The sequence below is a fragment of the Lonepinella sp. BR2357 genome, assembly GCF_051851525.1.
Taxonomy (GTDB): domain Bacteria; phylum Pseudomonadota; class Gammaproteobacteria; order Enterobacterales; family Pasteurellaceae; genus Lonepinella.
Map to the genome: position 1 here is coordinate 57,672 of NZ_JBPDVG010000011.1, position 42,819 is coordinate 100,490.

39 protein-coding genes, 4 tRNA genes and 1 pseudogene (1 of these 44 cut by a window edge) are annotated in these 42,819 nt (G+C 40.7%); 18 read left to right on the forward strand and 26 right to left on the reverse strand.

The features are described 5' to 3' along the window. Positions 1–1,096, reverse strand: the 5' portion of a protein-coding gene (locus ACTG7L_RS08615) for a helicase HerA-like C-terminal domain-containing protein (protein ID WP_439328194.1). 407 nt of this gene lie to the left of the window's left edge; 1,096 of the gene's 1,503 nt are visible here — the first part of the coding sequence; it begins with the start codon at positions 1,094–1,096; its stop codon lies off the left edge, out of view. Between the two features lie 166 nt (positions 1,097–1,262). On the opposite strand from ACTG7L_RS08615, the gene dprA reads away from it, so the two are divergent. Next, positions 1,263–2,363, forward strand: a complete 1,101-nt coding sequence (dprA, locus tag ACTG7L_RS08620; RefSeq protein ID WP_439328195.1) for a DNA-processing protein DprA — start codon at positions 1,263–1,265, stop codon at positions 2,361–2,363. Between the two features lie 37 nt (positions 2,364–2,400). Here the strand turns inward: dprA and pdxH are convergent, their stop codons facing one another. From pdxH to ACTG7L_RS08635, 3 genes are read right to left on the reverse strand one after another with little or no spacing between them, the layout of a single operon-like run. Beyond that, positions 2,401–3,033: a pyridoxamine 5'-phosphate oxidase gene (gene pdxH, locus ACTG7L_RS08625; protein ID WP_439328196.1), complete on the reverse strand. Its 633-nt coding sequence runs from the start codon at positions 3,031–3,033 to the stop codon at positions 2,401–2,403. 41 nt (positions 3,034–3,074) lie between these two features. Then, on the reverse strand, positions 3,075–3,665 hold the full coding sequence (locus tag ACTG7L_RS08630; protein ID WP_439328224.1) for an aminotransferase class IV family protein: 591 nt from the start codon (positions 3,663–3,665) through the stop codon (positions 3,075–3,077). 2 nt (positions 3,666–3,667) lie between these two features. After that, positions 3,668–4,657 (reverse strand): aminodeoxychorismate synthase component I, encoded by a 990-nt coding sequence (locus ACTG7L_RS08635; RefSeq protein WP_439328197.1) that lies wholly within the window; start codon positions 4,655–4,657, stop codon positions 3,668–3,670. 86 nt (positions 4,658–4,743) lie between these two features. On the opposite strand from ACTG7L_RS08635, the gene ACTG7L_RS08640 reads away from it, so the two are divergent. From ACTG7L_RS08640 to recX, 3 genes are all read left to right on the forward strand, one after another. Next, positions 4,744–5,331, forward strand: a complete 588-nt coding sequence (locus tag ACTG7L_RS08640; RefSeq protein WP_439328198.1) for an anthranilate synthase component II — start codon at positions 4,744–4,746, stop codon at positions 5,329–5,331. Positions 5,332–5,421: 90 nt separating this feature from the next. Next, complete coding sequence (gene recA, locus ACTG7L_RS08645; protein WP_439243144.1) at positions 5,422–6,540, forward strand: recombinase RecA; 1,119 nt, start codon at positions 5,422–5,424, stop codon at positions 6,538–6,540. Between the two features lie 79 nt (positions 6,541–6,619). Further along, positions 6,620–7,078 carry a recombination regulator RecX gene (gene recX / locus ACTG7L_RS08650; protein WP_439328199.1) on the forward strand — a complete coding sequence of 153 codons (459 nt, stop codon included), beginning with the start codon at positions 6,620–6,622 and terminating at the stop codon, positions 7,076–7,078. Between the two features lie 7 nt (positions 7,079–7,085). Here the strand turns inward: recX and ACTG7L_RS08655 are convergent. Further along, positions 7,086–7,180, reverse strand: a tRNA-Sec gene (locus ACTG7L_RS08655). Positions 7,181–7,287: 107 nt separating this feature from the next. Between ACTG7L_RS08655 and selA the strand changes: the two genes are divergently transcribed. Both selA and selB read left to right on the forward strand, forming a co-directional pair. Then, positions 7,288–8,679: an L-seryl-tRNA(Sec) selenium transferase gene (gene selA, locus ACTG7L_RS08660; RefSeq protein ID WP_439328200.1), complete on the forward strand. Its 1,392-nt coding sequence runs from the start codon at positions 7,288–7,290 to the stop codon at positions 8,677–8,679. Continuing rightward, the gene (gene selB / locus ACTG7L_RS08665; RefSeq protein WP_439328201.1) at positions 8,676–10,532 is read left to right on the forward strand and encodes a selenocysteine-specific translation elongation factor; all 1,857 of its coding nucleotides are present in this window, start codon (positions 8,676–8,678) and stop codon (positions 10,530–10,532) included. The genes selA and selB overlap by 4 nt, the downstream gene beginning before the upstream one ends. A gap of 46 nt (positions 10,533–10,578) precedes the next feature. On the opposite strand, the gene ACTG7L_RS08670 is transcribed toward selB, so the two are convergent. Both ACTG7L_RS08670 and ACTG7L_RS08675 read right to left on the reverse strand, forming a co-directional pair. Next, positions 10,579–11,445: a hypothetical protein gene (locus ACTG7L_RS08670; protein ID WP_439328202.1), complete on the reverse strand. Its 867-nt coding sequence runs from the start codon at positions 11,443–11,445 to the stop codon at positions 10,579–10,581. Between the two features lie 38 nt (positions 11,446–11,483). Continuing rightward, a complete protein-coding gene (locus ACTG7L_RS08675) occupies positions 11,484–12,164 on the reverse strand; it encodes a glycosyltransferase family 25 protein (RefSeq protein ID WP_439328203.1) in 681 nt (226 codons plus the stop codon). Positions 12,165–12,249: 85 nt separating this feature from the next. Between ACTG7L_RS08675 and ACTG7L_RS08680 the strand changes: the two are divergent. Continuing rightward, positions 12,250–13,051 (forward strand): annotated as a pseudogene (locus tag ACTG7L_RS08680) (glycosyltransferase family 25 protein). Between the two features lie 16 nt (positions 13,052–13,067). Next, positions 13,068–14,051 carry a hypothetical protein gene (locus ACTG7L_RS08685; protein ID WP_439328204.1) on the forward strand — a complete coding sequence of 328 codons (984 nt, stop codon included), beginning with the start codon at positions 13,068–13,070 and terminating at the stop codon, positions 14,049–14,051. A gap of 16 nt (positions 14,052–14,067) precedes the next feature. Here the strand turns inward: ACTG7L_RS08685 and ACTG7L_RS08690 are convergent, their stop codons facing one another. From ACTG7L_RS08690 to ACTG7L_RS08700, 3 genes are read right to left on the reverse strand one after another with little or no spacing between them, the layout of a single operon-like run. Further along, entirely contained in the window at positions 14,068–15,636 is a 1,569-nt protein-coding gene (locus tag ACTG7L_RS08690) for a hypothetical protein (protein WP_439328205.1), read from the reverse strand. Position 15,637: 1 nt separating this feature from the next. Continuing rightward, positions 15,638–16,012, reverse strand: coding sequence for an HAD-IIIC family phosphatase (locus tag ACTG7L_RS08695; RefSeq protein ID WP_439243128.1), 375 nt, complete (start codon positions 16,010–16,012; stop codon positions 15,638–15,640). Further along, the gene (locus ACTG7L_RS08700; protein ID WP_439328206.1) at positions 16,012–16,728 is read right to left on the reverse strand and encodes a glycosyltransferase family 2 protein; all 717 of its coding nucleotides are present in this window, start codon (positions 16,726–16,728) and stop codon (positions 16,012–16,014) included. The genes ACTG7L_RS08695 and ACTG7L_RS08700 overlap by 1 nt, the downstream gene beginning before the upstream one ends. 371 nt (positions 16,729–17,099) lie before the next feature. Between ACTG7L_RS08700 and ACTG7L_RS08705 the strand changes: the two genes are divergently transcribed. Then, positions 17,100–18,008 carry an Rpn family recombination-promoting nuclease/putative transposase gene (locus ACTG7L_RS08705; protein ID WP_439328207.1) on the forward strand — a complete coding sequence of 303 codons (909 nt, stop codon included), beginning with the start codon at positions 17,100–17,102 and terminating at the stop codon, positions 18,006–18,008. A 56-nt stretch (positions 18,009–18,064) separates the two neighbouring features. Here the strand turns inward: ACTG7L_RS08705 and rpmE are convergent, their stop codons facing one another. After that, positions 18,065–18,277: a 50S ribosomal protein L31 gene (gene rpmE, locus ACTG7L_RS08710; protein ID WP_386692041.1), complete on the reverse strand. Its 213-nt coding sequence runs from the start codon at positions 18,275–18,277 to the stop codon at positions 18,065–18,067. Positions 18,278–18,425: 148 nt separating this feature from the next. Next, entirely contained in the window at positions 18,426–19,517 is a 1,092-nt protein-coding gene (locus ACTG7L_RS08715) for a glycosyltransferase family 9 protein (protein WP_439328208.1), read from the reverse strand. 105 nt (positions 19,518–19,622) lie between these two features. Here ACTG7L_RS08715 and priA point away from each other — a divergent pair, with 105 nt between their 5' ends. The 5 genes from priA (at position 19,623) to acrB (ending at position 27,930) form a co-directional block, all read left to right on the forward strand. Beyond that, complete coding sequence (priA, locus tag ACTG7L_RS08720; RefSeq protein ID WP_439328209.1) at positions 19,623–21,827, forward strand: primosomal protein N'; 2,205 nt, start codon at positions 19,623–19,625, stop codon at positions 21,825–21,827. A 90-nt stretch (positions 21,828–21,917) separates the two neighbouring features. Further along, on the forward strand, positions 21,918–22,796 hold the full coding sequence (ftsN, locus tag ACTG7L_RS08725; protein ID WP_439328210.1) for a cell division protein FtsN: 879 nt from the start codon (positions 21,918–21,920) through the stop codon (positions 22,794–22,796). A 225-nt stretch (positions 22,797–23,021) separates the two neighbouring features. After that, the gene (locus ACTG7L_RS08730; RefSeq protein WP_439243116.1) at positions 23,022–23,600 is read left to right on the forward strand and encodes a TetR/AcrR family transcriptional regulator; all 579 of its coding nucleotides are present in this window, start codon (positions 23,022–23,024) and stop codon (positions 23,598–23,600) included. Between the two features lie 26 nt (positions 23,601–23,626). Further along, positions 23,627–24,823 carry an efflux RND transporter periplasmic adaptor subunit gene (locus ACTG7L_RS08735; protein ID WP_439328211.1) on the forward strand — a complete coding sequence of 399 codons (1,197 nt, stop codon included), beginning with the start codon at positions 23,627–23,629 and terminating at the stop codon, positions 24,821–24,823. A 17-nt stretch (positions 24,824–24,840) separates the two neighbouring features. After that, entirely contained in the window at positions 24,841–27,930 is a 3,090-nt protein-coding gene (gene acrB, locus ACTG7L_RS08740) for a multidrug efflux RND transporter permease subunit AcrB (RefSeq protein ID WP_439328212.1), read from the forward strand. A 95-nt stretch (positions 27,931–28,025) separates the two neighbouring features. Here the strand turns inward: acrB and ACTG7L_RS08745 are convergent, their stop codons facing one another. From ACTG7L_RS08745 to ACTG7L_RS08755, 3 genes are all read right to left on the reverse strand, one after another. Next, positions 28,026–29,417: a DASS family sodium-coupled anion symporter gene (locus tag ACTG7L_RS08745; protein ID WP_439328225.1), complete on the reverse strand. Its 1,392-nt coding sequence runs from the start codon at positions 29,415–29,417 to the stop codon at positions 28,026–28,028. 159 nt (positions 29,418–29,576) lie between these two features. After that, positions 29,577–30,077 carry a ribonuclease E activity regulator RraA gene (rraA, locus tag ACTG7L_RS08750; RefSeq protein ID WP_439328213.1) on the reverse strand — a complete coding sequence of 167 codons (501 nt, stop codon included), beginning with the start codon at positions 30,075–30,077 and terminating at the stop codon, positions 29,577–29,579. Positions 30,078–30,122: 45 nt separating this feature from the next. Continuing rightward, complete coding sequence (locus ACTG7L_RS08755; protein ID WP_439328214.1) at positions 30,123–31,019, reverse strand: 1,4-dihydroxy-2-naphthoate polyprenyltransferase; 897 nt, start codon at positions 31,017–31,019, stop codon at positions 30,123–30,125. 87 nt (positions 31,020–31,106) lie between these two features. Between ACTG7L_RS08755 and tsaA the strand changes: the two genes are divergently transcribed. Beyond that, positions 31,107–31,829, forward strand: a complete 723-nt coding sequence (tsaA, locus tag ACTG7L_RS08760) for a tRNA (N6-threonylcarbamoyladenosine(37)-N6)-methyltransferase TrmO (protein WP_439328215.1) — start codon at positions 31,107–31,109, stop codon at positions 31,827–31,829. 18 nt (positions 31,830–31,847) lie between these two features. Here tsaA and purT read toward each other — a convergent pair whose 3' ends face one another. From purT to ACTG7L_RS08810, 10 genes are all read right to left on the reverse strand, one after another. Continuing rightward, positions 31,848–33,029 carry a formate-dependent phosphoribosylglycinamide formyltransferase gene (gene purT, locus ACTG7L_RS08765; RefSeq protein ID WP_439328216.1) on the reverse strand — a complete coding sequence of 394 codons (1,182 nt, stop codon included), beginning with the start codon at positions 33,027–33,029 and terminating at the stop codon, positions 31,848–31,850. Positions 33,030–33,040: 11 nt separating this feature from the next. Further along, on the reverse strand, positions 33,041–33,553 hold the full coding sequence (luxS, locus tag ACTG7L_RS08770) for an S-ribosylhomocysteine lyase (protein WP_439243102.1): 513 nt from the start codon (positions 33,551–33,553) through the stop codon (positions 33,041–33,043). A gap of 151 nt (positions 33,554–33,704) precedes the next feature. Continuing rightward, complete coding sequence (locus tag ACTG7L_RS08775) at positions 33,705–33,998, reverse strand: hypothetical protein (protein WP_439243100.1); 294 nt, start codon at positions 33,996–33,998, stop codon at positions 33,705–33,707. A gap of 48 nt (positions 33,999–34,046) precedes the next feature. Beyond that, positions 34,047–34,529: a YqaA family protein gene (locus ACTG7L_RS08780; protein ID WP_439328217.1), complete on the reverse strand. Its 483-nt coding sequence runs from the start codon at positions 34,527–34,529 to the stop codon at positions 34,047–34,049. Positions 34,530–34,537: 8 nt separating this feature from the next. After that, positions 34,538–35,140, reverse strand: a complete 603-nt coding sequence (locus tag ACTG7L_RS08785; protein ID WP_439328218.1) for a beta-phosphoglucomutase family hydrolase — start codon at positions 35,138–35,140, stop codon at positions 34,538–34,540. A 671-nt stretch (positions 35,141–35,811) separates the two neighbouring features. Continuing rightward, positions 35,812–35,888 (reverse strand) — tRNA-Arg (locus ACTG7L_RS08790). Between the two features lie 155 nt (positions 35,889–36,043). Continuing rightward, positions 36,044–36,120 (reverse strand) — tRNA-Arg (locus ACTG7L_RS08795). A gap of 37 nt (positions 36,121–36,157) precedes the next feature. Next, positions 36,158–36,251: transfer RNA gene (locus tag ACTG7L_RS08800), tRNA-Ser, on the reverse strand. Between the two features lie 93 nt (positions 36,252–36,344). Further along, positions 36,345–38,375, reverse strand: coding sequence for a DNA helicase Rep (rep, locus tag ACTG7L_RS08805; protein ID WP_439328219.1), 2,031 nt, complete (start codon positions 38,373–38,375; stop codon positions 36,345–36,347). A gap of 2 nt (positions 38,376–38,377) precedes the next feature. Beyond that, positions 38,378–38,602 (reverse strand): YceK/YidQ family lipoprotein, encoded by a 225-nt coding sequence (locus ACTG7L_RS08810; RefSeq protein ID WP_439328220.1) that lies wholly within the window; start codon positions 38,600–38,602, stop codon positions 38,378–38,380. 143 nt (positions 38,603–38,745) lie between these two features. On the opposite strand from ACTG7L_RS08810, the gene ACTG7L_RS08815 reads away from it, so the two are divergent. Beyond that, complete coding sequence (locus ACTG7L_RS08815; RefSeq protein WP_439328221.1) at positions 38,746–40,080, forward strand: NAD(P)/FAD-dependent oxidoreductase; 1,335 nt, start codon at positions 38,746–38,748, stop codon at positions 40,078–40,080. 42 nt (positions 40,081–40,122) lie between these two features. On the opposite strand, the gene tusA is transcribed toward ACTG7L_RS08815, so the two are convergent. Further along, positions 40,123–40,359 (reverse strand): sulfurtransferase TusA, encoded by a 237-nt coding sequence (gene tusA / locus ACTG7L_RS08820; protein WP_439243086.1) that lies wholly within the window; start codon positions 40,357–40,359, stop codon positions 40,123–40,125. 155 nt (positions 40,360–40,514) lie between these two features. Between tusA and ACTG7L_RS08825 the strand changes: the two genes are divergently transcribed. Next, complete coding sequence (locus ACTG7L_RS08825) at positions 40,515–41,978, forward strand: TrkH family potassium uptake protein (protein WP_439257307.1); 1,464 nt, start codon at positions 40,515–40,517, stop codon at positions 41,976–41,978. Beyond that, positions 41,978–42,487 carry a menaquinone-dependent protoporphyrinogen IX dehydrogenase gene (gene hemG, locus ACTG7L_RS08830; protein WP_439328222.1) on the forward strand — a complete coding sequence of 170 codons (510 nt, stop codon included), beginning with the start codon at positions 41,978–41,980 and terminating at the stop codon, positions 42,485–42,487. The genes ACTG7L_RS08825 and hemG overlap by 1 nt, the downstream gene beginning before the upstream one ends. Positions 42,488–42,819 lie beyond the last annotated feature (332 nt).

Genomic DNA, 42,819 nt, shown 5'->3' on the forward strand with positions numbered 1-42,819 from the left:
AGAACGACACTAATGCCTCACCCACGCCCAAGGTGGTAATGGCGTCGACCACATCCACGCCTTTATTTGCTCGGAACGTTTCTGCTGCGGTTTTCACGGCTTTTTGGTCACGTGGCGTAAACGCACGTAAGGCATGTTGCACACGGTTTCCTAACTGACCTAATACGGTTTCAGGTAAGTCTAATGGGTTTTGGGTGACAAAATAAATGCCGACGCCTTTTGAACGGATTAAACGAACCACTTGTTCGACTTTTTCGATTAACGCACTTGGTGCATTATCAAATAGCAAATGCGCCTCATCAAAGAACATCACAAATTTCGGTTTGTCAGGATCGCCCACTTCGGGTAATTGTTCAAATAATTCCGCCATTAACCACAGCAAAAAGGCGCTGTACATGCGGCTAGAGTTAATTAATTTTTCTGAATTCAGAATATTGATCACGCCTCGTCCATCACGGGTTTGTAGCCAATCTTCCAAATTTAACGCAGGTTCGCCAAACAGTTTATCGGCGCCCTCGTTTTCAAGGGTTAACAAGGCACGTTGAATTGCCCCCACACTGGCTGCAGAGATGTTGCCGTATTGCAGTTGGAATGTTTTGGCGTTATCGGCTAAATATTTCAACATGGCACGTAAGTCTTTTAAATCAATTAACAGTAAGCCTTTGTCATCTGCCACTCGGAATAAAATATTCAGCAAGCCCTCTTGGGTTGGATTGAGATTTAATAGGCGAGAAAGCAACATTGGCCCCATTTCGGAAATCGTGGTACGCAAAGGAATACCCGTTTCACCGAATACATCCCAAAATGATACAGGGTAGCCGTTGAGATAATCTTCTCCCCCTAAATCAAATTGTGTAATTCGTTCGGCAATTTTGCCTTGCATGGCGCCTTTGACGGTCATGCCCGAGAGATCACCTTTTACATCTACCAAAAATACGGGTACACCGTTGTCACTCAAGGATTCCGCTAATTTGCGCAAGGTGACGGTTTTCCCGGTTCCGGTGGCGCCGGCAATGAGGCCGTGGCGATTGGCCATTTTAGCGTTGATACCAAAAGATTGGCCGGCACTGTTACGTGCAATTTCAAAAATGTTCATAAACTGTCCTTCTGTTGTAAGATATACGCATAATAAGAGAAAAACATTGGTTAGTCAAAAATGAAATTTTTGTGATCTTGATTCCAAAACGAAGAAAAAGATCTCGCTTTTTTTTCATATTCCCCGTAGCCTAAAATTCCTGAAAAATTAACCGCACTTTATACCCATGAAAAATATTGAATCTTTATTACGTCTTATGCAAATCCCCTATCTTGGGCCCAATGCGATTCAAACATTGTTAACCCAGATTTCGTTACAAACGTTGCTGAATTATGATAGCGCTGCCTTTCAGCATATGGGGTGGCAAGACAAGCAAATTCAGCGTTGGTTTCACCCTGAACAGAAATATATCGAGCCAGCGTTAGCTTGGCAACAAGCCAGTGGTGAACATCATATTCTGGCCTTTAATCAACCCGAATACCCCTCACTGTTAAAGCAAATTAACAGCGCAGCGCCCTTGTTGTTTGTCAAAGGGGCGGTGGAAAATCTCAATCAAGCGCAATTAGCTATTGTGGGTAGTCGAGATTGTTCTCATTATGGTGAATATTGGGCGAAATATTTTGCTCGTGAACTCTGTAATGCGGGGTTTATTATCACCAGTGGCTTGGCCATTGGCATTGACGGCTTTGCGCATCAAGCTGTGGTGGAGCGACAAGGTAAAACTATTGCAGTGTTAGGCAGTGGACTCAACCATATTTACCCGAGTAGGCACAAGAAACTAGCCGAACAAATTCTCGCCAATAATGGTACATTAGTGTCTGAATTTTTGCCCATGCAGCCGCCAGTGGCTAATAATTTCCCTCGACGGAATCGCATTATCAGTGGCATGTCGCAAGGGGTACTCGTGGTGGAGGCGAATTTAAAAAGCGGTTCATTGATTACCGCTCGCTATGCGCTAGAACAAAACCGAGATGTGTTTGCTTTGCCGGGTAATTTGCATAATCCATTTAGCCAAGGTTGCCATCATCTCCTCAAACAAGGGGCCACACTTACGGAAAACGTGCAAGATATTATTGAAAATCTCGCCCCTTATTCTTTGCCTATGGCACAAACAACGGCTGCCACAGGCCATGCAGAATTGCCTTTTGATCAGATTGAACCGAGCCACCCTGAACTTTATGCGTTAATTGGTTATCATCCGATCAGCATTGATGAATTAGCGGAGCAATCAAAGGTGGCTGTTGATGTGTTACTTGGTCAATTATTGGCTTTGGAATTGGAGGAGTTGATTGAATGTGAACGAGGACTCTATAAACGGAGGTTGTAATAGTCCTCTCACAAAGGCGTTAAATTTCGCTAATTAGCTATGGTGATAATCTTTCTATGATCCAACTGCTATTGACTAAACGATAGCGGATCCGATCATGCAAGCGACTTGGTCGTCCTTGCCAAAATTCAATCACTTCAGGGATCACCACATAACCGCCCCAATGGGGAGGCCGAGGTACTTTTAAAGGGTGTTTAGCGGCAATCATGGCAGCTTTGGTCAGGAGTTGATTTTTGCTCGAAATCACCGCACTTTGCTCACTGGCCCATGCACCTACTTGGCTGGTATAAGGGCGAGTGGCAAAATAAGCATCGGATTGTTCAGGGGATAATTTTTCCACACATCCCTCAATTCTTACTTGCCGTTCCAATTCGCCCCAAAAGAAATTCAAGGCAGCAAAAGGTGTATGGCTTAAGGCTCGGCCTTTTTGACTGTGATAATTCGTAAAGAAAACAAACCCTTGTGCATTCACTTCTTTAAGCAGCACCACACGGCTGCTCGGTTTACCTTGCTCGTTGATCGTGGCCAAATTCATGGCGGTAGGCTCACAAACCTTGGCAGTGATTGCCTCATTTAACCAACGTTCAAACTGTTTTAGCGGATCTGCAAGGCACTGTTTACGTGATAAGGCCTGTTTGCTGTAATCTTCTCGAATATTGTGTAAATCCATCATTTATTCCTTATACAATCCCCTCTCCCTTTGGGAGAGGGCTAGGGTGAGGGTAATCCATTCATCGCATTAATAAGGCGAATTTCGTCAAATTTAGGGATATCTTCGGCAAAAATAGGGATTTCTTGTACTATGCCTTGTTGTAATAAACAGGCTCGTTGCGTCCCTTTTAATAACGGGCTATCAGGGGTGAACCATTGTTCGCCTTGACGAAAAATTAAATTGCCAATGCTGCAATCCGTTACTTTACCTTGTTTAATAATTATAATTTCATCTGCCTCACCTTTTTGAGCGAGCAATTTGTTGAGCATGTGCCGATCTTGATATTTCAAGCGGTAATCAATGTCATTGCAAATCACGGGTCGAAATGTTTGATATGTTCTGCGTTGATAAGGAAACAATTCAATATGATAGTCCGCTTGATTATAGGCAAGACGACAACGTAGAATCGGGTGGTGAAGTACGGTGTGATTTTTCATGTTTTTTTCGATAATGTCGTAAAGATCGTGAATTTTCACCGCACTTTCCCCATAAAACTGTCGTAATGAGGTTTCATAGCGTTGTTGATGATATAGGCTGTTTTTGATTTTTCCCTGTTCAATGCAAAGGGTCTCAAATAATGGAAAATTCATCATCATGTTTTCCCTAACGGCACATAAATTTTTTGTAATAATTCGTTATACTCTTGATCGAGCTGACTTTTTCTTGTAATGCCACCACCACTACGAAAATACAGCTTGCCATCACATTGCTCAATAAAACGAATAGCGACCGCACTGTCGACGCTTTCTCCGTCAAAAATGCCAAATACACCCGTATAATAACCTCGTTCTTGCCCCTCGGCTTGTTGAATAATTTCCACGGTTTTTTCTTTGGGCGCACCACTAATGGATCCCGCAGGCAATAACTGGGCTAATATAGTGCCAATATTTTCTTGCCAGTTTTCTCTCAAATTGCCGATGATCTCCGAACTTGTCTGTAAAATCGCCCCCTTTTCGGTTTCAATCCGTTCGACATAACGAAAACGCCGCACTTCAATCTGTTGCGCTACGGTGGCCAGATCGTTTCGCATTAAATCGACAATCGTATAATGTTCCGCTTGTTCTTTTTCAGATTGCAATAATTGTTGTTCTGCATTCGGCAAATTCGCATCAATAGTGCCTTTCATAGGATAGGTAAAGATTTGATTTTGCTTGATTTTGATGAAACATTCTGGCGAAAAACACACAAAATGAGGCGGATAATACAATTTATAACGGGCTTGGCTTTGCTCGAAAAAGTCGAGTAAAGAAAAATTCGTTTGTATTTCAGTTGGATAGGTCAAGTTCAGTAAATAAGAATTGCCCTGTTGTAGTGCTTGTTGAACCTGCTCAAAGCCTTGTTGATAGCGCTGTGGATCGAGCGAAAATGCGGTGAAATGTAACGGCGTTTTTGACCGCACTTTTCTATTCAATTTATCGTGATAATTCGTTTTGCCTGTAATCTCAAAATATAATGGTGCTTTTTCAATTTGATCCAGTGGCCAAATAAGCGGTTTTTTCTGTTCAAAATCAATCAGAAAGAAAAAAGGTTGGCGTTGTTTGCCAAAATCATTAGCTTGTGCAACAAAAGCGTTAAATGGCATAAACTATCACTTCAATGGAAAAATAAATATGCTCAAGTTTAGCCGAATCATTTATAATGGCAAGGTTTTTATTTTACCGAACTGAGATGATGACCGCACTCGCCATTATTAATAACCACGATTCTTTTACCTACAATTTAGTGGACTTAGTCCGCCGTTTAGCTGTGGATTTTGAGGTAATCAATGTGGAAAACGTGAACATTCAGGCGCTCGATCGTTTTAGTCATATTTTGCTTTCCCCTGGCCCCGATGTGCCACAAGCCTATCCTCAACTCTTTGAAATATTAGCCACTTTTTATCAAACTAAAGCCATTTTAGGCGTGTGTCTTGGTCATCAAACGATTTGCCAGTTTTTCGGCGCGACCTTGTTTAATTTACCAGAGGTACGACATGGCCAAAAACGGCTGTTAAAAGTACGGTCTGAATCTGCCTTATTTCAAGGGTTGCCTGAGCAATTTCACATTGGCTTATATCATTCTTGGGCGGTTTCTCATACCGATTTTCCCACGGAATTGGCCTGTATTGCAACCTGTGATGATGAGATTATTATGGCCATCCAACATCGTCAGTGGCCGATTTTTGGTGTGCAATTTCATCCCGAGTCCTATATGTCGGAACAGGGTCTGTCGGTACTGAAAAATTTTCTCAATTTGGAATCCAGATCACATTTTTGATAAAAAGATCAAAAAAACACTTGATACTGTTTTTAAGAACAGATAATATATGCTCAAATTTACAGCTTAACAACTATTAAGGTTAACACCATGGCAAAAGACGACAAAAAAGCAAAACCCACCGCAAAAGAAAATTCTTCTAAAGAGGACAAAGCCAAAGCCCTTGCGGCGGCACTGGGTCAAATTGAAAAACAATTTGGTAAAGGCTCTATTATGAAATTAGGGGATTCACAAACCCTTGATATTGAATCTATTTCTACTGGCTCCATTGGCTTAGATGTGGCCTTGGGAATAGGTGGTTTGCCAATGGGGCGGATTGTGGAAATCTACGGCCCTGAATCTTCGGGTAAAACCACATTAACCCTGTCTGTGATTGCCCAAGCCCAAAAAGCGGGCAAAGTCTGTGCATTTATTGACGCGGAGCATGCTTTAGATCCGATTTATGCGGCCAAATTGGGCGTTGATGTGAAAGAACTCTTTATTTCTCAACCTGATAACGGTGAACAAGCCTTAGAAATCTGTGATGCCTTAGTGCGTTCAGGGGCGATTGATGTGATTATTGTGGACTCTGTGGCTGCTTTAACCCCGAAAGCGGAAATTGAGGGTGACATGGGGGATTCCCATGTGGGTTTACAAGCACGTTTGATGTCACAAGCCTTGCGTAAGCTCACGGGGCAAATTAAAAATTCCAACTGTTTAGTGGTGTTTATCAACCAAATTAGAATGAAAATTGGTGTGATGTTTGGTAACCCAGAAACCACCACCGGCGGTAATGCGTTAAAATTCTATTCTTCCGTGCGTTTAGATATTCGCCGTATTGGCGCAGTAAAAGACGGGGATGAAATTATTGGTAATGATACCCGTGTGAAAGTGGTGAAAAACAAATTGGCTGCACCGTTCCGTCAAGCAGAATTCCAAATTCTCTATGGCGCAGGGATCTCGAAAAATGGCGAATTAATTGAACTCGGCGTGAAACAAAAATTAGTCAATAAATCGGGCGCTTGGTATTCCTATGAGGGTGAAAAAATTGGCCAAGGTAAGGCAAATGCGATTAAATGGTTAGAGGCAAACCCTGAAGCCACTGCACAATTAGAAGCAAAAATCAGAAAAGCCTTATCAGAAAATCCTGAACAAGCCTTGTTGCCAAATGAGGATGACAAAGATCAAAATGATGAGGTCGTGGATGAAACAAATGATGTCGATTTTTAACCTAAAAAATCGGTTAATTGTTTAACACGCTTAAAAGTGCGGTGAGAAAGACCGCACTTTTTCCCATAAGGATCGCCTCATGTCATCTCTTGCCTTAAATTATCTGATTAATCTACTGGCTCGCCGTGATTACAGTGAATATGAAGTGCGCTGTAAAATGCAGGAAAAAGCCTTTAGTGAAGAGGATATTGATCAAGCCCTTACTCATTGCCAACAACGAAATTGGCAAAGTGATCAACGTTTTGCGGAAAATTACCTGAATTATCGTGCTAACCGTGGTTTTGGTGTCAATCGAATTAAACAAGAATTACGCCAACTAAAAGGCGTTAGTTCAGAAGTAATTCAAGTCGTGCTGGAACAAAGCGAAATAGATTGGTCTGCGATGGCATTGGACGTGTTAAGCCGAAAATTTCCACATTATCAAGATAAATTAGATATCAAAACAAAACAGAAAATTTGGCGTTATATGCTTTCCCATGGATTTTATGCGGAAGAATTTGTGGATTATCTTGGTTCGGGGATGGATTTCAACGAATAAGCAAAATTGGCGGAAGGTCATGGGAGTCGAACCCACCCAGGACTGCTGGCAGCCCTAACAGGATTTGAAGTCCTGCCACTTCACCAGAAATGACGACCTTCCAACGGGTAGCCACTTTAACGTAATTCCCCTTTTAATTCAAGTCTGGGATAAAATTGTTGTATAATAACCGTATTCCTTAGCCAACAGCAGATAAAACAGGGTGTAAAATGACCGCACTTTTTCAACAATTACCCGCCGTCGATAAGTTACTCAAAACCCCACAAGGGGAAAATCTTGTGGCACAATTTGGCCATACTGCCGTGGCAAATGTTTGTCGCCAACAGTTGCAACAAGCACGAGAGCAAATCAAACAAACGCAGCAACTTCCTGACTATTTTCAGGATCTTGCCCGCACAATCAGCGAAATTGAGCAACAACTTATTCAACAAAGCCAAGTGCAAATCCAATCCGTGCATAATTTGACCGGCACAATTTTACACACCAATTTAGGCCGAGCCTTGTGGTCAAATACGGCGCAGCAAGCTGCAGTCAATGCGATGTCTGGCAATGTGGCACTAGAATATGATTTAGAGGCGGGTCAACGGAGCCATCGAGATCATTATATCAGTGAATTGATCACTCAACTGACGGGTGCCGAGGCAGCTTGTGTGGTGAATAATAATGCGGCGGCCGTATTATTAATGCTAGCGACCTTTGCAAAAGGCAAGGAAGTGATTATTTCTCGGGGGGAATTAATTGAAATCGGTGGCGCATTCCGCATTCCAGATATTATGGCACAAGCGGGTTGTCAATTAGTGGAAGTGGGTACCACCAATCGTACCCATTTAAAAGATTATCGCCACGCAATTAACGAAAATACCGCCTTTTTGATGAAAGTTCACAGCAGTAATTACCAAATTTGTGGTTTTACGCATGCTGTCGACGAGCAACAATTAGCCGAATTGGGGGCAGAATTTCACATTCCTGTGATCAGCGATCTGGGCAGTGGAGCATTAATTGATTTAAGCCAATATGGCTTACCGAAAGAGCCGACCGTACAAGAAAAATTAGCGCAAGGGGTGGATTTAATTTCATTTTCAGGAGATAAATTACTCGGGGGCGTGCAAGCGGGCATTATCGTGGGCAAAAAAGCCTTAATTGACCAACTACAAGCTCACCCGCTTAAACGTGCATTGCGTTGTGACAAAGTGATCTTGGCCGGTTTAGAGGCAACATTGCGTTTGTATTTGCAGCCAGAAAAATTAACTGAAACCTTGCCAACCTTGCATTTACTCACCCAATCTATGACACAATTAACTGAAAAAGCCGAAAAAGTGAAACAGCAGTTATCTCAGCAACTTGCGAGTTTTTCGATGCAAATCGAATCCAGTTCGGCTCAAATAGGCAGTGGTTCGCAACCATTAGCGACAATTCCGTCGGTAGCGGTAACCATTTCAAGCCAAATTAGCGGAAAATTAACCGCACTTTTACAGGCTTTGAAACAGCTTTCCGTTCCAGTGATTACCCGAGTGGAACAAGATAAAATTTGGTTAGATATGCGTTCTTTAGCGAATCTTGAACAATTTCTCGTCACTTTAGGGGGGCTGCCTCGCCTATGATTATTGTCACCTCTGGCCACGTTGACCATGGCAAAACCGCTTTATTGCAGGCCTTAACGGGCACCCATACCGCCCATTTACCGGAAGAAAAAAAACGGGGTATGACTATCGATCTGGGTTATGCCTATTTGCCAGTTGGCGACAAGATTCTGGGTTTTATTGATGTGCCAGGGCATGAAAAATTTCTTGCCAATATGTTGGCGGGGTTGGGGGGCATTCATTATGCCATGTTGATGGTGGCCGCAGATGAGGGGATTCAAGCGCAAACGGTGGAACATTTAGCCATTTTACGTCAATTACAATTAGAGGAAATCCTGTTAGTTATCACCAAGGCGGATCGAGCGAGTTCAACGCAAATCGATGAATTAATCCAACAAATGACAGCAGATTATGCGTTTTTACAGGGCAGCCCAATTTTTGTTACTTCCGCCACCACGCAACAAGGCATTAGCGAATTACGCGAATTTTTAACCGCACTTCCCAATTTAGCCGCTCCCAATAAACCTTTCCGTTATGCCATTGACCGTGTTTTTAGCATTAAAGGGGCAGGCACAGTGGTTACGGGCACCGCATTAAGTGGCGTTGTGAATGTGGATGATGAATTGTTTTTATCTCAAGGTGAAAAAGTTCGCATAAAAAATATTCACGCACAAAACCAACCCACAACACAAGGCGTAGCTGGGCAGCGATTAGCCTTAAATCTGCATTCCTCGTTAGATCGAGAGGCGATTCAACGGGGCGATTGGTTGTTTGAGCAAGCGCCTCCATTGCCCACAGATCGGCTGACTGTGATGCTCAATGCGGAAATTCCTTTGTTGGAAAATCAAGCGGTACATGTTTATCATGCCACCAACCATAGCTTGGGAAAATTATCCTTATTAACCACCAAAACTTTATCTGCACAGCAGTCTGCTTACGCTGAAATCCTCTTGGATAAACCGCTATTTTTGTGTTTTGCCGACAAGTTAATTTTACGCAGTGGGGATAATAAACAGTTGATTGCGGGTGCAGAGGTGTTGGAAATTCATTCTCCGAAACGCCATAAACGTAGCGAAGTGCGATTGGCATTTTTGCGAAATTTACAACAAGCCGAGAATGCCACAGCACGCATTGCCTTGTATTTACAGGAAAAAGCGGTAGATGTGAAAGCGTTGTTGTGGCAAGAACAGCTTAATGCGTCGGCATTGACGGATATCTTAACGCAAAATCACGCAGTGCGTTTTCAAGATTGGTGTTTTAGTACCACTTATCAGGCGGAAAAAAATCAGCAAATTCTCACCGCGCTGTCGAATTACCACCAGCAACACCCTGATCAAGTGGGTTTAGGCAAAGCGCGTTTATACCGAATGGTCGCCCTGAATCAACCTGAAAAATTGATTTATCATTTTATAGATACGCTCTTAGCCCAAGGCAGATTACAACAAAGCCGTGGTTGGTTACATTTACCTGAACATAAAATTGAGTTTACCCCACAAGAACAAGCGTTATGGAAACAGGTTCTTGCGGAATTTGTTGTTCAAAATGGGCAGCCATTATGGGTGCGTGACATCGCTAATCAATTATCGTTGGATGAAACGTTGATGCGGAATTTTTTGTATAAGGCGGGCAAATTAGGCTATTTGACCCCCATCGTTAAAGATCGTTTTTTCCTCACTGAAACCTTGTATCGTCATGCTAAGATTATTAAAAATAGCATTGAGAAACAAGGGGATATTTCCGTTAATCAGTTGCGAGATGAATTGCAATTTGGGCGAAAATTGACGGTGCAACTGATCGAATATTTTGATCGCTGCGGCTTATTACGACGCAAGGGCAATGTGCATGTATTGCGTGATGGGGAGCTGTTTGAGTAGGCCAAGCGTTATGTCGCTTGGCCTCAGTTCGGCCAAGTCAAGGCGTTTATTTAAAATAATGAATATGCTTATCTGGAAAAAGCCGATCAATGATATTCTTCAATTTAGTATTAGTATTCCGTTGCTTTTTGCCTAAGGGTAAGGCTCGCCAGTCTTTTTCTGCTAGCAATGTAAGACAATCTTGTAGCGACAAGTTTTTTAATTGGGCATTCACAAAGAAATCGGCTATCATTTGATTCCATTCGGTTTTATTGCCCCAATAATGTCCGATAATTGTATTGCAAGGCTGTAAAGGTTGATGCTGATTTAACGCCACAGAAAAAGAAAATTGTTCCACTAATCTACGTTCACAATTTGTACTACAAATTTCGTCACAGAATCCTATCGCAAGTGCAAGGATGGCTTGAGCCTTTTCTGCGGGTAAAGCAATTACTCCCGCATTCCACATCGCAGTATCAGAGGTGATTTTAATATTCGCAACGTTTTTTCCCTTCAAAGTGCGGTGCATTTTTTGCCAAGTTCGGCGAGATTTATCACCTAATGCGCCTTCTTTCAAGTGCATAAATGTCTGCCCTTGATTAAGCTGGCGTTGCATTGCGGTTAATGATGAGGCTAAAAACGTATCGCTATCCACATAGAGCAAATGTTGAGTGGGATATTGGGCTTGAACCGTTTGCAGCGCCTTAATTTTTACACGCCAAAAGAACTGATATTTTCCTTGCCATTGCTGTAAGGTGGTTTGGTCAATTTCAATAAATTCAATACGATCACCAAAAATACGGTAAAAATCTGGGCGATCGGTGATGACAATCACTTTTTCAATCTGCGGATCTCGCAAAAAAGTTAAAATGGCAAAACAGGCTTGATAATGGTTTTCGAGCCGTTCACCGAAAGTGAGTAAGGTTAAATTCATTGTTATGTTCCATGCTCGTTTAATTTTTTGTGGAGAATTTAATTGTATCTATCTTCAAGTTGATCAATTTCTGATTCAGCGACTTCTCTAAAAATACATGGTGGTTCAACGCCGTAAGCATTCAGTTTGTTTAATTGTAGTAATCCAGTTAGATAATCTGATGGCATTCTAATTGGATACGCTTTATCCAATAATTTTCTTGCTCCATTGAGCGTAATTAAGTAGGCATCTGTCATGGTAATGACACGTCTAGAAGTTTTGAATGGGGTGCGGTAGCGTACTAATTTATAAGTTCTAAATATTTTACGCTTACAAGGCCAATATCTCGTTTTATTATGATCTAAAAAGATAATTTCTCGTCTTGCGGGCACTTTTTTCAACACATCTGAAATAATCCTTTTAAAATCGTGATGAATGATAATATCATCTTCAAAAATAATAGCTTGTTCAATCTGTTGCTTAACCATATATTCATAAAACTTAATATGGCTCATTGCACAACCGATTTCACCAATGGTCAGCGGTTTTTTCGCTCGATACTTTTTAGGGTAAAATTCATAATCAACTTGTGCAAGTTGCTCTTCATTGAGGTCTTTACCATAAACCGCATCAACAAATTGAAAAGGAATATTTAAAGCATTAAAACGCTGTGTAATGACTTCTCGGCGAGGTGAGTGTTTAAGACTGATGACAAAAATGGGAGGAGTACAAGGGTTCATATTCTGTTTCTCAAAACAACTTTTATTGGATAACGGTTTGTATTATAATCCAGTTAGATTATATTTCCAATACAATCCTTAACTCATGAATAACTACATCATCAGTCTAAAAACTGCTGCCCAACGCCGAGAGCATATTTGCAACGAATTTGGTAAACAAGCGATTCCATTTCAGTTTTGTGATGCGGTTACATCAAATGATTTTCAACGGGAAGATATCAGAGCCTTATTGTCCAATATTCATCAATCTAAATTAGCTAATGGAGAAAAAGGATGCTTTCTCAGTCATTTAAGTTTATGGAAAAAATGTATTGATGAGAATTTACCTTTTATCAGTATTTTTGAAGATGATATTTTATTAGGTGAAAGCATTTTTATGTCAAGATCAATGGCTATGGGAGCGATTTTCATTGGATAGTTCATTTATTTTACGATTTGAAACTTTTTTAATACCAGCTAAAACTCATTCCACTACCATTGCAAATTATCAACAACGAGAATTTAAGTTGCTTAGTGAAGTACATTTGGGTACAGCAGGTTATTTGATCACTCAAAGTACGGCTAAATTTCTATTAGAAATAATAAAATCATTACCAGCGGATAAACTTGATGCTATTGATGAACTGATGTTTAGGCATTTTTTACCATTAAAAATTTATCAACTATCTCCCGCACTTTGTGTGCAAGAAATGCAATATAATAACGAAGATAGTCTGTTATTTAGTCAAATTGAATTAGAAAGAAAATTGGTTAGAGATAGTCATCGGGTTAAAATAAAAAGAACATTGTTAGAAAAAGTAATGCGAGAAATTGTTAGACCCTTTGAAAAACACAGAGCTAGAAAATTAGAGAAAGAAAGAGAAAAATACGTAACTAAATTCTTATAATTTAAAAAGGTATAAAATGATGAAAATTGCAGTACAGTTATTTGGACATATGAGAACATTTGAAAAATGTTTTGATAGGTTGAATGAAATGTTATTATCTAAATATGATTGCGATATTTTTATACATACATGGGATGTATTAGATCACTCTTGGGATAAAATGAATAATATTGAATTATCATCAGATATTGTAAGACAATATAAGATTGAAAAATCCAAAGACAATAAATTATATAATAAGATTTTAGCATTATATTCACCTAAAGTTGTTTGTATTGAAACTCAAAATATGTTCAAAATTGAAGGGACTTACAATTCAAATAATAGCTTCAATGAAACTTATCCTAATCCTTGTTATGCAGTAAGCTTAAACGCTATGAAATATATGTTGTATAGTATGGTATCTGTAAATGAACTCAGAAAAAACTTTGAGTCTGAATATAATATAGAATATGATTACATATTATTTATTAGACCTGATGTATTGCTAGGCGAATTATTTGATATTTCTCTATATGAGAATGAATTTAAATACTCTGAAAATAGTGTGATTAGTTTTTGTGGTTACCCTAATATTAGTATCTATAATAGAAGATTTGAAGTGGGTTTCATAGGTATAGATATTATTCTTTTAGCAAAACCAAATACAATGAATAAATTATTTAAATCTCTATCTGTTTTTGAAAAATGTTATTTAGAGTATCCTAATATTTTCAAAGGCTATAATGTACACCCTGAAAATTCATTCAAGGAAACAGCATTATTGCAAGGGATTAACCTACGATATTATATTTTAGATTATAAATTAATAAGAAAAGAATCTGAAATAATAATGATGGATTCAAGTAAATACCCTGCGGGTTATTATTGTAATTATATAGGATTAAGTAATGAATTAAATAAGCAGAAAATGAAAACAAAAAAATACAAAAAAATATATAAGGCATATAGTGTATTATTAATATTGTTTCTGATATTTTTTATTATAAATTTAGTATAATATATAAAACTGTAAATTATCTTGACCAATCATAATATAATCTTAACGCATTGGCCAACATGGCTTTTTGTCTATCTGGTTTATCAAAATGCAATGGAATCATGGATAAAAATAATAATATGGTTGGTGGAATAACTATTTTATTATTGATATTAGGGATAATTTCTTTATCCATAAAAATTTGTTGTATACTTTTTAGTCTTTCATCCAAGTTAAATGATAATTTAATTCCAGATTGTTTAGTGTTCTCAAAAATGAACGAATCAGCAATAATAAAATCGTATAATCCAATAAAAGAATGAGCTAGTTTGGCTAAATCATATATTTGGTTACCATAAATGGTGAGTTCCTGTTGGTAATTTAATCCTCTAGGATCAATTACCTTAATTGTATTACTACGTGAATCAAATAAAATATTACTAAAACAAAGATCACCATGTAAAACCGCTGGGATAATAGGTAGATTGAGTGTGTAATCAACACATTCTTTAGCAATATCTAATACGCAAGGCAAGGTTACACCATTATAAATAACCGATTGTTCAAAATTGATGTCAGTTTGTTGAGCATATTCAGATAATCGGTTGTAGGTTTTATTGGCAAAAATATGAATAGAATCTTGCTGGATTTTTTCTAACAGCGTATCATCTAGTTGATTAATACATTCTCTTGATTCTCTCATATAAAATGAAATCATATTTAAGATATTATCCCAAAAAACAGGGGCATTTTTGCCATGCACAAAAATTTCATTTAAGGGAATATAAGAAAGATATTCTGTTTCATAAAAATAACGCCCTTGCTCATCATAACCTGATTGAATTAGCTGGGGAATAAAACGTTTAAGTTGATTTGGAATATTTTTAAACCAACTGGATTCTGCCTCTATTTTAATTTGTGGAGAACCTGATTTCCAAACCACACCATTGTTAATCGCTAAATTATTAAATGCTCTTTGTGTTGTGATGGCGGTTCTTGAATTAAAGTAAGTATTGATATGTCCTAAATCATACCAATTATCCACTATAATACGCTCAACATCATATTCGTCCGCATATAAGTGAACAGATTTGGTGAAATTTCCCTGTGTGGCAGAAAGGAATTTGATAAAGTCATAGATATATGCAAAAGAGAAATAACCACACCATACGGCGTTATCTTGATTTTTTTCAATCTCCCAAGTGTATTCATCTCGTGCAAAAGCGAGACCGATACAATCATGCTTAGTTGGCATCATGGTTAATAGGGTATCACCATGTAAAACTCTGAGTGGTTTTACAAGATTAATTGTAGTTAATAGTGAATTAAGCACATAAAGCATTGCCATGCCTAAGCTAATATTATTTGGAACCAATATCACATCAATAGATAATTGTTTAATTAAATTGGTTTCATCAATATTTAGCTGATAATCTTGTGGTAAGGATAAGACAATATGGTTATCATCAGGAAAATTTTTTCTTAAATTTTCAATTTGATAAGTGAGTAGCTTTTTGTTTCCAATCGGGAGAAATACAGGTGGAATGTTACCAAACTCATTTTTAAATTCGGAAACCACATAATCTGCAGAGTTAATGACAATCATCTTATTCTTTGTCCATTTGGGTTATGTTTCTAATTTCATCATAGCTTAAGTTGATAAATTCATCGGGGCGAATAGCACGATCATCTACATAAAATCCATCAAAACCACACCAAGGTTTGCCCACATAAATTTCATCAAAAGGAACCTGATGTTTATTTAACCATTCAATAATGACAGGTAAGGTATGGATATTAATTTTACCTAGGTTGTTTTCATAGGTTCGCATGTTGCGACTGGAGCTAATCACAATCTCAAAACCTTGGGCTTTATATGCCATAATTTTTTCAATAATTCCGTCCACAGGAACGGCATTGGCATAATCACCGTGGGTTGTTTTGGTAATCGTATTATCAAGATCTAAAATTAATCGTTTCATTATTGACCTTTCAATTTTATTAATTGTTCATATTCATCAGGTACGCCACAAAAATCAATTTCATGCGGTTTAATAGTTTGGTATTTAACCGTTTTACCTTGTTGAATAAGTAGATTGTACAATGGTGCAATATAAAATTCACCTTTAACTTGTAAATCATTTTTCAAGGCTTTCTCAAATAGTTGGCAGAAGACTTTTTGGCTTTTAAAGAAATACAATCCGTCACTACATAAATTGGAAATTCTGTCTTTTTCCGTAGTTCTAATCACATTTTGATTTTGATCTGGTTGCACAAAAGACCAATGAGTACCTTCACCCTCAAACACTTCTAAATAGCCATCGCAATCATTAATAAAATCAGGTTTTATATAGTCATATCTAATGGTATCAATATTAAAAATCGTCAAGGGAAAATCATCATGATATTGTTGTAATGCCAAATAAGCCGTCTCTGCTTGCCCTTTGGTATCTTGATTAAGGCGAATAATATGGTAATCAACAATGCCCAATTTCTGAACTTTTTCTAGTACAAAAGAGTACGCAAAATCATCTGGGCGAATCACAAAAAGAAAAGGTTCATAATGAAAATAATGCGAAAAAGAGCTTACCGCCCATTCAAATACCGTTCTATTTTGTAAGGGTAAGGCATATTTAGGGAGCGGATAGCCCGCTTTAATAAATCGACTGCTGAGTCCAGCCATAGTGATACAAATCATATAAGGATCCTGATGTTTAATGTTTGTATTATTGCATAATATGTCTTAAACCAAATGACCTAGTTGACGATAAACTTCCGCGCTACTGCGTTTACCTTTGATGTAAAAAGTGAACCTCTAGTATATCATTATTAATTTGGTAAATCATGCGATATCACTTGATTTAATCCCTCTAAATGTTGGGCAGCCGGTAAGTTGTTTAGATTGAAGTGTCAGAGTTTTTTGTTAATTGGATAGTCTTAGCCATATGCGCTACTAGCGTCAAATTTTTATTCATTTTGGAATCAAGATCACAAAAATAGCCCGAAATTTATATTTTACTGATGTTAAGACCTTAGTGAAAATTATTGGCTACAAACTAAGGAAAAACAATGAAAACACCTTCTCGCTATATTGATCTAACCACCGACTATGGATTCAAAAGAGTCTTTGGCACAGATGTGAATAAGGATTTACTTATAGACTTTCTCAATGAACTTTTTCAAGGCAAAAAAGTGATCAAAGATCTTACTTATAATAAAAATGAACAACAGGGCGATACTGCCGAACAAGGGTTGGTGATTTTTGATCTCACTTGTACAAGTGAGGACGACTCGCAATTTATTATTGAGGTACAACGCAGTAAGCAAAATTATTTTAAAGAACGTACCATTTATTACGGCAGCAAACTCATCAGCGATCAAGCCCCTAAAGGTGGTGTACATGGTTGGAATTATGCGATTACTGAAGTTTATGTCATCGCCATTATGGACGGTTTTCACTTTTCTGACAGTAAAGAATATCTACATGATATTTGCCTTTTTGATCAAAAGACAGGGCAAAAATTTTATGATAGACTAGCTTTTATCTACATTGAATTACTGAATTTCAATAAGCCTGAAACAGTACTGGAAAGTGATTTGGACAAATGGTTATTTGTATTGAAAAATATGGCAAGATTGGATAAATTGCCTACGTTTTTGAAAAAGCCTGTTTTCCAGAAACTATTTCAAATTGCCGAGTACAGCAACTTAAACAAAGGGGAAAAACAGATGTACGATGTCAGTTTAAAACGCAAATGGGACGAGTATGCCGTACGTGAATATTGGGAAACCGAAGGTATGCAAAAAGGTATAGAGAAAGGGATAGAAAAGGGTATAGAGAAAGGTATTCAAAAAGGAATACAAGAAACGCAAAGAAAAAATGCGTTAAATATGCTTAATCTTGGATTGAGTTTAGAGATTATTTCAAAATCAGTTGATTTACCCATTGATGAAATTAAAAAACTTTGTAGCCTGTAAAACAAAACCCCAGTTTTCACTGGGGTTAGTTTTATCAAATAGAATCCAAAAACAGATTATTTTGTACCAGGAATACTGAAACGTTTGTTGAAACGTTCTACACGACCACCCGTGTCAACAACACGTTGTTTACCAGTGTAGAATGGGTGGCAGTTGCCACAAACGTCTAAGTTTAAATCTTTGCCCACAGTTGAGCGAGTTTTGATTACGTTACCGCAAGAACAGGTTGCAGTCACTTCTTTATATTCTGGGTGAATACCTTGTTTCATAGAAAACCTCAAATTGAAGCCATGTCGCTATAAGAACTATCCGAATTGAATATTCAAACACCACATGTGATTAATAATACGCTTTCGAATTTTTGATTCAAATTCTGAAAGCACGAAAAAGATGACAAATTATACCGAAAAAAAGGAATTATTCAAGGGAGATTTTGTGCAAATATGTCTTAAACCAATGAATTCCATCTTCCATATCAAAATCTTTGGTATTATTTGAGTGGGCGATTTTTTCTTTAGTAAGGATACGATAATGAGGGATCGCAAGATTGGGATTGATCAATGGCGTCCACTGTCCTAAATTAGGTTCACAGTTGGCGAAAAAACTAATTAACGGTTTGTTGAAGGCACAAGCTAAATGGAGTGATCCTCCGTCTACCGCAATGACGAAATCACTACTCGCTATCAAACTGAAAAATTCGGTTAAGCTCGTTTTTGGGGAGCATTGTATGGCTATTTCTGGGGCAGCTTGACACAATGTTTGTGCATATTCATTGGCGGTGGCGGTGTAGCTTAGTAGGCATTGTACTTTTTTGCATAGATCCTCAGATATTGCTTTCCGTAAAAAAGTCGCAAGTTCTTGTGGTGGGATCTGGCGTTTACTTCCTTGAGGGCAAAGCAATAGACGTATTTTGTGTGCTGGCCAAAGTGCGGTAATATTTTCAGGTGTTTTTTCGGGAATCTGAATGTCACTGCAAGGTGCGGGTAAATCCACGATTTCAGCGAGGAAAGAATGGTTTAAATAATGGCTTAACGGCGAATTATCTGCTTGCGGTGAATGGTAGTCATAATTTTTTATGTTATTGAGATTATAGTGCTTTTTATTATATTTGCGAAAGATCCAAATCCATTTTGGCTTGAGCAGCAAATCGGCAAATAAAGAGGATGAATTGAAATTATTTTCAAAATCCAATAATAAATCCCATTGTTTACGTTGTTTCAAATAATTCCTTAATTTTCGTGGGATCAATTGGTCGACAACAGGGCAATGGGCAAAAATTGCTTGATTAGTTGGGCTAACCAATACACCAATTTTGGCTTGTGGAAAAGCGGACTTAAGTTGTTTTAGATGGGCAGTATGCACTACGGCATCACCTAGTGCATAACCTAAAGGGCGGAATAAAATAGAGTTGACATGCCTAGGCTGAAATGTTTCATTTGTCTTGTCTTGTCTTGTCTTGTCTTGTCTATTCGGTAATAACGCCACTAATAATTTTTTAAATAGGCTCATAAAATTATTCTCATAAAATCGTTCTAAAAAATAAAAACTGAGCTGATTATATCTTAAAATTTTCCGCTATAATACCGATCAATTTTATTCCACAGAGAAAAATAAATGCAAATTGTTCGTGTCGCTTTAAATGTTCCGCTTATGCGTTGTTTTGATTACCTTTTACCACAAAAGGTAAACATTCAAATCGGCATGCGTGTGCTGGTGCCTTTTGGCGCACGAAAATTAGTGGGCGTTGTGGTAGAACTGCCCGAAACGTCGGATTTGCCACCAGAACAACTCAAACAAGTAATCGAAGTACTTGATGAACAATCTATTTTTAGCGAGCAATCATGGAAATTATTGCATTGGGCGGCAAATTATTATCATGCGCCGCTTGGTGAAGTGTTATTTTCGGCGTTACCAGTGAAATTGCGGGACGGTGAAAGTGCGGTGCAAAAATCGAAAATTTTGTGGAAAATCACCGCACTTGGTGAGCAAGCCTTGCAATCTTGCGTATTGACACGCGCTAAAAAACAGCAAGAGGCATTGCAAGCCTTGACAGTGTCACTTTTAGAAAAAAGCAATAATGATTTTAGTTCAGCCATTTGGTCAGCCTTAAAAGAAAAGCAATTTGTTGAAGAAATTGAGCAACTTGTTGAGATAAAAACGTGGCAACAAACCTTAGGTGATTTGCCTGTGGCAAAAGCGGAAAATCGCTTAACCTTAAATAAGCAACAGGCGTTAGCCTTTACTCAGGTGATGTTTCAGCAAGGGTTTGGGGCGTTTTTGTTAGACGGGGTGACAGGTTCGGGCAAAACGGAAATTTATTTACAACTGATCGAAGAAACCCTGAAAAAAGGTAAGCAAGTTTTAGTGTTAGTACCTGAAATTGGCTTGACTCCACAAACGGTGCAACGGTTTCAATCTCGTTTTAATGTGGAAATTGACGTTTTGCATTCCAACTTAAACGATACACAGCGATTGAATGTGTGGCAACGGGCGAAAATGGGGCAAAGTGCGGTGATTATTGGCACGAGATCGGCGTTGTTCACGCAATTTGCTGCGTTAGGGCTGATTATTTTAGATGAAGAACATGACAGCTCTTTCAAACAACAAGACGGTTGGCGCTACCACGCTCGAGATTTGGCGGTGGTGTATGCAAAACAGTTAGGCATTCCAGTATTGATGGGCAGTGCGACGCCGAGTTTAGAAACGGTACAAAATGCCCTTGTGGGTAAATACCAACATTTATTGTTATCCAAGCGGGCGGGAAATGCGAGCATGGTGCAGAGTCAGGCCATTGATTTAAAAAGACAGAATGTCATCAATGGGTTATCCATTAGCTTATTGAAGAAAATGGACGAGCATTTACAAAAAGGCAATCAGGTATTGCTGTTTTTAAATCGCCGTGGCTTTGCTCCTGTTTTGTTATGCCATGAATGCGGTTGGATGGCGGAATGCCAACATTGCGACAAGCCGTTAACCTATCATCAACATCAGCGTGCTATGCGTTGTCATCATTGTGCCTCACAACGCCCCATTCCACGGCAATGTGCCCATTGTGGTTCAACCAATTTGGTCACCACAGGGCAAGGCACGGAGCAGTTAGAACAGACGTTGCAAGAACGTTTTCCACAATATGGCATTACTCGAATTGATCGAGACAGCACGGCGCGCAAAGGCAAATTGGAAAGCCATTTAAACGATATTCAACAAGGGAAAAGCCAGATTTTAATTGGCACACAAATGCTGGCGAAAGGCCATCATTTTCCGAATGTGACCTTGGTGGCGTTAATCAATGTGGACAGTGGGCTGTTTTCGGTGGATTTTCGCGCAGAAGAACGGTTGGCACAGCTTTATATTCAAGTGGCGGGGCGTGCGGGACGGGCAGAAAAACAAGGCGAAGTGGTATTACAAACCCATTATCCTGAACACCCGTTATTACAATGCTTATTGCAACAAGGCTATCCGGCTTTTGCGCAAGAGGCCTTGCAAACCCGCAAAATGATGGGCTTGCCGCCCTTTAGTTCACAAGCCTTATTTAAGGCACAAAGTCGCCAACGTGCCGAGGCAGAGCGTTGTTTACAACAAATCGCTGATTATTTCTTGCAATGGAAACAGGCCAAAAATCAACCGCAGTTACAGATCCTCGGCGCCATGCCGGCACCTTTTGCGAAAAAAGCGGATCAATATCGTTGGCAGTTGCTGTTGCAACACCCGCAGCGTAGTGTATTACAGCAAGCGCTACGGGATTTTTATGCAGTGCCTGTTGAAAAATCGGGGCAAGTGCGGTTAAATTTAGACGTGGATCCACAAGATCTGTCCTAATCTGCTAGCCAAATGCGCAATAATTGAGTAAAATTAGCGATTATTCATCATTATTACTTATCAATCAACCTATTATCGGAATATTATATTGTGGCACAGCGTGATTACGCCGCACGTAGCGGTTCAAAAAAGAAAAAATCAGGAGTCAATAAATCCTTATTGTTAACCCTTGCCATTGGCATTGTGTTGGCATTCGGGGCAGCGCTTTATTTACTCAAAGAAAAAGCACCAGAGCCAGTGGTTCAGCAAACTCCGTCAGCGAGTCAAGAAGAAAAACATAAAAGCCAGTTACCAAGCCGTATTGAGGAAACCTTTTCTTATATTAAAGAATTGGAAAGTCGTTCTATTACCAATAATCAGCAAGTCGAGTTAAGTGAAAGCCAAAAAGCGGAATTGAAACGCCAACAAGAGGCCGAGCAAGCCCGCCTTGCCGCATTGGATAAACTGAAACAAGCGGAAAGTGCGAAAGCTGCATCAGTTGATGCGACCACAGCAAATAGTACCACGGCGAATACCACAACCACGGCGGCAGCACCAGCAAAAGTCGTGGATGCGAAACCCGCTGGGGTGACAGCGACAAATGCGACAGCGCCATCGGAAACCAATGACAGTGCATTAAAAGCGGAACAAGAGCGTAAAGCGGCTGAGAAAAAAGCCACCGAACAACGTAAAGCCGAGCAGAAAAAGGCCGAACAAGCCAAAGCAGAGGCCGCCAAAAAAGCGGAAACTAAGAAAACCGAAACGCCTAAAAATACGGGTAAATTTGGTCTACAATGCGGCGCCTTTAATGACCGTGCAAAAGCAGAAAGTTTACAAGCCCGTTTAGCCATGGCAGGCTTGAATGCACGGATTACCGAAAGCGGTAAATGGAACCGTGTGGTGGTGGGGCCGATTGGTGATCGTCCGGCTACCGTATCGGTACAACAACAGGCCAGTTCTATTGCGGGTTGCGTGGTGATTGGGATGTAATTTTTTAGAAAAACGTGAGATGGCGAAGTGCGGTGAAAAATCTTGGAATTTTTACCGCACTTTTTTCTTGCGTAAATTTTAAAAACCATTAAAATGAACGAACGTTCATTCATCATGATGTTCATTGCGGTGTTCATTTTGCTGAATGGGGCAGATAAGGCAAATCAGTAAGCCGAGTTATTTTACTGATTTGCTTGTTTTTTTCGTTAAATTAGTTGGTTTTTTATGCAAAATTCAGAACTGGATATGGTAGAGCAAATTTTTGCGGCTACCGAACGACTGATGGCAGATCAAGGATTGCCTAATCTGTCGATGCACAAGATTGCGAAAGAAGCCAAAATTTCTGCGGGTACTATTTATATTTATTTTAAAAGTAAAGAAGAATTACTCGAACAATTTGCTCGGAAAGTATTTTCTACCTTTCGCTCGGAACTGGAAAAAAATGTCGACAACAGTTTGTCATTTTTCGCACAGTACCGACAAATGTGGAAAAATATTTGGCACCATTTATTGGAAAATCCTATGGTGGTGGCCAATTTACATCAATATAAATCCCTCCCAAGATTTCATGAAATCTGTCAAGAAATGGAATCACAAAGTTGTTGGGCGAGCTTTTGTGCAAAGGCGCAACAAGCGAATGTATTATGTGACTTACCTGCGGATATTTTGTTTTCTCTCGGTTTGGAAAGTGCTGTGAAATTGGCTTATCGGGCGCAAGAGTTTCGTGCCAAGCCGCTGCCGTCTAATGCGATGTTAGACATTATTATTGAAAGAACGTGGCGTTCTATTCAAAAAGAAATTTAATTAGTTAGTTATTTACGGAGTTTTTTATGACCCAAATTCAAACAAATAAGCCAAAACGTAGCCATGCTTTCTTATTGAAAGTGGGTTTGCTCGTGGCGGTCATTATTTTTATCGGTGTAATTGGTATGAATATGTTTAAAAACAAAATGATTGCCAATGCTATTGCCAATATGCCGGAATCAGTCAATCCTGTGACCGCCATGGATATTACGGCTAAAGAATGGACGCCAGTGATTACCTCAACCGGTCTTGTTCGTCCGAATCAAGGGGCAATGTTAAGTGCAGAGGCCTCTGGCACCGTGAAACGTATTCTCGTCCAATCAGGCCAAACAGTGAATAAAGGGGATGTGTTGGTTGAGTTAGATAATGATGTGGAAGTGGCGACATTACGTGCTACCGAGGCACAATTACCGGCACTTCGTTTAACTTATCAACGTTATGCTAACTTATTAAAAACCCAATCTGTTTCGCAAACGGAATTTGATAATGCGAAAGCCAGCTATGATCAAGTGGTGGCCACCATCAACTCATTAAAAGCCGCCGTTGAACGTCGTAAAATCGTGGCGCCTTTTGCGGGTAAATTGGGGATTGTGAAAGTCAATGAAGGACAATATATCACCGTGGCTACCGAGATTGTGCGTGTAGAAGATACCTCATCCATGAAAGTGGATTTTGCCCTATCACAAAAACTGTTAGAAAACATTAAAGTGGGTCAAAAAGTCACCGCTACCGCAGACGCACGTTTAGGTGAAACCTTTGCCGCACGTGTCACAGCCATTGATGCCGGTATCAGTTCCTCTACTGGCTTAGTGGATGTGCAAGCGACCTTTGAACCAACTGACGGTCACAAATTACTTTCTGGTATGTTTACTCGCTTAAATATTGCCATGCCGACAAAATACAACCAAGTGGTGATTCCACAAGTGGCGGTGAGCTACAATATGTACGGTGAATTTGCTTATGTGTTGCAACCTTTAAGTGATGAAGATAAACAAAAATTAGCCGATAGCCCGACATTAGACAATACCTATCGTGTGAAACAAGTCACCGTGAAAACCTTAGATCGCCAAGGCATTTATGCCCATATTAACCCCGGTGATTTAAACATTGGTGATAAAGTTGTTACCGCTGGTTTCCAACGTATTAGCAACGGCAGTTTAGTGGTTGTTAAGGATAAAGCCGGTGTGGGTACAGAACAACCAGCCGATAAAACCAATTTATAATTTAAGGGTGTAAATGAATGAAATTTACTGATATTTTTATTAAACGCCCGATTTTGGCGATTTCAATTAGTTTGCTGATCGTGATTCTCGGTTTGCAATCTATTGCGAAATTACCTGTGCGTGAATATCCTAAAATGACCACCACGGTGATCACGGTAAGCACCACTTACCCAGGGGCGGATGCTAATTTGATTCAGGCGTTCGTGACCTCCAAACTGGAAGAGGCCATTGCCCAAGCGGATAATATTGACTATTTATCTTCCATCAGTAGCCCGAGTTCATCTCAGATTACGGTGAAAATGAAGTTAAATACCGATTCAAGTGCGGCATTAGCAGACGTACTGGCGAAAGTGAACTCTGTACGTTCAGAATTACCAAGCGATATTGAGGACCCATCCATTACCTCATCAACTGGGGGTTCAGGGTTAATGTATATTGGTTTTTTATCGGATAAACTCGATTCAAGCCAAGTGACCGACTATCTTCAACGTGTGGTAAAACCGCAGTTGTTTACGGTGCAAGGGGTAGCGAAAGTCAATATTTACGGTGGGGCAGAATATGCCATGCGTATTTGGCTTGATCCACAAAAAATGGCCTCGCAAAATCTGTCAGCACCGCAAGTCATGAGTGCGTTAGCGGCCAACAACGTACAAACCGCCGCAGGTAGCTCAAACGGTTACTACAATATTTATAAAAATAAAGTCGAAACCACCACCACCACCATTGAGCAATTAAGTAATTTAATTATTGATACAGACGGCACCGACCTTGTGCGTTTGCGTGATGTGGCGACTGTTGAATTAAATAAAGAAAGTGATGATACTCGTTCCAGTGCAAATGGTCGTGAATCGGTGGTTATCGGGATTGAACCGACCTCGGACGCTAACCCATTAGACGTGGCGAATGATCTTTATCCTGTCTATGAGCAGATTAAAGCACAAATGCCGGATAGTATTACATCTAATATTCTTTATGACCGCACGGTTGCCATTAACAGCTCGATTAATGACGTAATCCATACTATTTTAGAAGCCGTGGTGATTGTATTAATCGTTATCTTAGCGTTTATCGGTTCATTCCGTGCCATTATTATTCCGATTATCACCATTCCAATTTCCATCATTGGGGTGCTGTTCTTAATGCAAGGTTTTGGTTTCTCCATTAACTTGATGACGTTGCTTGCCATGATTTTAGCCATCGGTTTGGTGGTGGACGACGCCATTGTGGTATTGGAAAACGTAGACCGTCATATCAAAGAAGGCGAAACCCCATTCCGTGCAGCCATTATCGGGACACGTGAAATTGCGACCCCAGTTATTTCTATGACCATTGCCTTAATTGCGGTGTATTCCCCAATGGCATTAATGGGCGGAATTACAGGGACATTGTTTAAAGAATTTGCCTTAACCCTTGCGGGTTCGGTATTTATTTCGGGTGTGGTGGCATTAACCCTATCACCAATGATGTCAGGTGCCATGCTAACCGATCAGCACAGCAGTTTTGAACAACGTGTTAATCGTACACTAAATAAAGTCACCGATATTTATGGTTATTTGCTACGTCTGATTATGTCATCTCGTAAAGCGATTTTGTTATTCTCCGTGATCATTTTCGGCACGATTCCTGTCTTGTTAAATTCCCTTTCCAGTGAATTAACCCCAGCGGAAGATAAAGGGGCATTTATGAGTTTGGCGTTTGCACCGTCGAATATGAACGTGGATTATATTCAACAAGCCGCCAAACAATATGAACACATTATCAATGAAACCGAAGAAAACCAATTCTCGTTGGTGATTGCAGGGGCGCCGACATCCAATAAAGCCTTGATTATCACCACGCTAAAAGATTGGAAAGAGCGTAGTCGTAAACAACCGGAAGTCATGAATGAGTTAAATGCCAAAGCAAAAGCCATTCCAGAACTCTCGATTACCAACTTCTCCATGCCTGAAATTGACACTGGGGAACAAGGGGCAAGCGTAGGGATCGTGTTAATGACCCCAAATGACAATAAAGAGTTAGCTCAGGTTTCACAAGAATTTATGCAAAAAATGCGTGATTCGGGCTTATTCGTGTTTATGAATGTTGACTTAACATACGATACCGCGCAAATGACCATTACCGTGGACAAAGAAAAAGCGGGTGCCTATGGCGTGAGCATGTCAGCGATTTCTAACACCTTAGGCAGTTATTTATCTGCTGCCACCATTACGCGCGTGGATATTGACGGCCGTGCCTATAAAGTGATTTCACAAGTAAAACGTGATGATCGTTTATCACCAGAAGCCTTTAATAACTATTATGTGTCTGCGTCAGACGGTACCAGTGTACCATTAAGTAGCTTGCTTAACTTTACCCTTGAACCCCAACCGGTTTCCTTGGGTAAATTCAGTCAGTTAAATGCAGCGACGATTAGTGCCGTACCTGCGCCAACCACCAAAGTGGGGGACGCCGTGGCTTGGTTACAAGCGGCAGCGAAAGAGTTACCAAAAGGTTATACCTATGACTTTAAAGGCGAATCTCGTCAGTTAGTGCAAGAAGGTAGCTCCCTTGGTGTGACCTTTGCCCTTGCGGTCGTCATCATCTTCTTAGTGTTAGCGATCCAGTTTGAAAGCTGGCGTGACGCCACGGTGATTTTGATCTCCGTGCCGTTAGCCTTAAGTGGCGCCTTGTTAGTGTTAAATATCCTCAGCCTATTAGGCGTCACAGGGGTGACACTCAACATTTACTCTGAAGTCGGTTTGATTACCTTAGTGGGCTTAATCACCAAACACGGTATCTTAATGTGTGAAGTGGCATTAGAAGAACAGCTACATCATGGCGCAAGTCGTATTGACGCAATTATGACCGCTGCCCGTCAGCGTTTACGCCCAATCTTAATGACCACTGCAGCCATGATTGCCGGTTTAATTCCGTTGCTTTATGCGAGCGGTGCCGGTGCGGTGATGCGTTTCAGTATGGGTATTGTGATCGTGGCAGGCCTTGCGATTGGTACATTGTTTACCTTATTCGTCTTGCCAGTGATTTACTCTTACATTGCGAGCGAACACAAACCATTACCAGAGTTTGATGAAAATGCGCCACGTGTGAGTGGTGGAAGTCATCACTAAAAATAACCTCAGAAAACACCGCACTTTGACGGTGTAAAAATAAAGGGTTTTGTCAAATCGTGGCAAAACCCTTTTTACTGCGACAAATCTGCGGATTAACTCAACCAGAACAAATAACCAAAGGTTGCAATCACAAACACGCAGACGAGATTTAAAATAATCCCCACACGAACCATTTCGCTTTGTTTCACTTCACCAGTACCAAACACAATGGCATTTGGTGGTGTCGCTACTGGCAACATAAAGGCGCAAGAGGCACCAAGACCGATAATTAAGGCTAACCCAATCGGTGGCATGCCTAAGGCCTCTGCAATGGAAATAAAGATTGGCACTAACAAGGCGGCACTGGCGGTATTGGAGGTGAATTCGGTTAAGAAAATAATAAAGGCTGCCACCACTAAACCGATAATGTAGTAATGTCCACCTTGAATGGCAAACACGATACCGTCCGCCATGATTTTACTCGCACCGGAATCTTTTAACACCGCACTCAACGTCAAACCACCGCCGAACAGCATTAACACGCCCCACTCGGTGTTATCTTGAATCTGTTTCCAAGAGGCCACATTGAAGATGACGATTAATACTGCTGCCAATAACGCCACCACGCTATCAAAGCTGGCAATTTTACCCTCTAAACCGAGCAAACCGGCTAACATTGGATTAATGGAACTACTGAATACCCAACAAAGTGCCACCGCCACAAAGATAATTAAGGTAATTACCCGATCTTTGGTCATGCTAATTTGCTCAAAAGTTTGAGAAAAACGCACGTTTAAATTCGGTTTAAACACGATATAAAGGGTACCAATCATTAATGGCATTAACACAATCATAATCGGTAAACCGTACCATAACCAATCCGCAAAGGTGAGATGTAATTGCGAGGCCACAATGGCATTCGGTGGGCTACCCACCAAGGTACCCATACCGCCGATACTGGCACTGTATGCAATCCCTAATAACACGAAAATATAGGTGCCATGTTCTCTTTCGCGATCTAACTGGCTTAATACGCCCATGGCAAGTGGTAACATCATGGCTGCGGTGGCCGTGTTGCTGATCCACATGGACAGGAATGCGGTGACGCTAAATAGATAGAGCGTGGCGACAAATAAGCGTCCTCGTGCTAAGGCCATAATACGGTTAGCAATTAAGCGATCCAGTTTCTGAATATGCAATGCAGTGGCTAACGCAAACCCACCAAAGAACAAGAAAATGGTGGGGTCAGCAAAGGCCACTAAGGCATTTTTGGTGGTAACCAAGCCTAATCCGATAGCCAGAATAGGGATGATAATCGCCGTAATCGTCACATGCAATGCTTCGGTTAACCATAAAATAGCCACAAAAGCGAGTAGAGCTAACCCTTTGTTCGCTTTTGGCTCAAAGGGCAACACATTTAATAAAACAAAAAATAAAACAATATCTAACAGCAGAATAATCCCTTTCGGGTTTAGGCTGCTTTTTTTCTCAGGGGTGAACTCCATCATAATCTCCTTGTATTGAATCAATCAACAATATCACGTTAGCAACTTGTTAAAAAAAAGCAATACTTTTTTTATGGATTTGTGACGGCGATCATAAAATAAAAAAGTGCGGTTAAAAATTTTTCAAAATTTAACCGCACTTCATGACTATTTTGTGTGTTATTTGCTTTCTAGCTCATCTAAATCTAAAGGTTCTTGGGATAAGATAATACCGGTTAAATCCGCATACACATGATCTTCAGGGAAGAACGTCACGCCGGCAAAATTCACTGGCACATCACTTTCCCCTTGGCTATCTTCATCTGCACCCACTGGAATTGGGGCGAGAGCATGAATACCAATCTCAATATTTTCCAATTCTGCAAGTTGACGAATGGCACCATAAACGATAATACCCTCCCAACGGTTATCTGCCGCTAATTGGGCCAATTCTGCGTCAATTAAGGCTCGACGCACCGCACCGCCACCGTCAATGACAAGCACTCGACCGGCACCGTCCTCTTCTAAAATTTCTGCAATCAAGCCATTTTTCTCAAAACATTTCACCGTGGTGACTTTGCCGTAAAAATTTGTCACGCCACCAAAACTGGAAAAAATCGGATCCACCACATCCACTTGATCAAGATAAATATCACAGAGTAAAGACGTATCAATTTGCATAGCATTTTCCTTATATCAAAATTTTCGTTTAGTATATGCCCGATCTTATAAAATTAGCAAGCCTAAACTGAATAAAACCGTGCTAAGTAAAGCCAACATTGACATTTTGCCTAACATTGGACGCAGTGCCATCGGATCCTTTTGTTGGTAAACAAAGCGAGCATGTTTAGCTAACAACAAGGCAATCACCGCAATAATAATCAGCAATAATGGCTTATGCACAATCGCAAAAACAGCATAACAAAGCACCGCACTGGCTAATAATAGACAGTGATAAATCCGTCCATTTTCAGGGCCAATACGCACAATTAAGGTGTTTTTGCCTGCTTTGCGATCTTGTTCAATATCACGTAAATTATTGATATTTAACACCGCAGTAGAGAGAAAACCACAAGCAGCGGCCGGTAAGAATATCGACCAATCTAGGCTATGAGCTTGCAAATAGTAAGTGCCGCACACGGCTAATAAACCAAAAAACAGGAACACCGAAATATCCCCTAAGCCTAAATAACCATAGGGTTTTTTGCCCACCGTGTAGGTAATGGCGGCTAAAATGGCTAAGATGCCGAGAATTGCAAAGGCAATCAAATCTTGCGTCGTTTCATAGGCAATCGCAATTAAACTGGCACCAGAAACAAAACTGGCAATACAAACTGCAATCAAGCCATTGCGTAATTGGGTGGCAGTCATTTGACCTTGCTGAATGCCACGCAACGGCCCGATACGTTCTGCGGTATCGGAGCCTTTTTGATAATCGCCATAATCGTTAGCAAAATTGGAGACGATTTGTAACAATGTCGCCGTGAGCAAACAAAGTAACGTGACTGACCAACTCAAGGTGCCATGCCATTGTGCTAACGCAGAACCGGTTAAAATAATTGCCACCGCTAAAGGTAAGGTTTTAGGCCGAATGGTATCGAACCAAGTTTTTATTGTCGCCATGAATGTAAAAATTCCAAAAAAATACACCGCACTTTGGGCGGTTATCGGGTAAGATAAGGGCATGTATTTTAGCATAGATTACACGAGATGTTGAACTTAAAACCGGTGGCGGTGATCCACACGCCCTATCAAGAAAAATTTGCCGTACCACGTCAACCTAACTTGGTGCAAGATGGCACCGGCGTGATGGAATTATTGCCACCTTATAATGTGCCTGAAACCGTCAGGGGGCTGGAACAATTTAGCCATTTATGGTTGATTTTCCAATTTGATCAAATTCCGCAAGGTAAATGGCAACCCACCGTCCGACCGCCACGCTTAGGGGGCAATCAACGAGTAGGCGTATTTGCCTCACGTTCTACCCACCGCCCAAATCCGTTAGGTTTATCGAAAGTGGAACTGCGTAAAATTGAATGTTCACAAGGCAAAGTGTTGTTACATCTTGGTGCGGTGGATCTGGTTAATGGCACGCCAATTTTTGATATCAAACCTTATATTGCTTATGCCGATAGCGAACCTCAGGCGATTTCGGGTTTTGCACAACAGAAACCGTCCGCCTTATTACAGGTAAAATTCAGCCCAAACGCTCAAACTGCGGTGCAAAAAATCGAAACATTTCAACCGCACTTTGGGCGATTTATTACCGAAGTTTTACAACAAGATCCGAGACCTGCTTATCAGCAAGGGCAAGTTTCGGATCGGATTTATGGCGTGCATTTAATTAATTATAATGTGAAGTTTCAAATAACAGAAAAAGAGAGCGTGGAAGTGGTGGAAATTGAGAATGTGATAAAAAAGCCTGTCAACTGACAGGCTCCATTTGAAAAATTAAAGGGTGACATCTAACTTATTATAGGATCTTACCGCTTTGTCCAACGCTTTTTCCACGCTTTCATCACGTGCTAAAATTACCCCTAAACGGCGGTGTCCGTTCACTTCGCCTTTGCCGAAAATACGTAAATCGGTGTTTGGTTCGCTTAAGACTTCCGCTAAATTGCCAAATTGCACTTGATTGGATTTACCCTCTACCACAATGGCTTTTGAGGCAGACGGACTGATCAAGTTGATTTGCGGAATAGGCAAGCCGAGAATTGCCCTAGCATGTAACGCAAACTCTGAAAGTTCTTGTGAAATTAACGTCACCATGCCGGTGTCGTGCGGGCGTGGCGACACTTCGTTGAAAATCACCTCATCACCACAGACAAACATTTCCACCCCGAAAATGCCCCGTCCGCCTAAGGCACCGGTAATTTTTTCCGCAATGGTTTGGGCTTTTTGTAACGCAATGTCTGACATGGCTTGCGGTTGCCAACTTTCACGGTAGTCGCCATCTTCTTGGCGGTGTCCGATAGGGGCTAAGAATGATGTACCGCCAATATGGCGAACGGTGAGCAAGGTTATTTCATAATCAAATTTCACAAAACCCTCGACAATCACACGTCCCGCCCCTGCTCGTCCGCCTTGTTGCGCATAATCCCAAGCCAGTTTGACATCATCAAAAGATTTCACTACCGATTGACCGTGACCAGAAGAGGACATAATCGGTTTGACCACGCAAGGCACGCCGATTTTTTGCACCGCACTTTCAAAGTCCTCAAGGTTATCCACAAATTGATAAGGCGAGGTAGGCAAGCCCAATTCTTCCGAGGCCAAACGGCGAATGCCCTCACGGTTCATGGTGAGTTTGGTGGCTTTGGCGGTCGGAATCACGTTAAAGCCTTGTTGCTCCAATTCCACCAACGTATCGGTGGCAATGGCCTCCACTTCGGGAACGATATAATCTGGCTGCTCTTTTTCTACCAGTTCACGCAAGGCATTGCCGTCTAACATAGAAATGGTGTAAGCTCGGTGAGCCACTTGTTGAGCGGGTGCATTTTCATAGCGATCCACGGCGATCACTTCCACGCCAAGTCGCATTAATTCAATCACCACTTCTTTGCCAAGCTCACCTGAACCCAACATCATGACTTTGGTGGCTTTTGCCGTTAAAGGGGTACCGAGAGTTGTCATCTTGTTTTTCCTTATGCTTGTGGATAAAGCAGTTTCTCGTCTAACATTAAATCTTCATTTTTATTAATGCCAATGCCTTTATCAATCACATGTTGTACTGCTTTGTGAGCGTCCGCTAAGGAATGTTCTTTGAATGAACCGCATTGATATTCGTTGATTTCAGGAATGGTGTTTTGATCTTTGACCGCTAACGCATCGTGCATGGCTTTTAACCAAGCGTCCGCCACACGTTGCTCGTCAGGTGTACCTATTAACGACATATAAAAACCGGTGCGACAGCCCATAGGCGAAATATCAATAATTTCTACGTTATCGCTATTTAAATGATCACGCATAAAGCCAGCGAATAAATGCTCAAGGGTGTGGATCCCACGTGGAGAAATAATTTCTTTGTTCGGTTGGCAAAAACGCAGGTCAAACACCGTGATAATATCACCTTTTGGCGTGGTCATGGTTTTGGCAATGCGTACCGCAGGGGCGTGCATAATGGTGTGATCGACTTTGAAACTATCAAGTAATGGCATATTTTTTCCTTTTTTTTAAAAAAGTTTGAACTTTATGGGATTGTGCAAGTCTTATATTACAAGCAACTTGCAGTTGTATAATAAAAAATTGGTTCCTTAGGTTATATTTGCCCCTCTTTGTGAGGGGCTTTTTTTGGATTATGGAAAATCTTTATTGTTTTTTATAGACGCTACTATTGTTCAAAATTTCGTAAGTATCATCTTTAAATATTCCCCATAATTTTTGTCCATTAATATAAAATTTGTCATTTTCAATGCGACCAGTATCATTTACATCTACAAAAGTATTTTTGTAATTCATTTTATATTCATTTCCACCTAAATTGGTAAATGTGACTACTGTATCATTTTTTTTATAAATACCACTATAATCTTTACTTTCAGCTTTGCATGTAACGGATACTAAAGCCACAGCACTTGCAATAAATAAATTTTTTAATTTCATTTTATTTTTCCCTTTGTGATATTTAAAGATTGTTTATATTCTACACATTTACGCCCAAAAAGTATAACCGATCACGATACTCAGTAAAAATAAATAGCGTAATCCTTTGCCGATCAGTATACATATCAGACTTTGCCAGAGATTTAAGCGTAACCAACCGGCCACGGCACAAAGTAAATCGCCCAAAACAGGCACCCAACTTAACAGCAATAATAGCGAACCATAACGAGAAAAGTTGGCGAAAATCCACCGCACTTTGCTTTGTTGAGCAAGCGTTATTTCGGGAAAAGGAAACCAACGTCCGATCCAATAAGTGGTTAAACTCCCTAGCGTGTTGCCTAAGGTGGCTGCTACCAGTAATTGCAGAATAGGCAAACTAAAATACTGCTCGGCGACAATCTGTATTTTGGCACTGAGAGCGAGAAAGACGATTTCAGAATTGCCGGGTAGTACCGTGGCGCTTAAAAACGCACTGAAAAACATCAAATACAGACTATGTTCGCCGAATAGTGCGGTGAAAAAATCAACCATTTTTGGGCTTATTTGGCGTTGATAATTTGATTAATTCGCACATCAAATACGTCCATTCCGCCGGCTAATCCGGCCTGCACACCGAGATCCGCATCTTCAAACACCAAACAGCGAGTGGGATCGACATTGAGTAATTCAGCACAACGTAAAAAGGTTTCTGGGTGCGGTTTATGGTGGGTGACTTGATCCGCATTTACAATGACATCAAAATAATCTCGTAACTGGAATTTTTGTGATAATAAATCTACCATAATTCCATGGGATCCTGTTCCTAACGCCAAGGGTTTCTTACCTTGATAGGCTTTTACAATATCAAAAGTAGGGAGCAAAGCGGCTTTTTGTTTGATAATTTCAAAGCCGATTTCTCGTTTTAACCGCACCATCTCCGCAAAATACTGTTCAGGAATTTGATGACGTTTCATGGTTTCACGAGCAATGGTTGATACTGTCGCTCCACCGAGTTCGTACATAATTTCGCCGGTGATCGGGTAACCTAAGATTTCGCCTACTTTTTGCCAAGCAAGTGCATGGCTCGGCATGGTGTCAATGATGGTGCCGTCCATGTCGAAGATGAGGGCGGTGTAATGTTGGAGTGTGTTTTGATCGAGCATGTTTGTTTCCTGTTGGGGATCTTTTGGGGTATTTTGCTATAAAATGGGGGAGATGTAATTAGTTTTTTTGTTTTTATTGCAAATTTGTTTTTTTAAGAACGGGTTTCGCCGTTGGCGACCGTACTTTCTTTTGCTTGTGCAAAAGAAAGTAGGCAAAGAAAAGCACACCCCGACTTCACCGCTTATCTTTGCTCGTTTGGCATTTTCTTAACGCTAAATTTTGAACTCGCTGCGCTCAAACATGCAAAATTTAGCTAAAAATGCCAAGTCGCAAAGGCGGTTCAGACGGGGCCCCAATTTTTGATCGAGTGTGGGTAAGAGTGCGGTGAGAAAATAGATATTTTTTAAGCTACGGAGTAGCATCTCCATGCTTAACCTAGTACGAGAGTACTAGGTATTCAATTCCACGGTATTTTGTTAATGCACCAATGGGGGCCCCATGTTTGCCGCCTGAAAATATTTTAATTTGTAGGAAAATGGCGTCTGTTTGAGCGAAGCGAGTTCAGCCATTTTCCGTTAAGCAAATTAAAATATTTTCAGGAAACAAGGCAAAGTTGGGGTGTGTTTCTTTTTGCTTACTTTTGCTTTGCACAAGCAAAGAAAAAGTAAGTCGCCATCGGCGAAACCGATCTAAGTATAAACACAAAAATGAAATAAAAAGAAAAGCAAGATGGCGCACCCGAAAGGATTCGAACCTTTGACCGCTCGGTTCGTAGCCGAGTACTCTATCCAGCTGAGCTACGGGTGCGTAAAATTCCGGCGTATTTTAATCAATCTTCTGCGTGACTGCGTTTCGCTGTGCTAATGCACTGTCTTCAACTTGTCACTTGAACCTTGATTAAACTACTTGAAATTTGAGTTTTATTTTAATCTAAACCAATTCCACCTAGAGTAAAAATGAAATGGCGCACCCGAAAGGATTCGAACCTTTGACCGCTCGGTTCGTAGCCGAGTACTCTATCCAGCTGAGCTACGGGTGCAGATTATCATAAAATTAACTTGTCAAAACCAGAAAAATGGCGGTGAAAGAGGGATTCGAACCCTCGATGGAGCTTTTAACCCCATACTCCCTTAGCAGGGGAGCGCCTTCAGCCTGCTCGGCCATCTCACCGCAACTGGTTTGTGGGCGATATGATACGGTTTTCTGCCAACAAGTCAAACGCTTTTTGTTAAAAATTGTCTGTTTGTTTAAATCCTCTACAATTTAATTCGATTTCTTTTGTGCATTGGCGAGCATTGCACGTAAGTTGGCGATATTGGTTTCCGCTTTTTGTTGTTTTTGCTGTTCCGTTAATGGCGGTTTATCCCGTTCCCATTGCAAGTCATCAGCGGGCAGTTCAAGCAGAAAACGACTGGGTTCGGGTTTGATTAACTCGCCATATTGACGGCGTTCTTTGCATAGCGTAAAGCGCAATGTTTGTTGCGCTCGGGTAATGCCCACATAGGCTAAACGGCGTTCTTCGTCAATATTATCTTCATCAATGCTGGTTTGATGGGGCAATAATCCCTCCTCCATGCCAATTAAAAAAACATGCGGAAATTCAAGGCCTTTTGAGGCGTGTAGGGTCATTAATTGCACTTGATCGCTGCTGTCGTCATCTTCCGCACGATCTAACATATCTCGCAGGGTTAAATTCGTCACCACCTGATTTAAACTCATGGGTTCATTGACCTCGTCACCTTTTAACATGGCGCCGATCCAGTCGAACAGGGTGGCGACGTTTTTACTTTGCATTTCGGCCGCTTTCGGGCTGTTGGCGGTTTCGTATAAATATTCTTCATATTGAATTTGCGCCAACATCCGTTTAACGGCACGTTCGGGTTCCGCACGTAATAATTCGTCATTCAGTTCGACAATCCAACGGCCAAAGCCTTGCAACGCATTGTAGGCTCGAGGTGTGATACGGTGAATTAGTTCAAATTCAAAAATCGCTGCAAACAAGCTAATATGCTTTTCATGGGCAAGTAAGCCCAGTTTTTCTAAGGTTGCCGTACCAATTTCACGTTTGGGTGTATTCACGATCCGCAAAAAAGCAGCGTCATCATCTTGATTCACCAATAAACGCAAATACGCCATCATATCTTTAATTTCTGCTCGGCTAAAGAATGAGGTGCCGCCTGAAATTTTGTAAGGAATGCGGTTTTGCATTAGCACTTTTTCTAACAAGCGAGATTGGTGATTGCCCCGATATAAAATGGCATAATCTTTGTATTTGGTATGGCGAGTAAAACGGTGGGCGATCAATTCAGCGACCACACGCTCGGCCTCGTGTTCTTCATTTTTGGCCTCAATCACTTCTAATTTGTCGCCTTGCCCGAGATTAGAAAACAGTTTTTTATCAAATACATGGTCATTATTATCAATCAAAATATTGGCGCAATGTAAAATGCGTTGGGTGGAACGGTAATTTTGTTCTAACTTAATCACATTCAGTTTGGGAAAATCATCTCGTAACCGCATCATATTTTGCGGTCTGGCGCCTCGCCATGAATAAATTGACTGATCGTCATCCCCCACCACGGTAAAATTCGCTCGGCTACCGACCAATAATTTAATCAGTTCATATTGGCTGGTGTTGGTGTCTTGATATTCATCCACCAATAAATAACGAATTTTATTCTGCCATTTTGACCGCACTTCTTCATTTTGTCGGAACAGCAAGGTGGGCAACATAATCAGATCATCAAAATCAAGGGCGTTATAGGCCCGAATTTGTTTAGCGTAGCGGTCGTAACATTGGGCAAAAAGTTGATATTTTTGATCCCGAGCCAAAGCAAGCGCCGTCTCTGGCATGATTAAATCATTTTTCCAGTTGGAAATGGCGGACACCAGTTGGCGTAATAAATCCTTATCTTGTTGCAGTTCATCCGCAGTGAGTTCTTTTAATAAGGCCATTTGATCATGTTCATCAAACAGCGTCATATTGGCTTTAAAACCCAGTTGCTGATATTCCTGTTTAATAATGGTAAAACCCAAGGTGTGAAAAGTCGAAATGGTTAAGCCTTTGGTTTTCTCTTTGCCAATAGAATGTGCAACCCGTTCTTTCATTTCTCGTGCGGCTTTGTTGGTAAAGGTTACCGCCGCAATGTGTTTAGGCAAATGACCACATTGCTCAATTAAATAGGCAATTTTGTTAATAATCACCCTTGTTTTACCGGAACCCGCCCCCGCTAACACTAAGCAAGGGCCACGGCTAAATTCGACGGCTTGTTGTTGTTGTGGATTCAGTTTCATGCTTATTCTTGTGACCAAACATAGGGTAATAATGCCGTATCTAACAGAAAAGAAAGCGGCAAGTCTAAAATCGGCAAGCCCCATTTTTGGGTTTGTTTCCAATCAAATTTTGTGCCGTCATAGGCTTGATATTTTTCCGTGGGATCGACTAATTGCACAATCGTCCCACAGCCTGTCAGGCTCGCCGTGGAGAAAAGTGCGGTTAAAATAAATAAAGTTTTTTTCACGTGAGGTTATTTTTTTAAGTTAAATCTGGCGTCTATTATACGCTAATTTTGTGATATTTCTGCTTTAGAAATAGACTTTCCATAGTGTACATATTAGAATTGTTGCCAATTTGTGAATTTTTTATTTTTAGGAACGTTAATTTATGAAAAACATTGTCATTGTCGGCGGAGGCGCTGGCGGATTAGAGCTGGCCACTTTTTTAGGACATAAACTCGGTAAAAAGCAAAAAGCCAATGTGGTTTTAGTTGACCGTAATCAAACCCACCTGTGGAAACCTTTATTACACGAAGTGGCCACGGGCGTATTAGATTCTGAAACTGACGCCGTGAGTTTCCGTGCCCATGCCTTTAACCATCATTTCCATTTTGAGCAAGGCGCCATTGCACGTATTGATCGTGCCAATAAATATATTGAGTTAGCGCCAGTTTACGGCACCGAGGGGGATGTGATTGTGGTGGCACGTCGTATTCCTTACGATTATTTAGTGTTGTCGATTGGCAGTAAATCGAACGATTTCCATACCAAAGGCGTGGCGGAAAACTGTATTTTCCTTGATTCGCCAAATCAAGCCTTACGTTTTCAACACAAAATGTTGGAACTTTTCTTAAAATTCTCCGAAAACAATGCCTTATCTGAAATTGGTGAAGATGAAAGTAAACAAACTTTAGTGCAAGAAGATAAAGTCAATATTGCGATTGTGGGTGGCGGCGCCACAGGTGTAGAGCTTTCAGCAGAATTATTTAATGCGGCCAAACATTTATCTTCTTATGGTTACGGTAAAATTCGTAGTGATTGTTTACAAGTCACCTTGATTGAGGCGGGCAGTCGCTTATTGCCTGCCTTGCCTGAACGTATTTCCGATTCAGTGCGGATGGAATTAGCCGATTTAGGCGTGAATGTCAGAACCGATACCATGATTACCGAAGCCACGCCAAACAGCTTGCTGACCAAAGACGGGGGCGAAATTAAAGCCGATTTAATGGTGTGGGCAGCCGGTGTGCGAGTGTCTACTGTGACCCAACAATTTGACGGTTTAGAAGTGAATCGCATTAATCAATTATGCGTGAAAGATACCTTACAAACGACCTTGGACGATAGCGTGTTCGCTATTGGCGACTGCGCTTTCTTATTACAAAAAGACGGCACCCCTGTGCCACCACGAGGGCAAGCAGCCACTCAAATGGCCACGGTTTGTGGGCAAAATATTGTGGCGTTATTTGAGGGTAAAACCACGCTGAAAGCCTTTGAATTCCGTGATAAAGGATCGCTAGTTTCGTTGTCAAAATTCACCGCACTTGGGAACATTACCACGGGCAAAAAAAGCTCGTTAACGGTGGAGGGAAACTTGGCTCGTTTAGCTTATATTTCTCTTTATCGTTTGCACCAACAACGTTTGCATGGCTGTTTTAAAGTGGGCTTAATTATTTTGATTGGACGTTTAAATCGCTTTATTCGCCCGTCGTTGAAATTGTATTAATGCCGTGAGAAAGCTAAATCATTTCGGTGATTTAGCTTTTTTCTATGCCTTTTTTATCCAATATTGATAGGGGAGGTTTTCGGTTTCCGAATGCAATAATTGGTGATCCATAAATTGACAGAAACTGGGGATATCTCGGGTGGTGGCGGGATCGTCGGCAATTACCAATAAGACCTCGCCTGTTGCCATATGGCGAATTTGTTTACGCACCAACATCACGGGTTCTGGGCAGCGTAAGCCTTGCGTATCAAGGGTGTAATCTAGGGTGATGTCATTCATTATAATCATTTTTCATTGCGTTCATGTTTCGTATATAATAGCCTGAAGTTTGGCATGGGTCAAAATTTAAGGGGCGCCAGTTTTGCCCGCGACATGATAGAATAGGATCACTGTGAAGATGATTTATCGTTTTACCGAACAAGAGTAGCTATATTGTGCATATTTTATCCATTATTCGAATAGTTGGCATTTTGATAATGTGTTTCTCATTATCCATGTTTGTCCCTGCGTTCGTGGCCTTAATTTACGGTGACGGTGGCGGTAAGGCGTTTATTGAAACCTTTGTGTTTAGCCTGTTGTTAGGCGCATTATTATGGCGATCCTGTTATCAGCATAAAGAAGAATTACGTTCCCGAGAGGGGTTTTTGATTGTCGTAATGTTCTGGTTTTTGTTGTGTGGCCTGTCAGTGATTCCGTTTCTCTTTTTTGATGAACTGAACATTGACTTTGCTCAAGCCATTTTTGAAGCCATTTCAGCGGTAACCACCACAGGGGCAACGGCCATTTCTGGCTTAGATGACTTGCCTAAATCCATTTTATTTTATCGTCAATTTTTGCAATGGATTGGCGGGATCGGGTTGATCGTATTGGTGGTGGCCGTGACACCGTTGTTAGGCATCGGGGGCGGTCAGCTATACCGTGCGGAATCGGCAAGTCCACTGAAAGATCAGAAAACTTTGCCACGTATTGGCGAAATGGCCAAATTACTTTGGATGATTTATGGGGGCTTAACCCTGTTATGTACCTTAACCTATTGGTTGGCGGGCATGACATTCTTTGATGCGATTTGCCATAGTTTCTCGACGGTGTCTAACGGCGGATTATCTACCCATGACGCCAATTTGGGCTATTTCCAAAACTCCACGATTTACTTATTGTCTGCGTTTTTCATGCTCTTTACAGGCTGTAACTTCGGTTTGCATGTGCGTGCATTGATGAACCGAAAATATCAATCCATGTGGCGAACCTATTTTAGTGATCCAGAATTTCGTTTCTTCTGTTTGGTGCAATGTGCGTTAATTGCCATGATGACCATTGGGTTGTATGTTTCCTATCAAGGCCTCTCCTTTTTTGACGCTTTCTCACAGGGGTCAGCCCAGATGTCGTCCATGTCTATGACGGCGGGATTTACCTTGTTTAATTTAAATGAACTGCCAACCTTTTTGTCCATGTTACTTGTTTTTGCCGCCATTCTCGGCGGTTGTGCGGGTTCCACATCAGGCGGGCTGAAAATGATCCGAGTGTTGGTCATCTGGTTACAACTTAAACGTGAAATTAAATTTTTAGTGCACCCGAATTTGGTGGTGCCAATTAAATTAGGCGGTACGTTATTATCTTCTCGCGTGATCGAGGGCATTTGGGCGTTTCTGATTGCCTTTTTCTTAACCTATTGGGTTTGTGTTTTTGGGGTAATTTTATGTGGTATGGATCCCCTTGACGCATTGGTGGCGATCTTCTCCACCTTAACTAACGTGGGGCCGGGATTGGGTTCCGCCAGTGTGGGATTTGCCGAGGCCTCCAACAGTGCGAAGTATGTGTTATCCTTTGCCATGATTGCCGGGCGACTTGAGATTTTCTCCTTATTAATTTTATTTAGCCCCTCTTTTTGGAAAACCTAATGAAAACCTTGATTTTGTATTCAAGCCATGATGGGCAAACCCGAAAAATTGCTGAATTTATTGCCTCTCGTTTATCTGGTGAAGTGGAAGTGCGGTCAATTTCGGAGCAGTTTTCCTTAGATGTGGATCGGATTATGATTGGTGCATCAATACGTTATGGCTATTTTAATCAGCAAGTCTATAAATTTATTGAAAAAAACACCGCACTTTTGAATGCAAAACCCAGCGCCTTTTTTGGGGTGAATTTGACGGCTAGAAAAGCGGATAAAAATACACCAGAAACCAATGTTTACGTCCGTAAGTTTTTAGCCCGAATCCCTTGGACGCCCACCCTTTCCGCTGTTTTTGCCGGTGCGTTACTTTATCCAAGGTATCATTGGTTTGATCGCATGATGATCCGATTTATCATGAAAATAACCGGTGGCGAAACCGATACTACAAAAGAAATTGAGTATACGGATTGGGAGCGAGTACAGGCTTTCTCCAACGAATTTGAGGCGTTGAAGTAATCACCAGTTATTGCCTGTTTTTCTGGCATTTTATTGTGGATTGATTAATAAAAATGCAATTAAAATTTTTTTGATAAAAAGATCTTGCAGCGCAGAAAAATATCCCTATAATGCACCTCCGCACCGCAAAGTTGGCAAGTCAAGATAAAGCAAATCATTCATTTGCTTGATAAGATCGAAAAAAGTAAAAAAGATCGCTTGACACAAATGAAATAAATTTATATCATTTCAAACCTTGCATAAATGCAATCGTTCTTTAACAATTTATCAGACAATCTGTGTGGGCACTTGTTGATTGACTTGTTTTAAAAAATTAAATAAAACTTGAAGTC

Bases quoted from the DNA above. Each gene is read 5' to 3' on its own strand.
- tsaA (WP_439328215.1), top strand. From the start codon at position 31,107: ATGTTGAACTTAAAACCGGTGGCGGTGATCCACACGCCCTATCAAGAA.
- ACTG7L_RS08690 (WP_439328205.1), bottom strand. From the start codon at position 15,636: ATGATTGTCATTAACTCTGCAGATTATGTGGTTTCCGAATTTAAAAAT.
- recA (WP_439243144.1), top strand. From the start codon at position 5,422: ATGGCAAAAGACGACAAAAAAGCAAAACCCACCGCAAAAGAAAATTCT.
- ACTG7L_RS08715 (WP_439328208.1), bottom strand. From the start codon at position 19,517: ATGAGCCTATTTAAAAAATTATTAGTGGCGTTATTACCGAATAGACAA.
- dprA (WP_439328195.1), top strand. From the start codon at position 1,263: ATGAAAAATATTGAATCTTTATTACGTCTTATGCAAATCCCCTATCTT.
- ACTG7L_RS08735 (WP_439328211.1), top strand. From the start codon at position 23,627: ATGACCCAAATTCAAACAAATAAGCCAAAACGTAGCCATGCTTTCTTA.
- selA (WP_439328200.1), top strand. From the start codon at position 7,288: ATGACCGCACTTTTTCAACAATTACCCGCCGTCGATAAGTTACTCAAA.
- recX (WP_439328199.1), top strand. From the start codon at position 6,620: ATGTCATCTCTTGCCTTAAATTATCTGATTAATCTACTGGCTCGCCGT.
- ACTG7L_RS08730 (WP_439243116.1), top strand. From the start codon at position 23,022: ATGCAAAATTCAGAACTGGATATGGTAGAGCAAATTTTTGCGGCTACC.
- ACTG7L_RS08640 (WP_439328198.1), top strand. From the start codon at position 4,744: ATGATGACCGCACTCGCCATTATTAATAACCACGATTCTTTTACCTAC.
- rep (WP_439328219.1), bottom strand. From the start codon at position 38,375: ATGAAACTGAATCCACAACAACAACAAGCCGTCGAATTTAGCCGTGGC.
- rpmE (WP_386692041.1), bottom strand. From the start codon at position 18,277: ATGAAACAAGGTATTCACCCAGAATATAAAGAAGTGACTGCAACCTGT.
- ACTG7L_RS08700 (WP_439328206.1), bottom strand. From the start codon at position 16,728: ATGATTTGTATCACTATGGCTGGACTCAGCAGTCGATTTATTAAAGCG.
- priA (WP_439328209.1), top strand. From the start codon at position 19,623: ATGCAAATTGTTCGTGTCGCTTTAAATGTTCCGCTTATGCGTTGTTTT.
- pdxH (WP_439328196.1), bottom strand. From the start codon at position 3,033: ATGGATTTACACAATATTCGAGAAGATTACAGCAAACAGGCCTTATCA.
- ACTG7L_RS08675 (WP_439328203.1), bottom strand. From the start codon at position 12,164: ATGAACCCTTGTACTCCTCCCATTTTTGTCATCAGTCTTAAACACTCA.
- ACTG7L_RS08815 (WP_439328221.1), top strand. From the start codon at position 38,746: ATGAAAAACATTGTCATTGTCGGCGGAGGCGCTGGCGGATTAGAGCTG.
- ACTG7L_RS08695 (WP_439243128.1), bottom strand. From the start codon at position 16,012: ATGAAACGATTAATTTTAGATCTTGATAATACGATTACCAAAACAACC.
- rraA (WP_439328213.1), bottom strand. From the start codon at position 30,077: ATGCAAATTGATACGTCTTTACTCTGTGATATTTATCTTGATCAAGTG.
- ACTG7L_RS08745 (WP_439328225.1), bottom strand. From the start codon at position 29,417: ATGGAGTTCACCCCTGAGAAAAAAAGCAGCCTAAACCCGAAAGGGATT.
- tusA (WP_439243086.1), bottom strand. From the start codon at position 40,359: ATGAATGACATCACCCTAGATTACACCCTTGATACGCAAGGCTTACGC.
- ACTG7L_RS08755 (WP_439328214.1), bottom strand. From the start codon at position 31,019: ATGGCGACAATAAAAACTTGGTTCGATACCATTCGGCCTAAAACCTTA.
- ACTG7L_RS08775 (WP_439243100.1), bottom strand. From the start codon at position 33,998: ATGAAATTAAAAAATTTATTTATTGCAAGTGCTGTGGCTTTAGTATCC.
- ACTG7L_RS08670 (WP_439328202.1), bottom strand. From the start codon at position 11,445: ATGAATTTAACCTTACTCACTTTCGGTGAACGGCTCGAAAACCATTAT.
- ACTG7L_RS08630 (WP_439328224.1), bottom strand. From the start codon at position 3,665: ATGAATTTTCCATTATTTGAGACCCTTTGCATTGAACAGGGAAAAATC.
- acrB (WP_439328212.1), top strand. From the start codon at position 24,841: ATGAAATTTACTGATATTTTTATTAAACGCCCGATTTTGGCGATTTCA.
- ACTG7L_RS08705 (WP_439328207.1), top strand. From the start codon at position 17,100: ATGAAAACACCTTCTCGCTATATTGATCTAACCACCGACTATGGATTC.
- hemG (WP_439328222.1), top strand. From the start codon at position 41,978: ATGAAAACCTTGATTTTGTATTCAAGCCATGATGGGCAAACCCGAAAA.
- ACTG7L_RS08785 (WP_439328218.1), bottom strand. From the start codon at position 35,140: ATGCTCGATCAAAACACACTCCAACATTACACCGCCCTCATCTTCGAC.
- luxS (WP_439243102.1), bottom strand. From the start codon at position 33,553: ATGCCATTACTTGATAGTTTCAAAGTCGATCACACCATTATGCACGCC.
- selB (WP_439328201.1), top strand. From the start codon at position 8,676: ATGATTATTGTCACCTCTGGCCACGTTGACCATGGCAAAACCGCTTTA.
- ACTG7L_RS08635 (WP_439328197.1), bottom strand. From the start codon at position 4,657: ATGCCATTTAACGCTTTTGTTGCACAAGCTAATGATTTTGGCAAACAA.
- purT (WP_439328216.1), bottom strand. From the start codon at position 33,029: ATGACAACTCTCGGTACCCCTTTAACGGCAAAAGCCACCAAAGTCATG.
- ACTG7L_RS08780 (WP_439328217.1), bottom strand. From the start codon at position 34,529: ATGGTTGATTTTTTCACCGCACTATTCGGCGAACATAGTCTGTATTTG.
- ACTG7L_RS08685 (WP_439328204.1), top strand. From the start codon at position 13,068: ATGATGAAAATTGCAGTACAGTTATTTGGACATATGAGAACATTTGAA.